A 54,951-nucleotide genomic window follows, 5' to 3' on the forward strand; every position below is an offset into this window, starting at 1 on the left:
AAACCGCTCCAGCCCCTCAATATGCGCGTGCGGGCCGAAATCGTCGAAAACGGGGCCGGTTTCAAAGCCATCGGGCAGAGACTGCGCGGCGGCAGGGGTGGCGAGAGCGAGTGCTCCAACGGCTATCAGACAGCGAAACATTTCAAATTCTCCCGTCATGCTGAACTCGTTTCAGCATCCATTTTTCAACACGCTCCGGCCTCCGCGCAACTGGCACCATGGATCCTGAAACACGTTCAGGATGACAAAGTGGAGGGGTATCCATCACCCCGCCGCCCTCTTCAACGCCACGCGAATGAGGTCGCCCTCTGCGGCGCCCTCACCCAGTTCTTCCTGCGCGCGAGCCACGGCTTGCGCCGCCACGGCAGGCTTGAAGCCGAGATTCTGCAAGGCCGAAACCGCGTCCGCGCTCGCCCCGCCTTTGGGAGCCGCGACCGCAACGCCAGCTGCGCCGCCGCCCGGAAGCGCGCCCGCCTTGTCCTTCAGCTCGTTCACGATCCGCCCCGCCAGTTTCGGCCCGACGCCCTGCGCTCTCGCCACCGTCGCCGCATCGCCGCCCGCGCAGGCATCGCGCATTTCGCCAGTCGAAAGCGCCGAGAGGATCGCCAGCGCCACCTTGCTCCCCACGCCCTGCACCTGCGTCAGCAGGCGGAACCAGTCGCGCTCCCCGCTTTCGGCAAAGCCGAGCAGGCGCATATCGTTTTCGCTCACCTGCAGATCGGTGTGGACGGTACACGCCTCCCCAACAGCGCCCAGCGCGGCCAGAGTCTTGGTCGAGCAGTGAACAAGATAGCCCACGCCCTGCACATCGACGATGGCCCAGTCCTCGCCGGTTTCGTCCAGCCGCCCTGAAAGTTTCGCGATCATGAAGGGAGGTTTGGCGGACAGAGCAAGAACAGTCCAGCCTTGCTAGACACTTGCCCGCAACTGCGCCAAAGCGCACTCCCATGAGCTGGAACACATTCGGACGCGTCTTTCGCTTTACCACTTGGGGGGAAAGCCACGGCCCTGCCTTGGGCGTGGTGGTGGACGGGTGCCCGCCGGGAATCGAACTCTCCGAGGCTGACATCCAGCCCTTCCTCGATGCGCGGAAACCCGGCCAGTCGAAATACACCACACAGCGCCGCGAGGCGGACGAGGTGCGCATCCTGTCGGGCGTATTCGAAGGCAAGACCACAGGCACACCGATCAGCCTAATGATCGAGAACACCGACCAGCGCAGCAAGGACTATTCCGAAGTCGCCAAGGCCTATCGCCCCGGCCATGCGGATTACACCTATGACGCGAAATACGGCTTCCGCGATTATCGCGGCGGTGGCCGGTCGAGCGCGCGCGAAACGGCGGCGCGGGTTGCGGCGGGCGCGATTGCGCGCAAAGTCATTCCCGAAGTCGAGATCACCGCTTGGGTCGAGCAAATTGGCGAGGTGCCGCTGCTCTATTCGCGCTTCGACAAGGGCGAAATCCGCAACAACCCGTTCTTCTGCCCCGATGCCGAAACCGTGACGCGGTGGGAGCAACTGGTCGATAATGCGCGGCTGGCAGGCTCCTCGCTGGGCGCTTTGGTCACCTGCTGGGCGGAGGGCGTTCCGGCAGGCTGGGGCGCACCGGTCTATGCCAAGCTCGACAGCGAACTCGCCGCTGCAATGATGACGATCAACGCGACCAAGGGCGTCGAAATCGGCGATGGCTTTGCAGCGGCGATGAACACCGGCGAAGGCAATGCCGACGCGATGCGGCCCGATGGCGAAGGCGGCGTGGCCTTTGCGGCGAACCATGCCGGCGGGATCGCGGGCGGTATTTCGACCGGGCAGCCGGTCACCTGCCGCGTGGCGTTCAAACCGACCAGTTCGATCCTGACAGCGGTGGAAACGGTGACGCGCGAAGGCGAGGCGACCGAAATCCAGACCAAGGGCCGACACGACCCCTGCGTCGGCATACGCGGCGTGCCGGTGGTCGAAGCGATGATGGCGCTGGTGCTGGCCGACCAGAAACTGCTCCACCGCGCGCAATGTGGGGGTGGGTGATGAAGGTAAGCCGCGAATTGCTTCTGGGAGTCGCTGTTGTGGCGATGGTTGTGACTCTGCCTTCAACCATGGAAGCCTATTCCGCAGTGCGCGGCGGTGCCTGCGATGACGCCGCAGGCGGAGTGTGCGTTGCCGACCCCGACAATTGGCGCCACGGCTCCACCTTTATGGCAACGCTGCCGACCATGCTGACTGTTGGCGCGATTATCGCGAGCGCCTTCACTGCCGAAAGCGCCCTGTCCAAGCGCCGCCAATGGATCGCCATCGGCCTGACGATTCTCGGATTGGCGCTGCTGCTCATCTGATTGACGTTGCATAAACCGCATCACCTAATGTGCGCAGTGCAACATTATACTAGCTGATCGAAATATCCGATCTTCGCAATCGCAACATTCGTCTTTGTTGCGCTGCAACAAAACCTATGTCCCACGCGTTGAGTGATCAAACGCAATTCCAACCAAAGGGACATAACATCATGGGTATCATCGGCAGCCAGATTAAGCCGTTCAGCGCCACCGCCTTCAAGGCGAATGAAGACTTCTTCACCGTCACCGACGAAGACGTGAAGGGCAAGTGGGCCGTGTTCTTCTTCTATCCGGCGGACTTCACCTTCGTCTGCCCGACCGAGCTTGAGGACATGGGCGAAAAGTACGACATGCTGCAGAGCATGGGCGTCGAAGTGTATGCCATTTCGACCGACACGCATTTCAGCCACAAGGCCTGGCACGACACCAGCGACAAGATCGGCAAGCTGAAGTTCCCCTTCCTGGGTGACCAGAACCATGTGCTCGCGCGCAATTTCGACGTGCTGCGCGAAGATGCCGGCCTTGCCGACCGTGCGACCTTCGTGGTCGACCCCGATGGCGTGATCCAGATCATGGAGCAGACCTGCGAAGGCGTGGGCCGCAATGCCAACGAATTGACCCGCAAGATCAAGGCCGCGCAATATGTCCGCGCCAACCCCGGCCAGGTGTGCCCGGCGGCGTGGGAAGAAGGTGCCGACACGCTCGCACCGTCACTCGATCTGGTCGGCAAGATCTAAGCCATCACTATAGAACCGCCGCCAGCGAACTCTCCTGTTTGACACAGAGATCGCAATGCGGCGGCTTCTGATCCCGGGCGAGCATTCTTGCTGCCCGGGCACCGAAGGCCCGGGGCACCCTCCCCCCTCCCCCCGCTCCGGGCCTTTTCCCCTCCTCAGTCGCCTGCACTTTGCGTCATTGCGAGGAGCCGCAGGCGACGCGGCAATCCAGTTCGACGGGACTGGATTGCTTCGCTCCGCTCGCAATGACGAAGGGTTTGAACGATGCTAGACCAGAATCTCAAAGATCAGCTGAAGGCCTATCTCGCCAATTTGCGCGAGCCGATCGAGCTTGTCGCGTCCTTGGGCGAAGGCAAAAAATCGGACGAAACGCGCGCTTTGCTCGAAGCTATTGCGCAGCTTTCGGACAAGGTTTCCGCGAGCTTCGACGGTTACGATGCGCGCAAACCCAGTTTCGTCGTGCGGCGCGCCTCCGATACGACACGGCAGGTGCGCTTTGCAGGCCTGCCGATGGGGCATGAATTTACCTCGCTGGTGCTCGCACTGCTGTGGGCCGGGGGCCATCCGCCTAAGGTGTCGGACGAAGTGCTTGAGCAGATCCGCGCGCTCGACGGTGATTTCGCGTTCGAAATGTATTTCTCGCTCTCGTGCCACAATTGCCCCGACGTGGTGCAGGCATTGACGCTGATGGCGCTCGAAAACCCCCGCATTTCCGCAACTTTGATCGAAGGCGGGACGTTCCAGGACGAAGTCGAAACGCGCGGCGTGATGGCTGTGCCCGCGACCTTCCTTAACGGTGAAAGCTTCTTCAATGGCAAGATGACGCTCGAAGAAGTGCTCGCCAAGCTGGACAGCGGCGCAGACGCAAAGGCGGCGGAAAAGCTCTCCGCCAAGAAGCCGTTCGATGTGCTGGTGGTCGGTGGCGGCCCCGGCGGCGTGGCCTCGGCCATATACACCGCGCGCAAGGGCATCCGCACCGGCATCGCGGCGGAACGCTTCGGCGGGCAGCTCAACGATACGCTGGGAATCGAGAACCTGCCCGGCACCGAATATACCGAAGGACCCAAGCTGACCGGCGATCTCCAGCGGCAGGTGGACGCGCAGGAGAGCATCGACCTGATGAACCTTGCCACCGCCAAGCGTTTGATTCCGGCAGAAACAAAAGGTGGCTTCCACACCATCGAACTGGAAAATGGCGGGGTGCTGAAGGCACGGGCGCTGATCCTCTCGACTGGCGCTCGCTGGCGCACGCTCGGCGTGCCGGGCGAGGACGAATACCGCAACAAAGGCGTGGCCTATTGCCCGCATTGCGACGGCCCGCTGTTCAAGGGCAAGCGCGTTGCAGTGATCGGCGGCGGCAATTCGGGCGTCGAGGCGGCGATCGACCTTGCAGGCATTGTCGGCCATGTGACGGTTATCGAATTCGACGCCAAATTGCGCGCGGACAAGGTGCTGGTCGACAAGCTGGAGAGCCTTGCCAATGTCGAGATTCTGGTGAATGCGCAGACGACGCAGATCACCGGCGATGGCCGCAAAGTCTCTGGTTTGACGTATAAAAACCGCTCGACCGGCGCAGAGACCAATCTCGCGCTCGAAGGCGTGTTTGTGCAAATCGGACTTGTCCCGAACACCGAATGGCTGGAGGATTCAGGCGTCGATCTCAGCCACTATAACGAAGTGGTGGTGGACGCTGCGGGCAAGACCAACATCCCCGGCATTTTCGGCGCGGGCGATTGCACCACAGTGCCCTACAAGCAGATCGTCGTGGCGATGGGCGCAGGATCGAAAGCGGCGCTTTCCGCCTTCGACTACCTCATCCGAAACGAAGCTGCGCCGGAGGCTGCCAAGGTTCTCGAACCAGCCTAGCAATCGCTGCATAATCGGTTCAACCAGCCCGCCATCGGCCAATCCGGTGGCGGGTTTTTTGTTGTCCTACCGCTCCGGGCAAACGCCTCACCCCAATTCCACAAAATCCGATCAATCCATGCCAACTAATCGATTGGACTAATCAGCGGGAAACACGCATTCTCTCGGCCATTGAACGAACGACTCAATGTCGACCCAATCAAGAGAGGAACGAACGATGGACGCGAAGACAGGTTCAATTTCCGGCGGCTGCCCCTTCCATGGCGACGGCGGAATGCGCTCGCTGCTCGGCCGCACCAATAAGGACTGGTGGCCCGATGCGCTGCAACTCGAAATCCTTAAGGAAGGTGGCAAGTCGCCCGATCCGCTGGGTGAAGACTTTAACTACGCCGAGGCGTTCAACGCGCTCGACTATAACGCGCTGAAGGCAGACCTGACCGCGCTGATGACCGACAGCCAGGATTGGTGGCCGGCGGATTACGGCCATTACGGCCCGTTCTTCATCCGCATGGCGTGGCACGCTGCGGGCACCTATCGCACCGGCGACGGGCGCGGCGGTTCCTCCTCCGGCCAGCAGCGTTTTGCGCCGCTCAACTCGTGGCCGGATAACGGCAATCTCGACAAGGCGCGCCGCCTGCTGTGGCCGATCAAGCAGAAATACGGCAAGAATATCAGCTGGGCCGACCTGTTCATCCTGACCGGCAATGTCGCCATTGAAAGCATGGGCGGCCCGGTCTTCGGCTTTGGCGGCGGCCGTGCCGACGTTTACGAGCCCGAAACCGTCTATTGGGGCACTGAAGAACTGTGGGTCGACCAGGGCGTGCCCACCCGCATAAACCCCGACGAAGGCAAGGCGCTGGAAAACCCGCTCGCGGCGATCCAGATGGGCCTGATTTACGTCAATCCCGAAGGCCCGGGCGGCAATCCCGATCCGCTGCAATCGGCGCGCGATATGCGCGAAACCTTTGCTCGCATGGCGATGAATGACGAGGAAACCGTTGCCCTTACCGCCGGTGGCCACGCTTTCGGCAAAGCACATGGCGCCAAGCCGTCGGACACCTTCGGCGGCGCGCCGGAAAGCGAAGTGCTCGCCCTACAGGGCTTTGGCTGGCTCAATGACGAAGAAGAAATTGCTGCGGGCAATATCACCACCTCGGGCATCGAAGGCAGCTGGTCGAACAACCCGACTTCGTGGAGCCACGATTATTTCCGCCTGCTATTCAAATATGATTTTGAACTGGTGCGCAGCCCGGCCGGTGCGCAGCAATGGACGCCGATCAACCCCGATCCGGAAGACATGGCACCCGACGCGCGCGATCCCAACAAGCGCGTGCCGACCATGATGACCACCGCCGACATGGCGCTGAAGATGGACCCGGAATATCGCAAGATTTCCGAACGCTTCCTCGCCCATCCGGAGCAGCTGGACGATGCCTTCGCCCGCGCATGGTTCAAGCTGTGCCACCGCGATATGGGCCCCAAGGCCTGCTATCTCGGCCCCGAAGTCCCCGCCGAAGATTTGATCTGGCAGGACCCGGTACCCGCAGGCACCACCCCGTCGGATGCCGATGTCAGCGCGTTCAAATCGGCGGTGCTGGCCAGCGGCCTGACCGTCAGCGAACTGGTGAAGGCTGCATGGGCCTCGGCCTCGACCTTCCGCAATTCGGACCGTCGCGGCGGTGCCAATGGTGCCCGCGTCCGTCTCGCTCCGCAAAAGGACTGGGCGGCGAACGATCCCGAAGAGCTGGCCAAGGTCCTCGCCAAACTGGACGAGCTGCGCGGTTCGCTCAGCATGGCCGATGCCATCGTGCTCGCGGGTGCCGCAGCCATCGAGAAGGCAGCCAAGGATGGCGGCCACGATGTGAGCGTCAATGTGACCACCGGTCGCGGCGATGCGGGTGACGAGCATACCGATGCGGCAAGCTTCGAACCGCTCGAGCCTTTTGCCGATGGGTTCCGCAATTATCTGCGCACCAAGGCAAGCGTGAAGACCGAAGATATGCTGGTCGACAAGGCGCATCTGCTCGGCCTCAGCATTCCCGAAATGACCGCGCTGGTCGGCGGGATGCGCGTGCTCGGCGCGAACAGCGGCAACACGTCGCACGGCGTCTTCACCGACCGCGTCGGCACGCTGTCGAACGACTTCTTCAGCAACCTGCTTGACATGGGCACCAAGTGGACGGTGGTCGACGAAAGCGGCGACGAGGAATTTGTCGGCACCGACCGCAAGACGGGCGCGGAAAAGTATCGCGCGACGCGGACCGATCTCGTCTTCGGCTCCAACTCGCAGCTGCGCGCCATCGCCGAAGTCTATGCAGAAAATGGCGGGGAAAGCCGGTTCATTTCCACTTTCATCTCCGCATGGACGAAGGTAATGGACGCCGACCGATTCGATATCTGATATAGATATCAGATAGACAAACGCCTGGAGAGCTTGCCCCCCAAGCTACTTCGGGTCGCTGGAAGACCCTCACTGGCCCCCCCAGTGAGGGTCTTTTCCGTTCGGGGGGATTTTTGCGTCGCATCTTTCCCTTTGCCATCGCCGCGCTAGAAGCAGGCGATGAATCGCACCCGCTCCGCTCCTCCCCTCGCCCGCCTGTTCGCCGCGATTATCGGCATCGTCGCAATTGCCAGCATTGCGCTGCAAATCGGCCTTAATATGCGCGGTGGAGAGCCGATCGGCGACGTGGTCTGGGGAATGTTGCGCTTCTTCACCATTCTTACCAATCTGCTGGTGGCGGGCACCTTTGCCGCGATTGCCACCGGCAAGCCGGTTGCCCCGCGATGGTTGCTATGCATGGCATCCGCCATCGCCGGGGTGGGTATTGTCTATCACGTGGCGCTGGCCCCGCTGCTGGAACATGAAGGGTGGGAAATCGTCGCCGACCAGGGCGTGCACAGCGTGGTGCCGGTTCTTACCGTGCTGTGGTTTCTCGCCTGTGTTCCCAAAGGGGTGCTACGGTTGGCCCATGTCCCGATGGTGGTGATCTGGCCGACGCTCTACTGCGTCTACGCGCTGGTGCGCGGAAGCGTGGAGGGCGACTATCCCTATTTCTTTATCGACGCGAATACGCTCGGCATCGGCGAGTTGATAATCAACATTGCCGGGCTGACGGTGTTTTTCGCGCTGCTCGGCCTGCTGCTGGTGCTGGCGGTGAAAGCGCGCAGTTCGAATGAAAGCAGGGTTCCGGCCTAGAACCAGCCTGCCGCTTTCAGCGGGGTGATATTGGCACGGCTGACAGGCGCTTCGATCCCGTTGTCGAGCAGCAGGCGGATATTGCGCCCGTCACGCTTCACTTCGGCCACCGCGCCGCGCGCGACCCACCAGCTGCGATGCACTTGCTCGCCCGCAATCCCGTCCAGCTCCGCCACAGCATCGCGCATCCGCAGCAGCACCAGCTCGCTCCCCAACGCGGTATGCGCACGGACGTAGTGGTCTTCCATTTCGAGCGCGAGCAGGTCGCTGCCGAGTTCGGGGGGCAGACGGTCGAGGAATTTGACCGGTGCCGCATTGGTTACAGGCGCCTGCCGCTCAGCGGGCATGGCCGGCTCAGGCGCTTGCGGCGCGGGCACGGTTGCTCCGCCGCTGCGCTGGATCAGAGTGTTCACCAGCGTTATCAGCCCACCGATCACCACCACATAGGTGTAGTGCGTCAGTGCCAGCTCCAGCCCCGGCCACGCCCGGTTTCCCCGACCGTGCTGGATGAACCAGACGATCACCGCCATCGGTATCGAGGCCACGAACACGCCCGCCACTCGCAAGGCCCAAGCGGGCAATTGCAGTCGCGGCGCGAGCCTTTGTGCAACCGTGTCGATCGGCGCGTAGAGCGCGTAGCCGAGCAGCGCGAAGCCCGTCCACACAACAAGGCGCAGCGGCAGCGGATCGTTGAAACTGCCGAACGGCCCGATCAGCGCGAGCACCACGCCGATCATCACCATGATCGCCAGATCGACCAGCAGACGGCTGACGAAAGGCTTTTGGTGGCGGGGTGCAGGGGCGCTCATGGCGGCGAACCTAGCGCCCGTTCGCGCTTCGTAAAGTGGCATTCGCCCGTAAATCCGCGCTTTTCGCGAAGGGCGCGCGCCAAACACGCAGATGAAGTTGCCCGCAAACGGGCTTGGCTCATCACGGCTCTCACAGCTTCAACGGGAGACCGACACATGACCACTGCAACTGCCAATCCGATGCGCTTCTTCAACCCATGGTACCGGCCTGCCGGTGCTCTTGATCTCGGCCCGCTCATTCGCGGGCTGGTGATCGTCTCGGGCACGCTGATGACCGCCATTTGCCTGCTCGCGATCAGCCGCGCGGCGCTCGGCCTGTCGGGCGATCTGCCGCATTTCCGGCACTTCATGATCATGTTTCATATAAGCACCGTGCTGCCTTGCGTACCGCTCGGCCTCTATCTGCTGCTAGCGCCAAAGGGCACACCGATGCACAAGCAATTGGGCAAATTGTGGGTCGCACTGATGGTGATTACCGCGCTCAGCACCATCTTCCTGCGTCCGAATATGGAGCTGACATGGATCCATATCTTCGTGCCGATCACGCTGCGCGGCGCCTATCTGGTCATCGCCAAAGCGCGGGCGGGCGACATCAAGGGCCACCGCAACGAGATTGTCGGGCTTTACCTCGGCGCGCTGATGATCCCCGGCGTGTGGGCCTTCGCCATCGAGGGCCGGATGATGAATGCGATGCTGCTGGGCTGGGGGTGAGCGACAAACCTAACGCCGCCGTTTGAGCACGATATAGAGCGCACCCTCGCCCCCGTGGCGGCGGTGCGCTTTGCGGATCGCGGCGATGTCGGAGGCGTGCTGGCCTGCCGCCAGCCAGTCGAGGATTTTCGCGCGGATCGCGCCGCGCCGCTCGCTACGGTCGGCGGCATCGACGGGGCGGGACTTGCCGGTCACCACCAGCACCAGCCGCGCGCCCATTGCCTTCGCTTGGGTCAAACCATCATTCAGCCGGTCATAGGCCTGGTCGAGCGTGTGGCCGTGCAGGTCGAGCGAGAAATCCGGCTCGGTCGAAGGGCGCGAGAGGCGGCGTTCCCAGTGGGAATCGAGGCCGTGCGGTGCCTTTGTGTGCAGATGGGCGGGTTGATGCACGGTGCGCGGTTTTTCGCGCAGACTGCCCGGCACACTGGCTTGGCGCGGCTTGGTGACAGGCTCTGCCGCTACGCCACTGCGCGTCGCCACCGGCTGGGCGGTCTTGCGCGGATCGAGCGGACGCACCGTGCTCGCCACCTTTTCCCATAGCGCGGCCTCTTCCGGCGAAAGGCCTTTGGGATGGGTCATCGCGCCAGACGCTGCGCCGCCGCGTTGGGGAGCAGGATCACCGCCTGCCCGCGCCCGCTCATGCCGCCTGCTATCTCGCGCGCATCCTCGCCCGCGCCCCAGAAGGTGTCAAAGCGGTTGGCCCCGCGGATCGCGCCGCCGGTATCCTGCGCGATCCACAATCCGTTGGCGACCGTGCGGTCGAGATCGAGCAGCACCGGCGCACCATACGGCACAAAGCGCGGATCGACCGCGACCGAGCTTTCGCGCACCACCGGCACGCCGATGGAGCCCAAAGGCCCCTCTCCCTGCAGCACAGTGAAGAACACCCAGCTTTCATTCTCGCGCATGATCGCGCGGCCTTCTTCGGGGAAGTCGCGCAGATACTGGATGATGCCCTGCATACTGGTCGCGTAGACGGTGTTACCGCCGATCAGGCCGCGTTCGCGCATCAGCGCGCCGATGCCGGTATAGCCGTGGCCGTTCTGCCCGGCATAGCCAATGCGGATCACTTCACCGCTGCGGGCATCGACCAATCGCCCGGAGCCCTGGATTTGCAGGAAGAAGAACTCGATGGCGTCGGCGGCATAGCCGATGACGGGCGCATTGCCGTCCAGCGCGCCGTCCTCGATCTCGGCACGGGTGTAATACTCGACGCAGCGGCCATCAGCCGTGCGGCGGCTGAGCGGTGCGCGGCCGGTCTGCTCGCTTTCAGGCGTGCCGTCGCGCCAGCAGCGTTCCAAATCGGCGGGCACGCCATAAACTGGCACATCGCTGACCGACCGGCGGGTGCGGCTGCCGGCGATCTCTGGTTCGAAATAGCCGGTGGCGAAGGCAGCCCCATCGCCCACGCGCACGGGGGTGAAATAGGTTTCGAAGAAAGCGGGCGCGTTGGTGTTGGCCCAGCCATTGGCGGCCTCGCACGGCGCGGTCCAGTCGGAAAGCTGCGTCAGGCCCGACACATCCTCGCGCGATGTGGCCACGCGGCAGGAGGTGCGAAAGGCGATCAGTGCATCGCGCGCATCGCCGCTATCGAGCGCGCCCAGACTGGCGGGCGCTAACGTGGTGATGCCCAATTGCGCCGCGCTGCTGGCAGCGGGCGGGGGCGTGCTTTCGACTTCGCTCGCTTCAGGAATGATCGGCCCGCAGGCGGCTACCAGCAACAATGTGCTCGCAGCGACAATGCGGCGCCACGGTTTCCCGCCGCCTGCCTGCATCACGCGACGTCGGTTTCGTCGAGCAGCCAGTTCGGATCACTGCTGCGCACATCGCGGCTGAACGTCCAGATATCGCGGCTCTCAATAGCATCGTCGAGCGAACCGGCGATCACATTGCCGTTCTTGTCGCGGGTGACGCTGGCAATATCGGCAACAAACCGCACGGCGATGCGTGCCACCTTGCCATCGAGCACAGCCGAATGCACCGTTTCGTCCTCGATCCGGATCAGCTTGTTGTCGAGCATGTAGCCAGCGGCCTCGCGCTCTTCGATAGCGGCGACGAAGCTGCGATAGACATCATCGTCGCACAATGCCTTCAGCTCGTCCTTGTCGCCGCGCCAGAACGCTTCAAGGATCACTTCATACGCGCCCTTCGCACCAGCAAGGAAAGGCAGCAGGTCAAAGCTGCGGTCGGCAGAGGAAATATCGCGCAAACCTTCTTCGATGGCGGGCGAGAATCCGGCGAGCGCGCGGTCATTGCGCGGCGTTTCCACCAGCTTGGGACGTTCGGCCAGAGCCTCTTCCTGCTGCTGGCGGGCCTGTTCCAACCGCGAGCTGATCGCTTCCTCCTCATGCTCCGCCTTGCGGCCCAGCACCGAATACAGCCGCATCCCCAGAAACGCGGCGATCATGGCGAGGATGACGATTTGCCAGATAATCATGCGATAAACTTCCCAACTTCTCCCGCAAATGCTGCCGGAAAAACGCTCCGGCGCGGGCTCTTGCATTAACAATGAACCAGATAGTGTCTGATAGCAAATGAACAACCACGGCTTAAGGGTTCGTGTATGGCGCAAAAACATCAATTCGTCGTATATGGCGACCTGTGCAGCGAGACATTGCGGCGCGCCACCAAGGGTGATAGGCGCGCGGGCGATTGATAACAGGCCGCGTGGCAGACGCGCGGCGCATGTAACACCAGACGAAAGAAGTGTATTATGGCCGATGAAGGCGACGTTCTCACCGATCTCGACGCAGCCCCGCAGGCAAATGGCGCGGACAACCAACCGGTGGCCGGGATCATCTCGCAATATGTGAAGGATCTCTCGGTCGAGAACCCCAAGGCGCCCGACAGCTTCCAGTGGCGCGACAAGCAGGAAATGGACGTCCAGTTCAATATCGGCGCGCGCAAGGTGAATGACGAGCTGCACGAAGTGGAGCTGAAAGTCACCGCCACCAGCAAGACCAGCCAGGGCACCGCCTATATCGTCGATCTTGCCTATTGCGGCCTCATCGGCATCCGCAACCTGCCCGAAGAGCAGACGCATATGTTCCTTTATGCAGAGGCTCCGCGCATCCTCTTCCCCTTCGCCCGCCGGGTGATTTCGGATGCGGTGCGCGATGCCGGTTTTGCTCCGCTGATGCTCGATCCGATCGACTTCAACGGTCTGTATTTCCAGCAATTGCAGGCCAAGCGCGCGCAGGAAGCCGCGGCGGCTCCGGCGGGCGGCGAGGCCTGATCGCCTACTGACCGCCCGGGCGGCACCGCAATGAGCCTCCTCAAAAACGTCGGCACAATCGGCTCGCTGACCATGGTGAGCCGCATCGCCGGAATGGCGCGCGAGATGATTTTCTCGCGCGTCCTCGGCGCGAACAATGTCACCGATGCGTGGTTCCAAGCCTTTATCATCCCGAACGTCTTCCGGCGGCTGTTCGCCGAGGGCGCGTTTTCGGCGGCCTTTGTGCCGATGTTTTCCAAGCGTTTGCACGGAGACGGCGGGCTGGAGGGTGCACGCAGCTTTTCCGACGATGTGCTGAGCGTCTTCTTGCCGGTGCTGATCGCGCTATGCGCGGTGATGATGCTCGCCATGCCATGGGTCATCACCCTGCTCGGCGATGGCGATGCGGAGCCTGCCAACTTCGCGATGGAAGTCGCCTTCGCGCGCATCATGTTCCCTTACATTCTGCTCGTCAGTCTGGTGACCCTGTTCACCGGAATGCTCAATTCGGTGAGCCGTTTTGCGCCCGGCGCGAGCTTCCCGATCATCCTCAACCTCGTCCTTATCGCCTCGCTGCTGCTGGGCGACCGGGCGATGGCGACGATGGGCTGGAGCGTTGAACAGGTCGGTTATATGCAGGCCTGGGCGGTGACGGTGGGCGGGGTGATCCAGCTCGTCTGGCTGTATATCTGGACGCGGGTGGAAGGCTTTCGCCCGCGCCTCATATGGCCGCGCATCACGCCCGAGGTGAAACGCCTTTCGATCATCGCACTGCCCGCTGCGATTGGCGGCGGCGCGTACCAGATCAACACGCTGGTGCAGCTCTATTTCCTCAACCAGTTCGATGCCGGTTCGGTGAGCTATATGAATTATGCCGACCGGCTGAACCAGTTGCCGCTCGGCATTATCGGCATCGCGCTGTCGACCGCGATCCTGCCGACGCTTTCCAGATTCATCGGCGCGGGCAACAAGGAAGGCACCGACCGCATCCAGTCCGACGCGATCGAGCTTGCCATGCTGCTCACCATTCCCGCCGCCGTTGCGCTGGCGGTTTGCGCGGTGCCGTTTGTGACGATGATTTTCCAGGGCGGGCGCTTCAGTCTGGAGCAGGCGGAGCTGACAGGACAGGTGCTCGCCATGCTGGTGCTGGGCCTGCCCGCCTATGTGCTGGTAAAAGTGCTCGTCCCCAATTTTTACGCCCGCGCCGATACGCGCACGCCGGTGGTCGCGGCCTTTATCTCGCTGATCGTGTTTGTGAGCCTGTGCATCGCCAATACGGGGCTCGACCTTGGCCCGCTGCGCTTTGCCGGCGCAGGATATGGCGTTCCCGGCATTGCCTTTGCGAGCGTAGTGGGCGCGTGGATCAATGTGGCATACCTCTACAGCGTGCTCGCCGCGCGCGGGTTCTACACCGTCCCGTTGCAGCTGCTGGGCCGCGTCGCCCGGCAGTTGGTCGCCGCCGCCGCGATGGGCGCCGCCTTGTTCTATGCGCGCGATTTGCTTACGGGCTGGTACGATGCGGGGCTGTTCGCACGGGTGGGCGCGCTGCTCGTGCTCGTCGGCTGTTCGGCGGTGGTCTATTTCGGCGTGGCCTTTGCCATCGGCGCGATAGACCGGCAGCGCATCCGCGCCCTGACCAAAAAGAGTGAAGTGTAATTCCCATGTCTTCCACGTTGACCGTCGTTTCCGGCATCCAGCCCACGGGTAAGCCGCATCTGGGCAATTACTTGGGCGCGATCCGCAATTATGTGAAATTGCAGGATCAGGCGCACGCGAACGGCGGCAAGTGCTTTATCTTCCTTGCCGATCTGCACGCCATCTCCATGCCGCACGTGCCCGCCGAACTGCACGCGAGCACGCTGGAAATGGTCGCCACGCTGGTCGCCTGCGGGCTCGATCCCGACAAGTCGGTGCTGTTCAACCAGGCGCAGGTTCCGGCGCACGCCGAACTGCAATGGCTGCTGATGGGCACGGCGCGGATGGGTTGGCTCAACCGCATGACGCAGTGGAAGGACAAGGCGGGCAAGAACCGTGAAGGCCAGTCGGTCGCTTTGTTCGGCTATCCGGTGCTGCAGGCCGCCGATGTGCTGCTCTACCAGGCGACCCATGTTCCGGTGGGCGAAGACCAGAAACAGCATCTGGAGCTGGCGCGCGATATTGCGCAAAAGTTCAACAATGATTTCGCCTCGGAAGACGCGCCCGTCTTTACCCTGCCCGAGCCGTATATCCCCGAGGAAGCCGCGCGGATCATGTCCCTGCGCGATGGCTCGCGGAAAATGAGCAAGTCCGAGCCTTCGGATATGAGCCGCATCAACCTGACCGATACGGCTGATGAAATGGCGACCAAGATCAAGAAGGCGAAGACCGATCCCGAACCACTGCCGAGCGAAGTGGCGGGCCTCGAAACCCGCGCCGAAGCGGCGAACCTCGTCGGCATCTACGCCGCGCTTGCAGGCACCAGCCAGCAGGCGGTGCTGGATGAGTTCGGCGGACAGGGCTTCGGTGCGTTCAAGCCTGCGATGGCAGAGCTAGTCGTGAGCGTCCTCGGCCCGATCCGCGACCGTTTCGTCGAGCTGAAAGACGACCGTGAAGCGCTGGACGCGATCCTCGCGCGCGGCGCGGCGCAGGCCCGCGAAGCCAGCCGCCCGACGCTCGACTCGGCCTATGCCGCGCTGGGGCTGGTGCGAGGGTAAGTCCCTCCGTCCGACCAGCCCGAACAAAGCACTGGTTTTACAGTGTTTTGCATTTCGCGGTTCAAGCCCAGTTCAGCCCGCCCTTGCTATTGCACGGGTCATCGTCAAATATTCCGAGCGCCGGAGTGGGGGCCGCGCGCCTGCACCTGCTGATCGAAAGAGACGTGTTATGACCGGGACTTCCTTCACCAAATTCGCCGCAGCCGCCGCGCTCGCGCTGTCTGTAGCCGCCTGCGCCACCCCTTTCCGCGCCGATGTGTCGCGCTTTGAAAGCCAGCTGCCCGCGCCGCAGGGGCAGAGCTTCTACGTCCTCGCCGATGATCCGGCGCTCGCGGGCGGGCTTGAGTTTTCGCTCTATGCCGACCGAGTCGAGGAAGAGATGGCCGCGCTGGGTTACACGCAAGCCGCCTCGCCCGAAGAGGCAACGCTGCTGGTGCGCTTCGATTACGGCGTGGATGACGGACGCGAGCGCGTCCGCTCCTCCGGCTTCGGCTATGGCTACCGCGATCCGTTCTATCGCGGCTGGTACGATTACCCGCGCCGCGTCGCATTCCGCGACCGTCAGGGCCGCCTGCGCGTTGCCTTTGTGCCGGGCCGCAGCTGGGGCTATGGCTGGCACGATCCGTTCTTCGGACCCGGCACCGATGTGCGCAGCTACACCGTCTTCACCAGCAGGATCGAGCTGAAGATTGACGATGCGGCGACGGGTGAACGCCTGTTCGAAGGCAGCGCCGAGGCCGCCTCGACTTCCAACCGCCTGCAATATCTGGTGCCCAATCTGGTGGAAGCGATGTTCACCGACTTCCCCGGCAATTCGGGCGAAACGGTGCGCATTTCAATCGCGCCCGAAGACCAGCCGGTGCGGCGGGACGAGCGGTAGGGGTTTCCGTTTGGACAGATGAGAAAAGGGCCTTCTGCGGATGCGGGGGAGGATCTTTTGTCTTGCTGCCTGCAAGTCATCGAATAGGCTGGCGCAGATGAAGCGTAGCCTCCTCCTTATTGCTGCTTTGGGGTTTCCCAGCACACCGCTTTTCGCGCAAACCGCGTCTGGTGGGGTGGAGATATATGCCGAGACAGCAAGGTGGCAGGTCGCGCTTGACCGCGACGAATGCATCCTTCGCAGCCGGGCGAGCATCGGGACGCCTATGCTGGTGCTCCGGCGCTCTGTCCGCAGCGATATCGACCTGCTCATAGAACTAACCCCAAGTTTGGACTTGGAAGAACATCGCTGGTCGCTCGGAATGGTGATGGACAATTATTCGGAAAGCCTCGGCCTCACCAATCAGGGCAGGCGGCTGCAAGTCATCGGCCTTGGCGCAGACTTTGCTGCCGCATTTGTCCGCAGCTATTCGCTGGATGTCGTGTCCGGCGAAGAAGCGCATTTCGCTATCGATCTGGCGGGGTCAGCCGCCGCCTTCCGGGCATTCGAAAACTGTGCAGGCGGCCTGTCCGAACAGCGCACGCAGCCCACACTTCCTCCTGCCCCTCCGCGCCGATTGGTGCCCGGACCCGATCTGACGCCGCCATTGCCTCCGTCGAGAAGCGTAGCGCCTATTAGCATGACGCGATGGATCACAGGCAATGATTTGCCTACACATATGAGCGGAGAGGGACGTGTCGGGTTCAGAGTGACGGTAACGCCTCAAGGCCGCGCGCAGGATTGCGAGATCACGGAGTCAACCGCTGGCGAACGGCTTGATGAATTCACATGCTCAATGATCGAAAGGCGAGCCCGTTTTGACCCGGCCACCGATGCGCGGGGTAATCCTATCGAGAGCGTCTGGACGAGTGTGATTGAGTGGCGGATGCCCCAATAAATCTCGGTATGTGTCCGCACTGACGAGGTGGTTGCAACCTCGAGAGGCCGGTGATCCAGATTAGGAGCAGGCGGAAAAAGCTCTAGTCTTACAGCTTCGCATGCCCGCCCGTCGAGCCGAACCCGCCGCTTCCGCGTGCGGTGTCGTCCAACTCTTCAACCTCACTCCAAGCCGCCAAAGTCACCGGCGCCAGCACCAGCTGCGCAATCCGGTCGCCGCGTGCGATGACGAAATCGGTATCGCCCAGATTGATCAGGATCACTTTCAGCTCGCCGCGATAGTCGGAATCGATGGTGCCCGGCGTGTTGGGCAGGGTGATGCCGTGCTTCAATGCGAGGCCGGAGCGCGGGCGCACTTGCACTTCGTAGCCTTCGGGGATCGCCAGCGCAAAGCCGGTCGCCACCGAATAGCGCATTCCCGGCGTCAGCGTCACATCCTCGGCGGCGAGCACATCCATCCCTGCCGCGCCGTCGGTGGCGTAGCTGGGCAGAGCGAGGCCTTCACCGTGGGGCAGACGCTTGATCTGCACGCCTACCGTGTCAGGCATCGACGGTCAGCCTTTCGGCGATTTCGGTCACGAGTTTCATGGCAACGTCCTGTTTGGTCATTGCCTCCCAATGCTCGACCTGGCCTTCCTTGACCAGATGCACCTGGTTGTCATCCCCGCCCATCACGTCGCCGGAGACATCATTGGCGACGATCCAGTCGACGCCCTTGCTCTTGCGCTTCTTGCGGGCGTTATCGACCACATCGTTGGTCTCTGCGGCAAAGCCGATCAGCAGTTCGGGCCGGTTCTGGCTGGCGGCAACACCGGCGAGAATGTCGGGGTTCTCGGTAAGGATCAGCGCGGGCGGCGCGGCGCCGCGTTTCTTGATCTTGCTGTCGACATAATCGCGCGGACGCCAATCGGCGACGGCGGCGACCATTATCGCGACATCGGCGGGGAAAGCCGCCTTCACCGCCTCGGCCATTTCCTGCGCGCTGCCGACATCGACGCGGTCGACGCCCAAAGGCGTGCGCAGGTTTACAGGGCCGGAAACGAGCGTGACTTTCGCCCCCGCCGCAGCCGCTGCCGCCGCGATGGCATAGCCTTGCTTGCCGCTCGACCGGTTGGCGAGATAGCGCACAGGATCAATCGGCTCATGCGTCGGCCCGGCGGTGACGAGCACGTGCTTGCCGTAAAGCGGGCGGTGTTCGATATCGCCTTCGAAGCCGGGTTGGCCGGCGAGCGGATCGAAATCGTCATAGGCCTGGTCGAGCCCGCCTTCGCTGCGCGAATCGACCGGATTGATGCCCCCACCCTGAAAAGCAAGTGGATTGACCGGCGCTGCCGCTTCCTCGCCTTCGAAGGGTTGCGGCGCGGCCTGACGGGCGTTGACCGTGTGGTTGATCGCCTCGCGATCGGTGGGCGGCGCGGCGCTGGCGCTGCCTTTCTTGGCGAAGAGGTGTTCGGCGCCGGTAAAGTCGGGTTCGGGCAGTTCGGGCCCTTCGACGATGCCTTCGGGCAGTTCCATATCGGCGAAATCGTCGTCGTCTTCCTCGACAGGCTTTTTCGCCGCGCGCGGGATGATCGAGGAGAGCAGGCCGCCAAGCCCGCCTCCGCCGTAGGAGCTTTCCTCCTCGTGCTCTTCCTCGCCCCATTCGGGATCATTGTTGCGGCGCGCGAGATAGGCGGCGATGTCGGGGCTCGCCGCGCCCGCATCAATGCCCAGCGCATTCGCGATCTCAAGCCACACGGCTTCGGGTTCGGGCAAGCGCCCGGGGCCGAATTCGCCACAAGCCATGTCGCCCATATCGGGCTCCATCACATGGACGCCGCTGGCGCGCAGCGTCTCGACATTGCGCACCGTCGCCTCGTGCTGCCACATTTTCACATTCATCGCCGGAACCGCCATTACCGGCTGGTTGGTGGCGAGCAGCATGGTGGTGGCGAGATCATCGGCAATGCCCGCCGCCATTTTGGCGAGCATATTGGCGGTGGCCGGGCAGACGACGACAAGGTCGGCCTCACGGCTCAGCTGGATATGGCCGATTTCGCTTTCGTTTTTCAGATCCCACAGCGTGGTGTGCACCTGGTTGCCTGACAGGGCAGCGAGCGACATGGGGGTGACGAATTGCGCCCCGCCCTCGGTCAGCACGCAAGTGACATCGGCCCCACCGCGCTTGATCAGGCGGACAAGCTCGCAGGACTTATACGCGGCAATACCGCCGCCTACGACAAGCAGGATTCGGGGATTGGTCGACATACCCTCCGGTTCAGCATTGATGCGTTGCTCTAGCAAGCCATTCGTGTCCGCTCTACGTCCAAGCGGATGCCTTCGCAAATGATGGTTAAGATTGGCTTAGTTGTTGTGACGGAGTTTTTGCTCGCAGAGCGTGCAGCAGATCGCCAATGGCTCGCGGTGCGAAGGCCAACCCCGCGAGATAGAGCGGCATGGCAAGCTGCACCCAGTAGAAATTCTCGGGCCGCGCAAACAACGCAACAGCGGTGAGGAAGCCTGCGAACCACAGAGCGGCGAAGAGGCCCATGCGCCCGCCCAGCGCCAGCCAGCCGAACAGCGGCAGAATAAGCAGCGCAGGCTCCAGCCATGCGGGCACGAAAGGAATGGCGCTCAGCTTGGCGAGCGCGGAGAGCGGCAGCATGATCCCGGCAAAGGCGTTCCAGCCAGGCGATACGGGATCGCCGGGCAGCCGCGCGGCCTCTACGCCCATGGCGTGGAGATACATTCCGATGACGAAGAGGAGAAGCACGCCGCCCACAGCCGCCGCCTCTTTCCAGCGCCGCTGCACCAGCGCGAAGGCGAGCCACAGCAGCACGAAGGGCGCGCTCAACTCGCGCACGGCGAGTGCAAGCGCCGCAAACACCAGCGCGGGCCACCACCGCGCCGGCGAATAGACAAGCAGCGCGAGCGTCAGGCACAGTCCCGCGACGACTTCGTGGATCAGCGGCGCTTGCGGAATAGTGAGGCCGATGCCGCCCAGCAGCATGGCAAGCGCCGCGCCGATCCGTTCGGGCAGCCGCGTGGTGCCTTCCAGCCGCTTCACCAGCAGGATGATCGCAATCGGCAGCGCGGCGAAGAGGATATAACCGAGCATTTCCACGCCGATCCAGCGATGCGCCATGGCGAGCGTCGGCTGGCGCACGGTGACAAAGGGCGCGGTGGGATAATTGTTCGCCCGCTGCTCGGCGAGCGCGGCAGTGTAGTAATTCTCGCCCGCGACCACCCGCTCCGAAATCCGGCGGTAGAGCGCGATATCGCCATCGCCTTCTTCGAGCTCTTGCGCCTGCCCGGTAGGCGCATCCGCAGCGGCGTCATCGGGCAGCGAAGCGGCTATGCCATACGCCATCATTCCCGCGAGCAGCGCCAGCAATCCCGCCGCCAGCGCGCGCGAGGCGCGGCGCAAGGGACGCTCCATTGCTTCCCACCAGCCAACAGGGTCATGCCAGATGCTCATGCGCGCCCTTGTGAACGCTGCGCGTTACCGTCTCAATAACCGCGCGCCGAATTCCACAGGCTGGCAAGCGCGCGCGGGGTAAAGGCGAGGCCGACGAACCACACCGGCATGATGAGCAGAGCCCAATAGAAATTCTCGTACCGCCCGGTGATCATGAACATGATGCCGTAGCCGGTGCAGAGCAGCAGGCCGGTGAGGCCGAAATCGCTGCGCCAACCGGCCCAGCCGATCAACGGCAGCATGGCGAGTGGCGCGGCAAGCCATGCGGGCAGCAGATAGAGCGGGCTGGTGAGCACGATCTTGGACGTCCAGCCGCCCAGCCCCAGCAGACTGAGCCAGCCGGGCGAGGCCGGGTCTACCGCCCTGGTGACGTCGCTCACGGCGTTCATGTGGAACGCCATCATAACTCCAAAAGCGATCATCAAACCTGCCCACGCCGAGGCTTCTAGCCGCCTGCCCTGCATGAGCGCGAGCGTTCCCATCAGCATGACGAAAGGCAGCGCCAGCTCGCGGATCGCCAGCGCCAGCGCGGCAGCGAGCAGCGCCCAGCCCCATTTGCCGGGACGATAAAGGCCGAGCGAAAGCGCGAGCAGCAGGCCAGCCCACACCTCGTGCAGGACGAGATATTGCGGTTTGATGGTCATCGTGGTGCCGAGAACCACCAGCAATAATATGTAGCGCAGCTGCCCCTGCGTCCCGGGCACATCGCGCAGCCGGTAATGCCACGCGACCAAAGTCCCGCCGAGCAGGATCACGGCGAGCGGCAGCAGCGCCCATTGGCCGATGGTTCCGGTCACCACAGCAAGCGTCGGCAGCCGCACCGCGACACCCGGGCGCAGCGGATATCCCCGCGCGCGCTGCTCCTCGGCGGCGACTTCGTAGTAGCCCTCGCCCGCGCCAACTCTCTCGGCAATCGCGGCATAGAGCGCCAGATCGGTGTCGCGCTGGCGGGTAACGGGAGCGGCCTCAGGCGCTTCCGTTGCGCTTTCTGCGGTCTGGACAGAGCTTGGTTCGGCGGGGAAATGGCGGTCGGTCTTGGTATCGCTTGCAGTGACACCAGCGGTGAGGAGCAGAAGGGCAAAGAAAGCCAGCACCAACATTGCCGCTCCGGGTGCCAGACTGGCGAACCGGTCCCACTTCTGCGGGCGCGGGCGGATGCGGGATGTCAGCCGAGCCAACCGGCAAGGCTCCCTGCATAAACCGCCGCACCGCCCATAAGGACCGCGAGCACATAGCCCAGCCAGCCGCGACTTTTGCGTTCGCGCCGCTCCCAGATCAGCTCGACGTCATCAAGCGGTTGCTGCTCGGGCGCGCCTCCCTTGGCGGGGAAGCGGTCTTCGATGCGGCGGACGAGATCGGGGATGCGCAGCAGCGTGCCCATATCGGTGCGCAGCCGGTCGGCAATCGCGGCTTCGGGGCCCAGCTCGTCGCGGATCCAGCTGCGGACATAGGGCGCGCTCGTCTCCCACATATTGATCGCGGGATCGAGCTGGGTGGCGATGCCTTCGACCATCACCATGGTCTTTTGCAGCAACAGCAGATGCGGCTGCGTCTGCATATCGAAATCGCGGGTTATCGCGAACAGCCCGTCGAGCATCTGGCCGACCGACAATTCGCTCACCGGCTTGCCGCGCATCGGTTCGCCCACCGCGCGCAAGGCGGTCGCGAATTCGCCGACATCGTGATAGCTCGGCACATATTGCGCCTCGAAATGGATTTCGGCGACGCGGCGGTAATTGCCGGTGATGAGGCCGTAGAGAATCTCCGCCAGCCATTGCCGCGCGCGCAGATCGATCCGGCCCATGATCCCGAAATCGATGGCGACGATGGTGCCATCGGCTTTCACGAACAGATTGCCCTGGTGCATATCGGCGTGGAAGAACCCGCCCGCAATCGCCTGCGTCAGGAATGCGAGCACCAGCCGCTGCGCCAGATCGGGCAGGTCGTGCCCCGCCGCCACCAAAGCCTCGCGGTTGGAGATTTTGACCCCGTCGATCCACTCGATCGTCATCACCCGGCCATTGGTGCGATCCCAGTCGATATCGGGAATGTGATAACCCGCCACCCCGCGCATCGCCTCGGCGAGTTCGGAGGCAGAGGCCGCTTCGCGCCGCAGGTCGAGCTCCTGGTTGGTCCAGCGCTTGAAATTGGCGATGGTGAGGCGCGGGCGCAGCCGCTTGGCCTCGCCGCCCAAAGCTTCGAGATGCGCGGCGGCCCATTCATAGGTGGCGATATCTTCGGCGAATTTCTCGCGGATGCCGGGGCGCAGCACCTTGATCGCAACATCGCGCCCCTCGGTGGTGACCGCCTTGTGCACCTGCGCGATGCTCGCGGCGCCAACCGGCTCTTCATCGACATGGGAAAACAGCTCTTCCAGCGGGCGCTCGAAACTGCGCTCGATCTGCTCGCGGATCTGCGCGAACGGCACCGGCGGCAGGCTGTCTTGCAGGCTGAGCAGATTATGCGCTGCTTCGTCGCCGACAAGGTCGGGCCGCGTGGCGAGCGTCTGCCCCAGCTTGATCGCGGCGGGGCCGATAGCGCGGAACGCGCCCGCATAGTCAGGCTCGCGCGGCTGCACTGTGCCGAAACGGGCAACACGCATAAGGCGGCGGACTTGCGGCGGCGTATTGGCATCGCGCTCGATCCCGCGCAGCGCGCCGTGGCGCGCCAATGTCCTGCCCCATTTGAGAAGGCGGAAGATATGCGTTGAAGGACGCGTCACGCGTTAAATCTTCCATCCCGAATGGATATTCACCGCACCGCCGAGAATTTGCTCCACCCGCGTGCGCGCAAAGCCCGCATCGCGGATCATCGCTTCAAAGTCGGCGGGCTTGGGGAAGCGGCGGATGCTTTCGGCGAGATAGCGGTAGCTGTCCTCGTCACCCGCAATCGCCTTACCGATCTGCGGCATGAGCTTGTGTGAATAGAGATCGTAGACCTCTTTGAACCCGCCCCATTCGGTGGTGCTGAATTCCATGCAATAGAACCGCCCGCCGAATTTCAGCACGCGGTGCGCCTCGCGCAGGGCCTTTTCGATATAGGTCACGTTGCGGATGCCGAAAACGATCGTGTAGGCATCAAACTGTCGGTCAGGATAGGTCAGCTCCTCGGCGTTCTGGCACGACCATGAGAGGCCATCGATGCCACGCTCCATCGCCCGTTCGATCCCGACATCGAGCATATCCTGATTGATATCGGCGACCACCACTTCCGCCCCGCGCCCGGCCATGCGGAAGGCGATATCGCCGGTTCCGCCCGCCATATCGAGTATCGCTTCGCCCGGCTGCGGCTTCACGCGGCGCACGAACTGGTCTTTCCACAGCCGGTGCATCCCGCCCGACATGGCATCGTTCATGATGTCGTATTTGGCAGCGACATTGGAAAAGACCCCGCCCACGCGGGCAGTATGCTCTTCCGGGGCGACATCTTCGTAGCCGAAGGAACGGGTATCATTCATGGGTGCCCACTTAGGGACAATTGCCCCTCGCGCAAAGGGTGTTAAAGGCTGTGCCATGCCGGAATTACCCGAGGTAGAAACGACCGTGCGCGGTCTGGCGCGATTTATGGACGGCGCGCGGATCGAAAGGCTGGTGCTGAACCGCCCCGATATGCGCTTTCCCTTCCCCGGAGGACTGGTGCAGGCGATGACCGGCGCGCGCGTTGCCGGCCTTTCGCGCCGTGCCAAGTACGGGTTGATCCATACCGACCGTGATCGCACGCTGATCTTTCACCTTGGCATGAGCGGGCGCTGGCGGATTGATCCCGAGGCGCCCGACAAGCACGACCACCTGCTGATCGAAACCGCGCGGCACCGTTTCGCGCTCAATGACCCGCGCCGCTTCGGCTATGTCGATCTGGTCGACACACCTGCGCTTAATGAATGGCCCGCATTCGCCGCGATGGGGCCGGAGCCTTTGGGAGAGGCGCTGACCGCAAAGCATCTGCGCGCAGCGATCAAGGGCCGGAAGCAAGCGATCAAACTGCTGCTGCTTGATCAACACGTGGTCGCTGGGCTCGGCAATATCTATGTATGCGAGGCGCTGTTCCGCGCAGGGATACATCCCAATAGGCGGGGCGGCCTGGTCTATACACCTGCGCTCGAAAGGCTGGTGCCCGCCATTCGCGATGTGCTGTCCGAATCGATCCGCGACGGCGGCTCCTCATTACGCGACTATGCCCGTCCCGATGGCGAGCTGGGCTATTTCGCCACCAATTTCCGCGTATACGGGCGTGAGGGAGAGCCGTGTCTCAACGGCGATGGCGGCGTTATCAGGCGCATCGTGCAGGGCGGGCGCAGCACGTGGTTTTGCCCCGTTTGTCAGAAGTAAGGGTTATTCTTGGTTTTGGAGTTTTGTTTTTCGAAGCGGCATCCGCCGCTTCGTCCTCGCTAGACGCGCTCCGCTACGCTACGCGCCCGCTGCGGTCGCCCGTTCGGGCTCGGTCGGCTGCTGGTCGCAGCCGATTTCAGCGCCTTCGCAAAGCCCATCCAACAACACTTGCCTTTTGCCGATACACAAACTAACAGGCGCGCTTTCCGGGCGCTTATGCGTCCCCTTTACCGATTCTAACAGGATAACCGACCGGCCGTTCGCGGACGGCTGAGAGACAGGACTGAATAATGGCCAATACGCCGCAAGCCCGCAAGCGCATCCGTCGCAACAACAAGCGCGCCGCAATCAACGGTGCCCGCAAGAGCCGCATCCGTGGCTTCATCAAGAAGGTCGAGACAGCCTGCACCGAAGGCGACAAGAAGACCGCTGAAGATGCCCTGCGCGCAGCCCAGCCGGAAATCGCTCGCGGTGTTGCGCGCGGCGTGATGCACAAGAACACGGCTGCGCGGAAGATGAGCCGTCTGAGCAAGCGAATCGCTGCTCTCTGATTGCTCGCTGATTCGCCGGTGACGAGCTGCTGATTCGCAAATCGGCAGGCGATTTCCGGAACGAAATCGGAACAAATTTCGAAGAGGTCGGGACATGATCCCGGCCTCTTTTTTGTGCAGCTGCGAAGCCGTTGGGCGCGCACCGCGCGAATCCTAGGAAATTCAACGATTCGCGAGACTGTCACAAAACTATCGTTATTTTCCAGTGACATGAACGGAAGTCTGCGGCCTAGCACGCTGTCAATGGCCTTTATTTTAATAATTTTGTCACCATGCACTTGCCCGCGTGGCTGATCTGTTCATAACAGAATCCGGCTGCGGCGTTCTCTGCTGCTGCCACTACAAAAGAGCTTATCGACGAAACAGGCTGGTGCAGGCAGCGCGGCACCGGGCGGGGAAGCTATGTCTGCTTTGGCGAGGCAAAGGTTCTACGAGGATACAGGGGGACGCCTTCGGGCGCTCAGATGGACGGGGTTTTTTAGGAATGATCAGGATGGGCCCGCACAGTGCTCGCTCGGACGCCGCGAGCAGTGAGGAAGCGAAGAAGGAAATGGAAGAACGCGAAGCGCTGGATCTGGCAGCGGACTGGGCGGATATTTGTCAGGGGCTGCGCAAGGATCTGGGGCACCAATTGTTCAGCCAGTGGATCAAGCCGATCCAGCTGGGCAAATTGAACCGCGAAAACGGCACGCTCGATCTTTTCCTGCCTACCGAATTTGCCGCCAATTGGGTGCGCGAGCGGTATCACGACCGGCTGTCGCTCGCTTGGAAGATCGCTTCGTCCACCGTCCGCCATATCGCCATTCAGGTGCATCCCGGCCGCCGCAAGATCGCCGATCTCGATCTGCGCGGGCATGACGGTTTCGGCCACCGTGCCGCCAATGATGCGACGCTGGCGATGGAATCGATCGGCGATGACGGGTTCACCTCTTCGGTCGGCCTCGATCCCTCACAAACCTTCGCAGCTTTCGTCACCGGCAGCACCAATGTGCTCGCCAAGAATGCGGCGGAGCGGATGGCCAAGGCCGAAAAGCCGCAATTCAGCCCGCTCTACCTCAAGGCTGCCACCGGCCAGGGCAAAACGCATCTGATGCACGCGATTGGCCACGCCTATCTGCAAGCCTTCCCGCGGGCGCGCATCTTCTACTGCTCGGCAGAGCGTTTCATGGTCGAATTCGTGCAGGCGCTGAAATCGAACGAGATGATCGAGTTCAAGAGCCGGCTGCGCGCCTTCGATCTGCTGCTGGTGGACGATATCCAGTTCATCATCGGCAAGGCCGCGGCGCAGGAAGAGCTGCTCTACACGATCGACGCGCTGCTCGCCGAGGGCAAGCGGCTGGTCTTTGCCGCCGACCGCGCGCCGCAAGCGCTGGACGGTGTCGAGCCACGCCTCCTCTCGCGTTTGTCGATGGGCCTCGTCGCGGACATCCAGCCTGCTGACATCGAGCTGCGCCGCGCCATTCTCGAATCCAAGCTGACGCGCTTTGCGCCATTGGAAGTGACCGACGATGTGATCGACTTCCTCGCCCGCACCGTCAGCCGCAATGTGCGCGAGTTGGTGGGCGGTCTCAACAAGCTGATCGCTTACGCGCAGCTGACGGGGCAGGAAGTCTCGCTCCAGCTGGCCGAGGAACAGCTGACTGATATCCTCTCGGCCAATCGCCGCCGGATCACCATCGACGAAATCCAGCGCACCGTGTGCCAGTTCTACCGTATCGACCGTAGCGAAATGTCATCGAAGCGCCGCGCCCGCGCCGTGGTACGCCCGCGTCAGGTGGCGATGTATCTGTCGAAAGTGCTCACGCCGCGTTCCTATCCGGAAATCGGGCGCAAATTCGGCGGGCGCGACCATTCGACGGTGATCCACGCGGTGCGCCTGATCGAGGATCTGCGCGAACGCGATGCCGATATGGACGGCGATGTGCGCAGCCTGCTGCGGCAATTGGAAAGCTAATTCGAACAGAATTTCCACTGGCAATACCAGTGTTGTCGACAGGGTTCTCAAAGGGCCCTGCCCACAGGTTCTGCACCACTAACACACACCCTATCGACAGGCTCTCCCCAGCCTGCCAACAGGGCTGCGCACATGGCCGAGACACCGCATCCGCTAACCGAAGAGCGCCTGCAGCGCTTTGCCCGCCATATCGTGCTGCCCGAAGTCGGCGGCGCGGGACAGGCGGCTTTGGCGCGCAGCCATGTCGCGCTGATCGGGCTCGGCGGAATCGGCGCACCGGTGCTGCAATATCTCGCTGGCGCAGGGATCGGGCGCTTTACGCTGGTCGATGATGGCGATGTCGAGGCGAGCAATCTCCAGCGCCAGACTATCTACACCACCCGCGATATCGGCCACGGCAAGGCAGTAGGCGCGCGTCGCTGGCTCGCCAATTTCGATGAGAAACTGGTCGCGGAGATTCACGACCGGCGGATCGATGCTGGCAACGCCGCAAGCCTGATTGCCGGGGCCGATCTGGTGATCGACGGCACCGACAATTTCGCCACCCGCCTCGCCGTCTCCGATGCCTGCGTTGCCGCGCGCATTCCACTGCTGTCGGCTGCGGTTGGACGCTTTCAGGGCCAGGTCGCTGCCTTTCAGGGCCATCTCGAAGGCGAGGCCTGCTATCGCTGCTTCGTCGGCGATGCCTTCGATGCCGAGGATTGCGACACCTGCGCCGAAGACGGCATTCTGGGTGCGATGGTCGGCTGGGTCGGCACCTTTGCTGCGATGCAGGCGGTGCGCATTCTCATAGCGCCGCAGATGGGCAAAGCCGATTGGGGCAAGTTGCATCTGATGGATGGGCTGAAGCCGGGGATGCGGGTGCTGACAATCGCGAAAGATCCGGGGTGCACGGGGTGTGCTCCCGGCGATTCCGGACAAGGGGAAGGATAGGCCGATGGCCCGCAAGCGCCGCTATGACTGGGAAACCGAGGAACCGGAAGAAGCACCCCCGCCGCCGCCCTGCTGGCTTTGCGGCAGGCCCACTACCGTATCCTCGCTGGTCTGGCATCACCCCATCCCCAAAAGCCGCGGCGGGCGCGAGACCGTGCCGATGCACGCAATTTGCCAGAACACACTGATTACCAATTTTACCAATTCCGAGCTCGAGCGGCACGGGATGCATGTGGACGGGTTGCTAGCCGATCCGGCGGTGGCGAAGTTCGTCGCGTGGGTGGCCAAGAAGGACCCCGATTTCAACGCGGCTCCGGCGAAGAAGGGGCGGTGAGCGAGAGGCAATGGAGCCCGACTGCAAGGGCGCTTAGGTGGAGAGCATCTCCTCCAACCACTCCGGCACCAGTTCACTCGCCGGGCCGAGCCGTGTTTCGTCGAACCATTGCGAGCCTGCGCTTCGCTCTAGGTTCAGCTCCAAAGTCCGCGCGCCAGCACGGTTCGCTTCCTGCACAAAGCCTGCGGCCGGATAGACCGCGCCCGATGTGCCAATGCTGACGAACAGGTCGGCCCGCGCAATCGCGGCGATAATCTCGCCCATGCGATAGGGCATTTCGCCGAACCACACGATATCGGGCCGCAGCGCCACATCGCCGCAGTTGGGGCATGGCGGGCCGTCGCGCAAAGTGCCGTGCCAGCGATGGCGCGCATCGCAGCTTTGGCACCAGACCGAGAGCCCCTCCCCGTGCATATGCAACACGCGCCGCGCACCGCCCCGCTCATGCAGATCGTCGATATTCTGGGTGACGATGAGCAGTTCGCCCGGCCATGCCGCATCAAGCTTGCCCAAGGCAAGATGTGCCGGGTTCGGTGCCGCCGCGAGGATATTCGCCCGCCGCTCGTCATAGAAGCGCTGGACGAGGTCGGGATTGGCGGCGAAGCCCTCAGGCGTCGCCACTTCCTCCACCGGATGGTTCTCCCACAGGCCATCCTCGGCGCGGAAGGTCTTGAGGCCGGATTCGGCGCTGATCCCCGCGCCTGTCAGGATCACGATGTTTTTCATGCCCTAGTTTCTCTCGTCATGCCGAACTTGTTTCGGCAACCATTGTGCCGCACAGAGCGGACTGCGCTAGCGGAGAAATGGATCCTGAAACAAGTTCAGGATGACGTGTTGGAATGGAGTGATTGTGGCGAAAATCGGTATCATCGGCAGCGAAGGGCGCATGGGGCGGGCGATTGCCACCGTGCTGGCGGATGGCGAGCATGAATGCGCTGGCGGCGTGGATCGTGACGGTCCGGTCGGCGGACTGGCCGAGCGCTGCGATGCGCTGGTGGACTTCTCCTCGCCACAAGCACTGGCCGCCAATCTGGACGCGGCACAGGCAGCGGGCATTCCGATCCTGATAGGCACGACGGGCCTCGGCCCGGAACACCACACCGCGATTGACGCCGCCGCACAGACCATCCCCGTTCTGCAAACCGGCAACACCTCATTGGGTGTCACCCTTCTCGCGCATCTGGTGAAGGAGGCGGCATCGCGCCTCGGCCCCGACTGGGATATCGAGATCCTCGAAATGCACCACCGGCACAAAGTCGACGCGCCATCGGGCACTGCGCTGCTGCTGGGCGAGGCGGCGGCAGAGGCGCGCGGCATCGACCTTGCCAACCACAGCGAAAGCGGGCGTGACGGCCATACAGGCGCGCGAACCGAGGGTGCGATCGGCTTTGCCGCGCTGCGTGGCGGCAGCGTGGCAGGCGAGCATTCGGTGATTCTTGCCGGAACCGAGGAGCGCCTCACCCTCTCGCACTCGGCCGAAAACCGCAGCATTTTCGCGCGCGGAGCGGTGCGCGGGGCCGCCTGGCTTGTCGGCAAAACGGCAGGGCGCTACTCTATGCAGGATGTGCTTGGAATCTAGGCCATATTCCCATATGGGGCTGCAATCTATGTGGGGGGCTGCATGACATTTGACCCGGCGGCGGCGACGCAGGCCTATCTGGCGCGGTTGAGCGCGGAAGAGCTGGCGCTTGCTCGCGACTACACCACCGGCAATCACTGGCTGATTCTTGGCGGCCTTGCGGTATCGGCGCTGGTCAGCTGGCTGATCCTGCGGAGCGGCTTGCTCGACAGGCTCTCGGCTCGGCTTGAGAAGCGCGGCACGGCTCTGCGCGTCGCCCTCCTCTCGGCAGCCTTTCTGGCGCTGAGCACTCTGCTGTCCAAACCATGGACGCTCTATACCGATTGGTGGCGCGAGGCAGAGTATGGCCGCACCAGCCAGCCATTGGGCGATTACCTCGCCCAAAGCGGCGTTTCGCTGGTTTTGACTGTGATAGTCGGCGGTCTGCTTTTGCTCGGCCTTTACAGCTTTATCCGCCGCTCGCAGCGCCTGTGGTGGGCGTGGGCCGCGGCCTTTGTGACCGTCACCGCCGCCTTTATCCTGCTGCTCTCGCCCGTACTGGTCGAGCCGCTGTTCAATGATTACCAGCCAATCCCCGAAGGCGAAGTGCGCGATGCGGTGAACGCGCTCGCGGCAGAGGCAGGCGTGCCCGAAGATCATGTCTTCATGTTTGACGGATCGCGCCAGTCGAACAACTTTACCGCCAACGTCTCCGGCGTAGGGAGCAGCGCGCGGATCGCGATTTCGGACGTCGCGCTTACCTCCGCTTCGCTCGACGAAGTGAAGGCGGTGACCGGGCACGAGATCGGCCATTACGTGCTCGGCCATGTCTGGCGCATGGTCGGCTTTGTCACCATTGCCGGGATGCTCGTCTTCTTCCTGACCGCGCGCAGCTATGACTGGTTCGCACGGCTGTTCCGCTGCGACGCTGGGATTGCCGACCCGCGCGGATTGCCCGTGCTGTTCTTCGTGATCAGCCTGTTCGTTACCTTGGCGCAGCCTGCGCTCAATGCTTTGACGCGGCTGGGAGAGCGCGAGGCGGATGTCTATTCGCTCGAAAATGTCGGCCTGCCCGATGCGCTCGCCAGCGCGCTGATCAAGACCGCCGAATATCGCTATCCGCTGGCGGGGCCGGTGGAAGAGGCGATCTTCTACACCCACCCCACCGTCGAAAGCCGCATTCGCGCCGCGATGGAGTGGAAGGCGCAGAACCAGACGGCAGCCGAAGAGTGACCAAAGACCAGATCTTCGAATTCTTCCGCCGCCTTGCCGAAGACAATCCCGAGCCCGAGACCGAGCTCGAATATGGTAATGCCTATCAGCTGGTGGTCGCTGTGGCGCTTTCGGCGCAGGCGACCGATGTGGGCGTGAACAAGGCGACACGGGCGCTCTTTGCCAAGGTGCAAACGCCGCAGCAAATGCTCGATCTGGGGCTCGACGGGCTGATCGGGCACATCAAGACCATCGGCCTGTTCAATTCCAAGGCAAAGAATGTGATCGCGCTCAGCCAGTTGTTGATCGACGAGTATGGCGGCGAAGTGCCCGATACGCGCGAAGACCTTGTGCGGCTGCCCGGCGTGGGGCGCAAGACAGCGAATGTGGTGCTCAATTGCTGGTTCAAGCAGGAAACCTTCGCGGTCGACACCCACATTTTGCGCGTCGGCAACCGGACGGGTCTGGCCAAGGGCAAGACGCCCGAACAGGTCGAGGCGAAGCTGGAAAAACGCGTGCCCCAGCCCTTCCGCCTGCGCGCCCATCACTGGCTGATCCTGCATGGCCGCTATGTGTGCAAAGCACGCACGCCGGAGTGCTGGCGGTGCGGGGTGGCGGATTTGTGCAGTTTCAGGAAGAAGGTGCTGGAGAAGCCTAAGGGGCGCTAGGTTTAATAATTTATCTTATTTATATTGCTTTGTGATTTTTATGCGCTATAGTGTGGCCATCACCGGAATAGGAGAATGGTAAATGCACACGCATCATAAAGATCAACTGCTGCTTCGCCTTGAGAGGGTGGCCGATACCGGCACTTGTGAGATTCGAGCAGCCGAACTCAGGCTCTGGTTTGAGCGGGACCGACTGACAAAGACTATCTGGGCGGAAATCCTCGACCATTGGAATAACGTCGACTCCGATGATGGAAACGGGCTGATCGTTGGCTACGAAGATGGCGTTTACACCTTCGCATTTAACGATGACCTGACGGTAGGTCCGGACTCATGGTGGAAAGACCTTGCCGTTCTTGCTCAACGTGAGAACTCATAAGTGCCACGGTCAACGCATTATGAAACCGTCGGCGCAAGTAAGTCTTTGGCGAAGTCTATACAAATGCTCCGAAGCGCCTTGAAGCGTCGCGGCCCTTGGCCGCGCGGCAGCCTTAGAGAATATCACAATAGGTTGGTTTGGGAGCTGGCAACAACCAAACGCTCGAAGATCAATCTGGACGCAATCTGGACGTCTGAGGGCTGACCCTCAAACATCGTCCGCCGAGATCATTTCCGCCTTGTCGATTTCGCCCAGCACGCTGGCCACGGTCGTCGCCACCGCCGCATCGCCGGTGACATTGGTGGTGGTGCGCATCATGTCCATGATCCGGTCGACACCGGCGACAAAGGCAATCGTCTCCAGCGGCACGCCGACCGCGCCGAACACCAGTGCCATCATGATGAGGCCCGCACCCGGAATGCCCGCCGCGCCGATGGCGCCCAGCGTGGCGAGGATGGAGATGAGGAAATACTGCCCCCAGCTCAAATCCACGCCGAAGATGCTCGCCCCGAACAGCGTCGCCAACCCAAGATACATCGCCGTGCCGTTCATATTGATCGTCGCGCCGAGCGAGATCACGAAGGCAGCGATGGAATTGGGGATGCCGAGGTTGCGCTCTGCACAGCGCAACGTCACCGGCAGCGTCGCGTTGGAGCTGGCGGTGGAGTAGCTGACCGCCATCGCGTCCACTATCCCGCGGAAGAAATCCACCACCGGCAGCTTGGCGATGAATTTGATGATGGAGGAATACATCACCAGAATGATCAGCAGACAGCCGGTATAGTTGAGCACGACCAGCCAGCTCAGCGCCTTCAGTGCGTCCACCCCCAGCGTGCCCGCCACCCACGCCATCAGCGCGAAGACGCCGAAGGGGGTCAGCTCCATCACGATCATCGTCACCTTCTGCATGATGACCGAGCCGCTATCGAAAATCTTTTTGACCGGTTCGCCCTCTTCCTTCGCCATCAGAATGCCGATGCCGATCAAGAGACTGAAAACGATCAGCGGCAGCACCGCGACATCGGCCATCACCTGCACCGGGCTTTCGGGCACGATGGACAGGATCATGTCGACCGCAGTCGTCTCATTGGGTTCGGGCGTCGGCACGTCGGGCGTGCCAAGCGCCTCGCGGCTGGGGAACAGGCCGAGATTGACCGCGCCGGTGCCGAGCGCGAGGCCGAGCCACACGGCGATCTGTCCGGTAACGAGGAAGAGCAGCATCGCCCGTCCGCCGACCGCGCCCAATTTCCGCAAATCGCCGATGGCGGCAACGCCAGCGACAAGGCTGAAGAAGATCAGCGGGACGACCAGCATCTTGATCGACTTGATGAAGAAATCACCGATCCACTTGATGCTCTCGGCTTCCGGCCCCCAGTAAAGCCCCAGCGCGACGCCCAGTATCAGCGCACCGATCACCCGCTGCCACAGCGGAATTGCGAACCAGAATTTCATGCTTTGGCGTCCCTTTCTCAGCCCGCTGCGAGCGCGTCGTGGGCGATGCGTTTATAAATGCGGTGTAGCGCATAGAGATCGGCGATGGCTACAGCCTCGTCGGTCTTGTGCATCGTCGCGTTGACGAGGCCGAATTCGATCACCGGGCACAGATCTTTCAGGAACCGCGCATCCGACGTGCCGCCCGTGGTCGAGCGTTCGGGGTCGATGCCCGTCTCGGCTTCGATAGCCTTGGCGATAATGTCCGAAAATTCACCCGGCGGGGTGAGGAACGGCTCACCGCTGATGACAGACTTGGCAACGCCGCCATGCTTTTCGGCAATCGCGCAAACTTTCTCGGAAAGCGATGCGCCCGAATGCTGGTCATTGAAGCGGATCGACACCCGCGCCCGCGCCATGCCGGGGATCACATTATGCGCCTTGTTGGGCACATTGATCTCGGTGATTTCGAGATTGCTCGGCTGGAACCAGTCGGTGCCGGTGTCGAGCACCAGCGCATCGAGTTCAGCGAGGATCGCCACCAGTTTGGGCAGCGGATTGTCGGCCAAATGCGGGTAGGCAACATGGCCCTGCGTGCCGGCAACCTCGATCCAGATATTGACCGAACCGCGCCGCCCGATCTTCATCATGTCGCCCAAACGGTTGACCGAGGTCGGCTCGCCCACAAGGCACAGATCGGGGCAAATGCCTTCTGCCCGCATATGGCCGATCAGCGCCCGCGTGCCGTGCAGCGCAGGCCCTTCCTCGTCGCCGGTAATGATAAAGCTGAGCGTGCCCGCCTCCGCCGGGATTTCCGCTGCTGCGGATACCATGCAGGCGATTGATCCCTTCATGTCCACTGCGCCGCGCCCGTAAAGCAGTTCGCCGCGCTCTTCCGGCGCAAAGGCATCGCTGGCCCAGTCCGGCCCGGGCGGCACGACGTCCAGATGACCGGCAAAGGCGAAATGCTTCGATCCTACCGGCCCCCGGCGAATGGCGAAGAGGTTCTCGACCGCTTCCTCGTCCGATCCCTCCGGCCCCTCGCCGCGGGTGAAGCGGTGCACATCGAAACCCAGCGGCACGAGCATCTCTTCCAGCATCGCAAACACCGGACCGCGCGCGGGCGTTACGCTTTCGCAGGCGATCAGATGTTTGGCATTGGCCAGCGGATCGGCACTCACGCTTTCTTGCCCACTTCGAATTGCGAGATCGTCCATTCTTCGGCCGAGGCGGCCTCGATCCATTGCTGCATCCAGTCATGCTCCCACACCGATTGCATATAGGCCTCGGCAAAGCCGGGAACGCCGATGCCGTAGGTCTGGAAGCGGCTGACCACGGGCGCGTAGAAAATGTCCGCCGCGCTGAACGTGCCGAAGAGGAAGGGCCCGCCCCTGCCAAAGCGCGCCCGCGCCTCGGCCCACAGGCCGAGAATCCGCACGATGTCCGCCTTTACCGCATCATCGAGTTTGACCGAGGCGCGGCCCCTTATGTTCATCGGGCAGGTGCGCCGCAAAGGCAGGTAAGAGGAATGCATTTCCGCCACCATAGCCCGCGCCATCCCGCGCGCATCATCGGCTTTGGGCCAGAACCGGTCACGCCCCACCTTGTCCGCACAATATTCAAGAATTGCGAGACTGTCCCAGATGACGGTTTCGCCGTCCCACAAGACCGGCACCTTGCCCGCCGATGGCTGGAATTCGCCTTCCCGCGATTTGAGCGATTCCCATTCCTCGCCATACAGCGGAACCGTCCATTCCTCGAAATGCAGGCCGCTCTGCTTCAAGGCCAGCCAGCCACGCAGCGACCAGCTGGAGTAATTTTTGTTGCCGATAATGAGCTTCATAATGCGCCAGTTTTCCCCTGTTGACGCATGGTTAGGCGTTCAGGCTGGCGCTGTCGAGCCTGAACATTTTTGGATACCGGGATTGCTGCCGATGGTTAACCCCGGCCTAGGCACAGAACAAAATGTAAAAAATATCGAGAATGTTAACCATCCTCTGCGAAAGAGGAGGCTCCTACGCCTGTATGGGCGCTTTTTCGAGGTGATGGGTGGCCGAAAGCAACCCGACACAAAAGGCCAAAGCCGTTCGATCGGAGCGGTTCACGCACGCCCTTTGGGCGGGTGCGGTGGCGCTTGCGCTGTCGTTCATCGCGCTGTTCGAGCCGCTGGATTCGGTCGTCTGGGCAACGCAAGACCGGATGGCCGCCGAAGAAGCCTCGGGCGATATCGTGCTGGTATCGAGCGACAACAATCTGGCCGATCCCGATTTTCCCGAACGCCGGAGCAATCTGGCCGCTTTCATCCGCCAGCTCGACGCCGCGGGCGCGGAAGCGGTGTATATCGATCAGGTGTTCGAACGTCCGTCGGACCCGGTCAGCGATAACGAGCTGAACGCGGCCCTGCGCGACTTCTCTGGCGAGGCCTATCTGGTTTCGAAGATGCGCTCCTCGGCAACGGGTGCGACGCAGATCTTCCAAACAACGCCTTCAGTGGGACAGGGGATTGAAACGGTCGGAAGCCGCCATTTTATCTGGTATGCTGGCTATGTCTGGGACGCGACCTATTATGTCGAGCAGGGACAAACGAGGCTCCCGAATTTGGGAATGCATCTGGCCGGTTCCAGCGAGCCGACAAGCGACACTTTCTATATCAATTATAGCTTCCGTCCCGATTCCATCCCTGCCTATTCATTGCGAGACCTGAGCACATCGACCGGTTTGGCCACCGAATTGGCTGGCAAGACCGTAGTTATTACGAGCCGGGGGGCGGATCAGGTAGAGCAGTTCAGTGTGCCCGGTTTGACCGATGTCCGTGGGAGCCTGATCCATATTTATGCAGCGGAAACGTTGATGGCCGGAAAGGCCTCAGCAGTACCCGTACGTCTAACACTGTTCGTCTTTGTCGCTCTTTTGATCGCCGCGGCACTTCTCCGCCCCCGCAAAGTCCGGCGCGCGCTCTATCTGGCCATTTGTATTGCCTTGCCCGTCCTATTCGTCGCAACGGCCTTCGCCGGTGTACGCATCTGGCTAACGGATATTGCGGTGATGCTGGCGCTGTACGGCGCGCTGCGTGGACGGGCATCGTGGAAGAGTTCGTTTGCGCTGATCGATGCCGAAACCAATTTGCCCACCTTTGCCGCGCTAGAAGCCGAGGGCCGGATCGCCGAGTCCCTCCCTGGCCTGATCGTGGCCAAGATCCACCGCTTCGAACAGGTGAAGCGCACCTTGCCCAAGGAACTACACGGCGAATATATCCTGCGGATCATTGCCCGCCTGAAAGCGGCGACGCAGGATGCTACGATCTATCGCGGCGAGGGCAATATGATCGCCTGGGCGATGGATGAGAAAGACCCCGGCCTGCTGCAAGAGCATCTGGAGGGTCTGCGCGCGCTGTTCGCGTCGCCGCTGATCGTGGGCGACGCTCAAGTCGATGTGGGCATTACCTTTGGCGTCGATATCACGCCCAGTCCCAATGTCGCGCGGCGACTGGCGGCAGCCGTTGCGGCGGCAGAGCACACAAATGAGACCTATGATCCGATTGCGATCGCCGACAGCACGTCGGAAGAGGATCTGATCTGGAACATCTCGCTGCAAGCGCGCATCGATGCCGCACTGTCGAGCGGGGAAATCTATTTGGCGTACCAGCCCAAGATCATGGTGCAGACAGGCGAAATCATCGGGGTGGAGGCGCTCGTGCGTTGGAAAGACCCGGTGAAGGGGCATATCCCGCCCGACAATTTCATCCGCCAATGCGAGACCGCCGGACGGATGAGCCATCTCACCCGCTTCGTGCTCGAAGAAGCGTGCAAGGCCGGAAATGCCTTTGCCGCGCAGGGGCTCAAAATCCAGATGGCCGTCAATATTTCCGCGACGCTGGTGCATGAACGGGCCATCGTACAGATGGTTTCGGATGTGCTGGCCAAGACCGGCTTCGATCCCCGCAGTCTGACGCTCGAGATCACCGAGACCTACCGCATCTCGAATATTGACCGTGCTGCCGAAGTTCTTGGAGCCCTCCACCGTCTCGGTCCGAAAATCTCGATGGATGATTTCGGCGTGGGTGCTGCGAGTTACGAGGCGCTGCTGCGGCTGCCTTTTGACGAGCTCAAGATCGACCGAATGTTTGTCGCCCGCATGGCCACCGAACCCAAGGCGCGCGGGATTGTGCAAAACATCCTCCGGCTTGGCCAGGATCTGCGAATCATCGTGGTTGCAGAAGGGGTTGAAGACACAGGAACGCTCCGGCTCTTGCGCGAATCTGGCTGTCTGGTGGCCCAAGGATTCGGAATTTCGCGCCCGATCGAATTTGACGGAATTCTTGAATTTCAGAGAGATGGCGAAGATCGCCTGCGACAAAATATGGTTTAGAGTTTACAAACGGCCTCGGTTAATGCATTGATAACCCTGTCAACAACAGGAGAGTCGCAATGCGTGGTTTCTGGGCATGGCTCCTCGGTGGTCGTGAGACCGGCTGATTGAGCTGACAAACAAGAAGAAGGGCGTTGTGGGCGCCCTTTTTTTTCGCCTGAAATCTGTGGCTTTTTCTGGTTGACGCTTCGGCTGGCGAAGCGAGTTATTGCCGCACGTCAAACAGAATGGCGGCGCGCAGTTCATCCAGCCCCATCCCTTTTTCCGCGCTGGTTGCGTGTACCGTTGGAAAAGCGGCCACGTGCTTGCGCGCTTCGGCCTGCGTTTGCGCCATAACCCTTTCCAGTTCGCTCGCCTTGATCTTGTCGGTCTTGGTCAGCACCACGCGGTAGCCGACGGCGGCCTCGTCGAGCATGGTCATCATTTCGCGGTCACTGTCTTTGAGGCCGTGGCGACTATCGACCAGCACCAGCGTGCGCCGCAAGGGCACGCGCCCGCGCAGGAACGTACGCACAAGCTGCTTCCACTTCTCGACAACCTTAACCGGCGCCTTGGCAAAGCCGTAGCCCGGCATATCGACGAAGCGGAACTGCGTTGGCTCGCCCACTTCGAAGAAATTGAGCTCCTGCGTCCGCCCCGGCGTCACCGATGCCCGGGCGATCGCCCTGCGTCCCGTCAACGCGTTGATGAGCGAGCTCTTGCCGACATTCGAACGCCCGCAAAAGGCAATCTCCGGATAGTCCGGCTCGGGCAGGAATTTCAGCTGCGGCGCGGACAGCAGGAACTCGACGCGACCCGAAAACAGGCGACACGCTTCGTCGGCCAGCGCCTGTTCTTCCTCGGTCACGCTTCTTCGGCCTTATCCGCCTTCTCGCGCGCGGCAGCCCGTTCCTTTTCTTCCTTCTCTTTCAGCATCGCGGCTTTCAACTGCGGATTGCGTGCGTAGAGATATTTCTGCTGCGCCAGTGTCAGCACGTTGTTGCTGATCCAGTAGAGCAGCAGGCCAGCGGCAAACGGCGCCATCACGAACATCAGCACCCACGGCATGATCATGAAGATCTGCTGCTGCATTGGGTCCATTGCCGCCGGATTGAGCTTGAACTGCAACCACATGGTGAAGCCGAGCAGCACGGCGAGAATACCGATGGCAAGGAAGCTGGGCGGGGTGAAATCCAAGAGGCCGAACAGGTTGAGAATGGTCGCAGGATCCTGCGCCGACAAATCCTTGATGTAGGTGAAAGGCTGGTGCCGCATTTCGATGGCCAGCAGCAGCACCTTATACAGGGCGAAGAAGATCGGGATCTGGATGAAGATCGGCAGGCAGCCCGCCAGCGGATTGACCTTCTCTTCCTTGTAGAGCTTGGCCATCTGCTGCTGCAGCTCGGCCTTGTCGTCCTTGTAGCGCTCCTGCAGCGCTTTCATCTTCGGCTGCACCGCGCGCATCTGCGCCATGCTGGTGAACTGCTTCTGCGCCACGGGGAACAGCAGCAGGCGGATGATGAGCGTCAGACAGATGATAGCGATGCCGAAATTGCCAACCAGGCCAAAAAGGAAGATCAGCACCTGCCACATCGGCCAGGCGATCCAGCGGAACCAGCCCCAGTCGATAGCGAGTCCGAACTTCTCGACGCCTTGCGCTTCGTATTCGGACAGCACCGCACTTTCCTTTGCGCCGGCGAACAACCGCGTCGTGCGGGTCACGGTTTCACCTGCACCGAGCGTCACCGGGTCGTAGATCAGATCGGCGCGATAGGTGTCACCGCTCGCTGCGCGGAAGCTACCCGAAGCCGTTTCGCCTTCCTCCGCAATCAGCGCAGACATCCAATAGATATCGGTAAAGCCGAGCCAGTCGGTCGCGCCTTCGAGATTGACCGCGCCTTCTTCACCCACCTCGTCATAATCCCAGTCGAAATTGACCGCTTCGGAATTGGCCGCGATCGGCCCCGAATGGACGTTGAACGTGCTGCGGCTGGCCGTCGCGCTGGTGCGGTTGACGAAAGCATAGGGACGCAGCGCCACCGTGCCTTGCGCGCTATTGCGGACCGACTGATTGACGGTGATCATGTAATGCTCGTCAATCGCGAAGCGCAGCTGGAAGAGCTGGCCCTGTCCGTTGTTCCAGCGCAGGGTGACCGGCGTTTCCTGCGTCAGCCGTTCGCCGTCGACCAGCTCCCACACCGTATTCGCATCGGGCAGCGCCACCCCTTCGCCAATCCAGCCGAATTGCGCGAAATGCTGTGCGTCGGTACCGGCAGGCGAAAGCATACGGATATTGTCGCTGTCGGCCTCCACCGTCTGGCGGTGCGTCTTCAGATCGATATCATCGACCCGCGCACCGACCGGATTGATCGAGCCGTGGACTTCGGGCGCGTCGATGACGATCCGCTCTGCGCTGGCAAGTTCGGTGGCGAGATCGACCGGAGCGGCCTCTTCGCCAGCGGTAATTGCAACTCCTGCATCACCCCCTTCAGCGCGAAGGCTTGGCGCATCCTCCCGGCTGGCAACCTCGGTGGGCGTCACATCCGATTCAGGATAATAGGTCCGCATGGCCAGATCCCACCCGAACAGGAGAGCCGCGCTCAGCAGCACCGCGATGATAAGATTACGCTGATTGTCCAAGATGTGATCCGTCGAATTGTCTGTCTGTGAAAGCGCTATGGCACCGGGTCATGCCCGTGCCCGCCCCAAGGGTTGCAGCGCAATAACCGCTTAAGCGCGAGCCATCCACCCCTGATTGCACCATGGCGTTCAAGCGCGGTGATGGCATAGGCACTGCATGAGGGTTGATAGCGGCACGTGGGCGGCAGAATGCGACTGGGGCCAAGCTGCCAGCCCCTGGCGATCAGGATCAGCACACGCCTCACCCGCGCCCCAGGCCATGGGCGTTCCGGTTGCCCTTGCGCGGACGGCGCGCGGGATCGCCCTGGCCCGCCGCAGCGCGCTCCAAGGCGATGGCAAGCTCCTCAGCCATTTGCGAAAAATCCCGCTCGACCCCGCCTTCACGGCCGATCAGCACGTGATCGTGGTCGGGAAGCCCGCTATCCGGCAAGGCCGCGCGCAGCAATTCGCGGAAGCGCCGCTTCATGCGGTTGCGCACCACCGCATTGCCGATCTTTTTGGTGACGGTAATGCCGTACCGCACCCCTTCCCCGCCATTGGGCCGCGCGAGCAGCACAAATCCCGGCCGCGCAACGCGCAAACCCCGATTCGCGCTGAGAAAATCCGCGCGCCTGGTGAGGACGGAAATCGTCATGCGGTGTTATATAGGGATAATACGGCGGAGCGAGAAGAGCCCAGACACAAAAACGGACCCCGAAAGGGGTCCGCAAGGGCGACTGCCCGCCCGCGGCCGGCGCAGCTTGCCTGCGCGCCTAGCGAGGACGTTCCGGCGGATGCCGGAGCGCAAAAATCAAGCGCTCAGCTTGGCCCGTCCGCGACGACGGCGGGCGCGGAGCACCTTGCGGCCACCGACGGTAGCTTTACGGGCGAAAAAGCCGTGGCGACGAGCACGCACGAGATTGCTCGGCTGGAAAGTGCGCTTCATGGTTCTAACCTTCGAATCAGAATAAAAAGGGCCGCCAAAGCGGGCGGCCTCACGTCTATGAGGGCGCGCTTACTGAAAGGCCGCACCCAAGTCAAGATAGCTGAGGCGCGGCAATATGTCTTCATAGGCGAGAGACGGGAGCGCGGGCTCAGCTGCCGCTACGACCGTTTCGGCAGGTGAATCGACGCCCATCCAAGCCTGCATCTCCTCGCCCGTCAGCCACAGCGCATCTTCGAACGGGACCGAATTGGTCATCGCATAGAAAGCCCGCGCGGCGTCGGGGGCCATGCCCATTTCGGCGTAATATTCGAGGTAACGCTGATGCTCGGGCGCGCTCATAGGATAGTCTTCTGCACCCATGCCGCGATCATCCATCCAGCCGTGCACGGCAAACTCGCTATTGTCGGCGATGGCGAGCGTGTTCCCGGCGAGGAACAGCTCGACCCCGCCCGAACGCACCGAGCCGCCTTCGGGCACGCTGGTGGCAATTCCGGCTGCACGAATCATCCGCCCCACGGCGAAATTGGCGCGGTCGTCATGCGTGCCGGGCACTTCGACGAATTCGAGCCGCTCGATCTGCGGATAGGCGGCGAGCATGGCGGCAAACTGGCGCGGCGAGGCACCGTCGGTCACATCGACAATCGCGGCAGTGCGATCGTCCAGCACGCGGAACGGGCCATAGGCAGCGATAGCTGCGGCTTCGACGGTCTCCATCGGCGAAGCCACAGCGCGTGCAGCGGCGGGGGCGGGCGATGCCGAGGAGCCGGCATCCTCCCATCCGCTATGCTCCACGATGACCCATTCGCCATCGATCCACTCTTCGGTCCACTCTTCGACCGTCACCGTGAGGGTTTGCTGCGCGGCCACAGGCGACGCGACGAGCGTTGCCAGCGATACGAGAACCAGTACAAAAATGGACGACAGACGGGCCATGCATCCCGCTCTGCGCCCGCCGCCCTACGCAAATGCCAAGCATTGCGGTTGCCGGTGAATTAACCCTGTTCCCGATCTATTGAGTCTCGACACCGCGCGCTTGGGCGTTATCACTAGAAACAAAGGGGATTTTGGCTTGGTAGCTCTGGTTTCGACGGTGGCGTATCTGGGGCTGGAGGCGCGGCCGGTTGAAGTGCAGTGCCAGTTGACCGCCGGAATGCCCAAATTCCTCGTGGTCGGCCTGCCTGATAAGGCGGTGGGCGAAAGCCGCGAGCGGGTGCAGGCCGCGCTCGCCGCAATGGGCCTGTCCTTGCCGCCCAAGCGCATCACGGTGAACCTCTCGCCCGCCGATCTGCCCAAGGAAGGCTCGCATTACGATCTGCCGATTGCGCTGGCGCTGCTGGGCGCGATGGGGGTGGTGGATGCCGAGGCGATGAGCGAGTGGGTGGCGGTGGGGGAGCTGGCGCTCGACGGCCGCATCGTCCCCTCGCCCGGCGTGCTGCTGGCCGCTTTGCACGCAAGCGAGAACGGCAAGGGCCTGATCTGCCCGAAGGCGCAGGGGCCGGAGGCGCGCTGGGCGAGCGATGTGCGCATCCTCGCCGCGCCTGATCTCACCAGCCTGCTCAACCATCTGAAAGGCAGCCAGCGCCTGCCCGAACCCGAAGCGGGCGAGGTCGAGGACAAGACGCCGGGGCCGGACTTGCGGCAGGTGAAGGGGCAGGAGACCGCCAAGCGCGCTTTGGAAATCGCTGCGGCGGGCGGGCACAATCTGCTGATGAACGGGCCTCCCGGCGCGGGCAAGTCGATGCTGGCGGCGTGCCTGCCGGGAATATTGCCGCCTCTGACACCCGCCGAGGCGCTGGAAGTGAGCATGGTCGCCTCGGTCGCGGGAACGCTCGAGGGCGGCAAGATCAGCCGCACCCGCCCCTTCCGCGCGCCGCACCATTCGGCGAGCATGGCGGCACTTACCGGCGGCGGATTGCGCGTGCGCCCCGGCGAAGTGAGCCTCGCGCATCTGGGCGTACTGTTCCTCGACGAATTGCCCGAATTCCAGCGCCCTGTTCTGGATTCGCTGCGCCAGCCGCTGGAGACGGGCAAGGTCGATGTTGCGCGCGCCAATGCCCATGTCGCCTACCCCGCGCGCGTGCAACTGATCGCGGCGATGAACCCGTGCCGCTGCGGCCATCTGGGCGACCCCTCTTTGGCGTGTTCGCGCGCACCCAAATGCGCGGTGGATTACCAGAGCAAGGTGAGCGGCCCGATGCTCGACCGGATCGACCTGCACGTCGAAGTCGATCCGGTGAGCGCGGCTGACCTCGCCTTGCCCCCCGCCGCCGAGGGCAGCACCGAAGTCGCCGCCCGCGTGGCTGCGGCACGAGCAAGGCAGGTCTCAAGAGGCGTGCGCTCCAACGCCGAACTCGATGGCGACGCACTGGAAGAATTCGCCGCCCCCGACGAAGCGGGCCGCACGCTGCTGATGCAGGCCGCCGAAGCGATGCGCCTCTCCGCGCGCGGCTATGTGCGGATGCTGCGCGTGGCGCGAACGATAGCGGACTTGGCGGGAGCCGATCGCGTGGGCCGCGTGCATATCGCCGAGGCGCTGAGTTACCGGAGGCAGGCGCCTAGGGCTTGAGGGGGTTTTCACCGGGGGACAGTCGTGGCACGGGGGCTGCCCTATGCTGGCCGTCCTTATTCTCGCCTTCGCCCTTGCTATGGACGCTTTCGCAGTTGCGTTGGTGCGCGGGGCGGCTGGGCGACATTCTGTGTTGCGGGCGCTGGAGACGGGTCTCGCCTTTGGTGTAGCACAGGGTGTGATGCCGCTGATTGGTTGGGGACTAGGGATGCTCTTTATCGGGTGGCTCGCAGCAATCGACCATTGGATCGCTTTTACACTGCTGGCATTCCTCGGCCTGCGAATGCTGCGTGAGGGCTTGGGCGGTGATGACGGAAATGAAGCGGTTATCAGCTCCGTAGACGGGCGGGCGCACGTCACTGCTCTATTTGCGGCCTCTATCGCAACGTCGATTGATGCGGCTGCGGCAGGAATGACGCTCGACCTGTTCGCTTTGCCGGTTTTCCTTTCCTGCCTGCTGATAGGCGCGGTCACCTTGGTGCTTTGTGCCCCCGCTTACTGGTCCGCCGCGCGCATCGGCCCAGCGCTGGGGAAGAAAGCGGAGGTGATCGGCGGATTAGTGCTTGTATTTTTGGGTGCGAAAATTCTCGCCGAACATACCGGCTGGCTCTAACCGGGTCAGAAGCCAGCAGTGCACCTCTGCTGAATTTAGACGTCTTCCTTCGCGTAGTACCCGTCATGCCGTTCCACCGGCGTGCCGATCTTGTCGGGGGTTTGCCAGCCGAGCTCGTGCCAGCTCAGATCGCGGCCATCATGGGCGCGGATGCCGATTTTGCGGATGGGTTGTCCGTCACGGCAATCGACCAGCACCAGGTTGGGGTTGCAGATATCGGCATATTCCTCGCCCCACTGCCGCAGCGCGAGCATGGCGGGCAGCAGGCCGAGGCCTTTTTCGGTGAGGCGGTATTCGACCTTGCGGCGGTCGGATTCGCAAGGCGTGCGTTCAAGCACCCCGTTTTCCACCAGCTTTACCAGCCGGTTGGAGAGGATATTGCGGGCGATGCCCAACTCACTCGAAAACTCTTCGAAATGGTAAAGGCCGTTGAAGGCGGCACGCAGGATGAGGAACGACCAGCGTTCACCCATAACTTCCAGCGCGTGCGAGAGGCCGCAGCCCAGCTCTCCCAGCGGTTCTCTTATGCCCATAACCACAGCTCTCCTTGCCGCTTCCTAGCGCGAAACGCGGCAAAGCCAAAATAATCACAAAATAAGGGTTGCGAATCGAAACTCGGTTGGATAGGTAGCGAATGGCAACTGGTTGTCAAACGCAACCTTCAAGTTTGTCAGCACCGACCGATCCCATCCAGGAGCCTTGTGATGAAAACCCTCTCCCGCTTCGCCACCATTGCCGCAACTGCCGCAATCGCCATGGCTGCCCCGTTGGCGGCTGCGCCCTCTGCCACGTCGCATTACGATGTCGTACTGGCCCAGCCGACCGAGGAAGAAACCGTTATTGCAGGCGGCGTGGTGTTCACATGTGAAGGCACCACCTGCGTCGGACCGCGCAGCCGCGACCGGGCCTTGCGCGTTTGCAGCGAATTGCGCCGCGAAGTCGGCACGATCGCCAGCTTCACCGCCAATGGTGAAGCGCTGAACGAATCCCAACTCGCGCGCTGCAACGGCTAATTTCTCAGGAGACCCTGTCCGCGCCCCTCTCCATCCCGGCGCGGCACTCCGATGCCCCGGTGCCTTACGGTGCCGGGGCTTTTTTGTTGGGTCTCAGAGCAGGCCCATCCGCTCCAGCTCCGCCTCAAGCGGCCCGGCATCGGTAAACACGTGCCCATGCCATCCGCGCGCTGTGGCAGCGGCGATATTGTCGGCGCGGTCGTCGATGAAGAACAACTGCTGCGGTGGCACGCCATAGCGTTGCTCCGCCAGCGCATAGATCGCCGGATCGGGCTTTACGAGGCACTCGCGGCCCGACACGACGATGTCCTGCATATGCTCGAAGATCGGCGCGGTGGGGACGAACACGTCCCAGAACTCCGCCCCGAAATTGGTGAGCGCGAATTGCGCCACGCCGCGCTCCGCCAGCCGCTCGACCAGCGCGTGGGTGCCGGGAACAGGGCCGGGGATGGTGTCGTTGAACCGCTCCGCATAGGCGTGGATGTGGTCGGCATAGGCGGGGAATTGCGCGATGCGTTCAGGCACCATTTCGGCGAGCGCACGGCCCGCATCATGCTCGAAATGCCATTCTTCAGTCACGACATTGGCGAGGAACCAATCGAGCTCCTGCTCGTCCGCGATCAGCTCGCGGAACAGGTGGCGCAATTCCCAGCGATAGAGCACGCGACCGACATCCCAGACGACGGCGGAGATTTTCGGCGCATCAGACACGCAAAAAGCCCCCGTGGTGACGGGGGCTTTGCGAAAGACCGGTGCCGCGCTGTGTCAGCGGCACGGTGCCGGATTAGCCCTGACGGGCCTTGAAGCGGCGGTTGGTCTTGTTGATGACGTAAGTACGGCCACGGCGACGAATCACGCGGTTGTCGCGGTGACGTCCCTTGAGCGACTTGAGGCTGTTGCGGATCTTCATGGTCTATTCCTGAAAAATAAGCGGCACCGGAGATGCACTCCGATGCCGGAAATCTGGGATGGCCGATACGCAGACCGCTGGCGCGAGTCAAGTTGTTTGCTTTGCGCTCCGGCATCCGCCGGAGCATCCTCGGTGCTATTCGCTCCGCTTCGCTGCGCGGCACCTGCGGGCGGGCGTTCGCCCTTGCGGTCGGCTAGTCGCCGCCCGAGTCTCCGCGAATATCGGCGAGCTTCCGCTCCCAGGCGAGCGCGTGGGTGACGATGGTTTCCAGATCGGCGTGCTGTGGCCGCCACGGCAGCGTCGCCTTGATCCGCGAGGGGTCGGAAATGAGCGAATCCGGATCACCCGCGCGGCGCGGCGCCATTGTCCGGTTGATCTGCCGATTGGTCACGCGGTCAACCGCATCGAGCACTTCGAGCACCGAGAACCCGCGCCCGTACCCGCAATTCATCGTCATCGAGACAGCGGGCTTGGCGATCAGCTCTTCCAGCGCCAGCACGTGCGCCGCCGCGAGATCGCTGACATGGATATAATCCCGCACGCCGGTGCCATCGGGCGTGGCGAAGTCGGTGCCGAACACGCTCACCCCCTCCCGCTTGCCCAATGCCGCCTCGACCGCGACCTTGATCAGATGCGTCGCACCCGCGGTCGATTGCCCGGTGCGCGCCTGCGGATCGGCGCCCGCCACGTTGAAATAGCGCAAAGCGCAATAATTCATCGCGTGCGCGGCTGCGGTGTCGGCGAGCATCTGCTCGGTCATCAGTTTCGACCAGCCATAGGGGTTGATCGGCACTTGCGGCGTGTCTTCGCGGACGGCGGCGACATCGGGGATGCCGTAAGTCGCCGCGGTGCTGGAGAAGATGAAATGCGGCACACCCGCCGTCACCGCCGCTTCGATCAAGGCGCGGCTCTTCACCGTGTTGTTGTGGTAATATTTGAGCGGGTTTTCGACGCTTTCGGGCACCACCACAGAGCCTGCGAAATGCATGATTGCCCGCGTGCCCTCCTCTGCAAAGATGCGGGCGAGCAGTGCGCCATCCTCGATATCGCCTTCGTAGAACGCCACACCATCGGGCACGGCAAAGCGGAAGCCGGTGGTGAGATTGTCGATCACCGCGACCGGCCAGCCGCCGTCTTTCAGCGCGAGAACCGCGTGGCTGCCGATGTATCCGGCACCGCCGGTGACGAGGACGGGAGGTTTGCTATCGTTCATAACTGCCAGCGGTTAGCAGCTTGCGCCGCGCCCGCAATGCGCGAATTGGCGTCGATGGGCGATTTGGGGCATAATAGAAGCATGAAAAGACTCGGCCTGATCCTCCCCCTCGCTCTGCTTGCCGCCGGCTGCGCGCATCCTGCTTATGTCTCTCCGGTGGAGATCACCCGCTTTACCGGCGAAGCCCCGATGGCACTAGGGCGCGGTACGATTGCAGTGGTGCCGGCTGCGGGCGTGGATGACAGCACCGTGGAATACGCCGCCTATGCCGACGCCGTTGCGGCAGAGCTCGCATTTCTCGGCTATGACGTGGTCGCCGAGAACGCCGAGCAATATGCGCTTATCAGCCTCGAAAGCTCGCTATCGGGCGAAGCGCGCAGAAGCTCACCCGTCGGCGTGGGTGTCGGCGGATCGACCGGAACCTATGGCTCGGGCGTCGGCGTGGGCGTGGGCGTGGGGATCAATATCAACAGCCTCTCTGGCCCGCCGCCCGAAACCATCGCGCGCAGGCTGTCGGTTGCGATCCGTTTTGCCGAAGGCGACCGGCCCAATCTGTGGGAAGGCCGCGCGGAAATGGCCGCCACCAGCAATAGCGATTTCGCCGCGTCACCGCAGGCCGCCGCGCGCATGGTTTCGGCTCTTTTTACAAATTTCCCCGGAACCTCTGGCGAAACAGTTTCAATCGACTAAAGGGCGGTTGCATGAGTAACCACCCTATCGCCATCGACGCTGCGTTTGACAGCGGGAACATCGAAGTTGTCGCCATTGAAGGAGCCAATGCGCAGCTGCGCATCCCGGCCGACCGCAAGAGCGAATTTGCACAATGGTTCCATTTCCGTGTCTCCGGCGCGGCAGGGCGCGAACTGGTGCTCACCATAGACAACCTTAAGGACAGCGCCTTCCCGCAAGGCTGGCCGAACTACCGCGCCTGCGTTTCCGAGGATCGCGATTTCTGGGGCCGCGCCGATACCACCTATGACGAGAGCACCGGCAATGGCACGCTGACCATCCGCTACACGCCGGGTTCCGAACAGGTGTGGTTCGCCTATTTCGCACCCTATTCGATGGAACGGCACAATGATCTGGTGGCCGAGGCGTCCTGCGCCGAAGGTGTCACCTACCGCCGCCTTGGCGAGACGTTGGACGGGCGCAGCATCGATTGCCTCGAAATGGGCGAAGGCGAAACGCAGGTATGGATCACCGGGCGGCAACATCCGGGCGAAACGCAGGCCGAATGGTGGATGGAAGGCGCGCTGGAAGTGCTGACCGATCCCGCCGATGTGGTAGGCGTTGCCCTGCGCAAATATTGCCACCTGCACGTGGTGCCCAATTGCAATCCCGACGGCAGCTTCCGCGGCCATTTGCGCACCAATGCCGAAGGCGTAAACCTTAACCGCGAATGGGACAATCCGACGCCCGAACGCTCGCCCGAAGTGCTCGCCATTCTGGCCGCGATGGATGAAAGCGGCGTCGATTTTGCCATGGACGTGCATGGCGATGAAGCGATCCCGGCGGTCTTCCTCGCCGGATACGAAGGCATTCCCAGCTGGACCGACGATTTCGGCGAGACCTTCTACCGCTACCAGCGCATCCTCGACCGCCGCTGCCCCGATTTCCAGACCGAAAAGGGCTATCCCAAATCGGCACCGGGAACGGCAAACCTCTCGCTCTGCACCAATCAATTGGCCGAACGCTTCGGCGCGACTGCGATGACGCTGGAAATGCCGTTCAAGGACAATGACGACTGGCCCGATGCGGCGCAGGGCTGGAGCCCCGAACGCTGCAAGCTGCTGGCGCGCGAATGCCTTGGGGCGCTGGTGGAGTGGCTGGAGACGCGCTGAGCCCTAGCGCCGCGAGCGTTCCTCGAGGAAGCGCTCAAGGAAATGCACATTGGTTAGCGCCAGCCACACGCGGTTCTCGCCAATATCATCGTTCAGAAAGCCGGTGATGTCGGGCGTGCAAAAGCCCGCATCGAACAGTCGCGCGGTCGCCGAACCGGCCTCCAGCAACATTGCGCGCAATTCCTGCCGGTGGCGCGCGCCATCGGCCCAGGGGTTGGTCGAGCAGTAGATCGCGGCGGCATCCGCAATTCCTTCCGCATCATCGACCGCCCGCTGTGCGAGCGCCTCACGCTCGCTGGCGCTTGCCGTCTCGAAGTCGAAAATGAAAATGCCCTGTTCCTGCGCCGAAGCGGGGGCGGCGATGCACAACAAAGCGAGGGTGAGAGGGAGAATGCGCATGGATCTCTCTTGCGCCCGCTTTCGTGTCCGCCAGCTTAACAACCGCAGACCTAATTCTGCACCACCACCCAGCGCATTTCCTGCCCGTTCGCCGGATTGGTCAGCTGCGAATTGACCGTCCACAAAGTCCACGGGCGGCCCGCATAGTCGGGCTCGATCCAGTCGCGTTCGAGCCACAGATTGCGCTCGATCGAGGCAGCGATGCCGTACGTGCGCTCGAATTCCTCGCTGACTTTCAGCACCACCGGCTGCTCGGCATGGCCTTCGACCTGGTTGATGAAAGTCGTCAGCTCGCTTTCCAGCGCCGCTTCCACCACCGGATCGCCGCATTCGCTCGCCAGCTTGCTCAGCGAAATGGCGGGCGGCAGCATTTCGGGATCGCGCGGTACGATAGTGACGAAATTCGCCGCCTGTTCCTCCGCCGGGATGCACGGATCATATTCGTGCACCGCGCCGTGGCGGATGCCGGTGCCTGCCAGCGCGGCCAGATTGCGCCCGAACGCCTCGTCGCGTCCGTCATCGCCGCTGCTGGCTTCAAGATAGACGAAATCGGCGCGCGCGGTGCGCAGCGCGGAAATGTCGACTACGCCCTCGGCTTCTCCCGTCAGCACGCCCTGCACCGGATATTCGGACCGTTCGGGCATGAAATTCTGCGTCCGCCACCACAGGAACGCGCCCACGGCAACGAGCGCGATCAGCAGCAGTGCCTCGATCCAGAATCGCAGAATGCTTTTCTTCTTCTTGCCCATCGGGCGACCCTATTTTCGGCTAAAACGGTGTGGCGATGCGAGTAGCATCAGCCCTTGATATGCAGCACGCAAATTAATGTAAAAAGACGGCGCGTGGTTTCAAAATCGCTATCGATCTTGCCTTCCAGCGCTTCGGACAGGATACGCGACCCGCGATCATGGATGCCGCGCCGCGCCATGTCGATCGTCTCGATTTCCTGCGCGGAGGCGCGGCGTAGCGCCTTGTAATAGCTATCGCAAATGGCGAAATATTCGCGCACTACGCGGCGCATCCGGCCCAAACCAAGCCCGATTGTGCCCGCGTCCGAGCCGGCGCGATCTTTCAGGCTGAGCGCCAGCATCCCGTCGACAATCGCCAGATGCACGTGCCACGGGCCTAGCTGCCCGTTTTCCAGCGCGCGCAGCGGGCGGAAGCGGTTGTCCTCCACCAGATCGCGCAGCGCCACCTCGCGCTCCTTCTCGATCTCTTCATTGCGCGCGATAACGGTCGCTTCATCAAGCGTGATGGCTTCGATCCGGTTGTCATCGTCCTGCGACATAGCGCGCCTCTCTTGGCCCAGCCTTGGGGCATATTGCAATTGCGAAAAAGAGCGCGCGCGCCATTCGTCCCCGCTTTCCACAGGGGGCGAGGGAAATTTGCGACACCGTGCCGCTTGCTCTTGGCGCGGCGCCGCCGCATTACCGGCGATCCATGAATGATGAAGAACTTCTGATCCGCGATCCCGCCAGCGCGCCTTCCGATACCGTGAAGGATACGCAAGGCCGCAGCCTGCCCACCAATCTGGAGGCCGAGGCGGCGTTTCTGGGCGCGGTGCTGATCGACAACCGCGTGCTGGAAGAACTGCCTGTCGAATTGCGACCGAAGCATTTCTACGCGCCGGTCCATCAGCGGATTTTTGATCGCGTTCTGATCGGCGTGGACAAGCAGATGGTGGTGACTCCGGTCACGCTCAAACCCTATTTCGAAAAGGATGAAGGCCTCGCCGAGCTGGGCGGCACCGCCTATCTGGCGCAATTGACCGCCGACGGGCAGGGCCTGCTCGCCCCGCGCGAACTGGCGCAGCAGATTTACGATCTGGCGCTGCTGCGCGAACTGGTGAGCGTGGGCCGCGAGCTGGTGGAAGGCGCGCTCGACACGTCCGAATCGGTGGAACCGATGCGGCAAATCGAGGGGGCCGAAGCGCGCCTGTTCGAAGTCGCCGCCGGGGCGACCAGCGAAAACACCTCGACCACCTTCCGCGCCGCCTCGACCGAGGCGATCCGCATGGTCGAGGCGGCGATGAATTCGGGCGGCGGCCTGTCGGGCAAAACCACCGGCCTTGCAACAATCGACAGCAAGACCGCGGGCCTGCACAATTCCGACCTCATCATCCTCGCGGGGCGTCCGGGCATGGGCAAGACCTCGCTCGCCACCAATATCGCCTTCAATTGCGCCGAGGAGTTCCTCAATTGGGAACGCGATGGCGGCCCGCACTGCTATGGCGCGCCGACTGTCTTTTTCAGTCTGGAAATGAGCGCCGACCAGCTCGCAACACGTATCCTCGCCGAACAGGCCGAAGTCTCTTCCGAAGCCTTGCGTTCGGGCAAGCTGAACCGCGACGAGTTCCAGAAACTCTCCTATGCGGCGCAACGGCTGGCCGAATTGCCGCTCTATATCGACGATACGCCCGCGCTCACCATCGGCGCGCTGCGCACCCGCGCGCGGCGGCTGAAGCGCAAGCACGATATCGGGCTGATCGTGGTAGATTACCTGCAATTGCTGCAAGGATCGGGTCGCGCGAATGACAACCGCGTCAACGAGATTTCGGAGATTTCGCGCGGATTGAAGACGCTGGCCAAGGAATTGCAGGTACCGGTGATCGCGCTCTCGCAATTGAGCCGTGCGGTCGAGCAGCGCGAAGACAAGCGCCCGATGCTCTCCGATCTGCGCGAATCGGGCTCTATCGAGCAGGACGCCGATATGGTGTGGTTCATCTATCGCGGCGATTATTACCACGAAGCCTCGCGTCCCGATAATCCGAGCGAAACCTCCTCCGAAGCGGAGAAGGAGAAATACCGCGTCTGGGAAGACCGCTATCTCGAACTGCGCAACAAGGCGACGCTGATCGTGGCCAAACAGCGCCACGGTTCCACCGGCAACGTCCCGCTGCATTTCCAGAGCGAATTCACCAAGTTCACCTCGCCCAATCTGAAGGACTATTCGGATTACGGGTTTGAGTAAATTGCGAGACAACTTGGCTCGTTTTGCGATCTGCCTCTCTGTTGGATTGATCACTGTTGCTTGCCAACAGAGCTATTGGCCCGCACCTGTTACTGACGCGATGATCGAAGACTGCAACGCTAGGGGCGGTGAAGTGGTTCGCGGCGGAAGGCTTGGCTCCCCAGTCTGCTCTATCGCATATGAGGATGCCGGCACGCCCTGCCGCGATGGGTCGGAATGCCAAGGCAGATGTCTGCTCGACGCAGCCGATAGGGGGCCGCTCCCAACCAGCGGGACACCAGCCGCTGGCTTTTGCGAAGCTACCAACGTAACTTTCGCCTGCTTTGCCGAGATCAACAATGGGCAGATCGATGGTGGTTTTGTTTGCGTCGATTGAGCATCTGAATTTGACCTAAATCAACGTTGCCACCTACTCCCTGCTGTATCTCCGAATCACTTGATGAGGAGAGACCCCATGACCGGCCCCATTATCGTCACCACCGATTTTCACGCCCGCGCCGACCGCGCGATTGACCGGGCGATTGCGCTCGGCAAGCAAACGGGGCGCGAGGTTATCGTCTTTCACGGACGCTCGCTCGATCCCGGCAAGGAGGAAGATGCGCATACGATAAGCGCCAAGATCAAGGCAGTGCTGCCGCCCGGTGCAGGGAACGTGCAGATCGCCACCGAAATCGGCCATGTCCCGCAAAACATCGCCGCCTGCGCCGATGCCAACAATGCCGATTTGATCGTGATGGGTGTTGCGAAGCACAATTCGCTTGGCGATTTCATTCTGGGCACGGTAGTGGACGATGTGATCCGCCGCACGCCGCGCCCGGTGCTGGTGGTGAAACAGCGTCCGCAAGCGCCCTACGCCAAGATCGCTATTGCCACCGATTTCTCGGTCTTTTCGCTCGCCGCAACCGGATGGGCGGCGCGCTTCTTTCCCGAGGCCGAACTGCATTTGCTGCACGCTTTCCATATGCCCTATCAGGCCTGGAACAACGCCGAATATGTTGTGAAGGAGCTGGAAAGCTATGCGACAGAGGAAATGCAGTCCTTTGTCGGCGACTTGCCGCCCGACATTGTCGCGCGCGTCACCACGCATATCGCCAACGGCACCGTATCGGGCGCGATGCACCGCCTAATCGCCAGCGAGGGCATCGATTGCGTGGTGCTCGGATCGCACGGTGAAACCGGCTTCCGTCACGCGATGATCGGCAGCCAGGCGAATGATCTGCTCACCAGCGTGCCGGTGGATACCGCGATAGTCGGGCCGCAAGTGACCGGGTAAGTTGCACCCAGCATCGATAGGCGGGAAAATCTTGACCTTGGCGCTGGGCTCGCCTAAGCGGGCGC

58 protein-coding genes (1 of these 58 only partly in view) are annotated in these 54,951 nt (G+C 62.5%); 29 read left to right on the plus strand and 29 right to left on the minus strand.

The features are described from left to right. On the minus strand, positions 1-141 hold the start of the coding sequence (locus ACS0VV_RS11865) for a DsrE family protein (protein WP_483532904.1). 420 nt of this gene lie to the left of the window's left edge; 141 of the gene's 561 nt are visible here — the first part of the coding sequence; its start codon is at positions 139-141; the stop codon falls past the left edge of the window. A gap of 123 nt (positions 142-264) precedes the next feature. Next, positions 265-867, minus strand: coding sequence for a Holliday junction branch migration protein RuvA (gene ruvA, locus ACS0VV_RS11870; RefSeq protein ID WP_483532905.1), 603 nt, complete (start codon positions 865-867; stop codon positions 265-267). An 80-nt stretch (positions 868-947) separates the two neighbouring features. Between ruvA and aroC the strand changes: the two genes are divergently transcribed. From aroC to ACS0VV_RS11900, 6 genes are all read left to right on the plus strand, one after another. Beyond that, the gene (gene aroC, locus ACS0VV_RS11875) at positions 948-2,024 is read left to right on the plus strand and encodes a chorismate synthase (protein WP_483532906.1); all 1,077 of its coding nucleotides are present in this window, start codon (positions 948-950) and stop codon (positions 2,022-2,024) included. Then, on the plus strand, positions 2,024-2,329 hold the full coding sequence (locus ACS0VV_RS11880) for a hypothetical protein (protein ID WP_483532907.1): 306 nt from the start codon (positions 2,024-2,026) through the stop codon (positions 2,327-2,329). Before aroC ends, ACS0VV_RS11880 begins: the two co-directional genes overlap by 1 nt. A 170-nt stretch (positions 2,330-2,499) precedes the next feature. Beyond that, complete coding sequence (gene ahpC / locus ACS0VV_RS11885) at positions 2,500-3,066, plus strand: alkyl hydroperoxide reductase subunit C (RefSeq protein ID WP_483532908.1); 567 nt, start codon at positions 2,500-2,502, stop codon at positions 3,064-3,066. Positions 3,067-3,330: 264 nt separating this feature from the next. Beyond that, a complete protein-coding gene (gene ahpF / locus ACS0VV_RS11890) occupies positions 3,331-4,932 on the plus strand; it encodes an alkyl hydroperoxide reductase subunit F (RefSeq protein ID WP_483532909.1) in 1,602 nt (533 codons plus the stop codon). Between the two features lie 217 nt (positions 4,933-5,149). Next, the gene (gene katG / locus ACS0VV_RS11895; RefSeq protein ID WP_483532910.1) at positions 5,150-7,333 is read left to right on the plus strand and encodes a catalase/peroxidase HPI; all 2,184 of its coding nucleotides are present in this window, start codon (positions 5,150-5,152) and stop codon (positions 7,331-7,333) included. Between the two features lie 159 nt (positions 7,334-7,492). Next, a complete protein-coding gene (locus ACS0VV_RS11900; RefSeq protein ID WP_483532911.1) occupies positions 7,493-8,128 on the plus strand; it encodes a Pr6Pr family membrane protein in 636 nt (211 codons plus the stop codon). Here the strand turns inward: ACS0VV_RS11900 and ACS0VV_RS11905 are convergent. Continuing rightward, positions 8,125-8,937 carry a LytTR family DNA-binding domain-containing protein gene (locus ACS0VV_RS11905; RefSeq protein ID WP_483532912.1) on the minus strand — a complete coding sequence of 271 codons (813 nt, stop codon included), beginning with the start codon at positions 8,935-8,937 and terminating at the stop codon, positions 8,125-8,127. The two genes, ACS0VV_RS11900 and ACS0VV_RS11905, sit on opposite strands and share 4 nt — an antisense overlap. Before the next feature lie 156 nt (positions 8,938-9,093). On the opposite strand from ACS0VV_RS11905, the gene ACS0VV_RS11910 reads away from it, so the two are divergent. Next, positions 9,094-9,648, plus strand: coding sequence for a DUF2306 domain-containing protein (locus ACS0VV_RS11910; RefSeq protein WP_483532913.1), 555 nt, complete (start codon positions 9,094-9,096; stop codon positions 9,646-9,648). 9 nt (positions 9,649-9,657) lie between these two features. Here the strand turns inward: ACS0VV_RS11910 and ACS0VV_RS11915 are convergent, their stop codons facing one another. Genes ACS0VV_RS11915 through ACS0VV_RS11925 form a run of 3 tightly spaced genes read right to left on the minus strand, consistent with a single transcriptional unit; the run spans position 9,658 to position 12,085 of the window. Further along, positions 9,658-10,227: a Smr/MutS family protein gene (locus ACS0VV_RS11915; protein WP_483532914.1), complete on the minus strand. Its 570-nt coding sequence runs from the start codon at positions 10,225-10,227 to the stop codon at positions 9,658-9,660. Further along, positions 10,224-11,423, minus strand: coding sequence for a murein transglycosylase A (gene mltA / locus ACS0VV_RS11920; protein WP_483533544.1), 1,200 nt, complete (start codon positions 11,421-11,423; stop codon positions 10,224-10,226). Before mltA ends, ACS0VV_RS11915 begins: the two co-directional genes overlap by 4 nt. Continuing rightward, positions 11,423-12,085 (minus strand): Tim44/TimA family putative adaptor protein, encoded by a 663-nt coding sequence (locus tag ACS0VV_RS11925; protein ID WP_483532915.1) that lies wholly within the window; start codon positions 12,083-12,085, stop codon positions 11,423-11,425. Before ACS0VV_RS11925 ends, mltA begins: the two co-directional genes overlap by 1 nt. Positions 12,086-12,361: 276 nt before the next feature. Between ACS0VV_RS11925 and secB the strand changes: the two genes are divergently transcribed. The 5 genes from secB to ACS0VV_RS11950 all read left to right on the plus strand — a co-directional run bounded on the left by secB (position 12,362) and on the right by ACS0VV_RS11950 (position 17,372). After that, the gene (gene secB, locus ACS0VV_RS11930; RefSeq protein ID WP_483532916.1) at positions 12,362-12,883 is read left to right on the plus strand and encodes a protein-export chaperone SecB; all 522 of its coding nucleotides are present in this window, start codon (positions 12,362-12,364) and stop codon (positions 12,881-12,883) included. A 30-nt stretch (positions 12,884-12,913) separates the two neighbouring features. Next, positions 12,914-14,518, plus strand: coding sequence for a murein biosynthesis integral membrane protein MurJ (gene murJ, locus ACS0VV_RS11935; RefSeq protein WP_483532917.1), 1,605 nt, complete (start codon positions 12,914-12,916; stop codon positions 14,516-14,518). 17 nt (positions 14,519-14,535) lie between these two features. After that, on the plus strand, positions 14,536-15,555 hold the full coding sequence (gene trpS / locus ACS0VV_RS11940) for a tryptophan--tRNA ligase (protein WP_483533545.1): 1,020 nt from the start codon (positions 14,536-14,538) through the stop codon (positions 15,553-15,555). A gap of 169 nt (positions 15,556-15,724) precedes the next feature. Then, the gene (locus tag ACS0VV_RS11945) at positions 15,725-16,435 is read left to right on the plus strand and encodes a DUF4136 domain-containing protein (protein ID WP_483532918.1); all 711 of its coding nucleotides are present in this window, start codon (positions 15,725-15,727) and stop codon (positions 16,433-16,435) included. Between the two features lie 97 nt (positions 16,436-16,532). After that, the gene (locus ACS0VV_RS11950; RefSeq protein ID WP_483532919.1) at positions 16,533-17,372 is read left to right on the plus strand and encodes an energy transducer TonB; all 840 of its coding nucleotides are present in this window, start codon (positions 16,533-16,535) and stop codon (positions 17,370-17,372) included. An 88-nt stretch (positions 17,373-17,460) separates the two neighbouring features. Here the strand turns inward: ACS0VV_RS11950 and dut are convergent, their stop codons facing one another. The 6 genes from dut to ACS0VV_RS11980 form a co-directional block, all read right to left on the minus strand. After that, positions 17,461-17,919 (minus strand): dUTP diphosphatase, encoded by a 459-nt coding sequence (gene dut / locus ACS0VV_RS11955; RefSeq protein WP_483532920.1) that lies wholly within the window; start codon positions 17,917-17,919, stop codon positions 17,461-17,463. Then, positions 17,912-19,618, minus strand: coding sequence for a bifunctional phosphopantothenoylcysteine decarboxylase/phosphopantothenate synthase (locus ACS0VV_RS11960; protein ID WP_483532921.1), 1,707 nt, complete (start codon positions 19,616-19,618; stop codon positions 17,912-17,914). The genes dut and ACS0VV_RS11960 overlap by 8 nt, the downstream gene beginning before the upstream one ends. An 85-nt stretch (positions 19,619-19,703) precedes the next feature. Then, entirely contained in the window at positions 19,704-20,828 is a 1,125-nt protein-coding gene (locus ACS0VV_RS11965; RefSeq protein ID WP_483532922.1) for a hypothetical protein, read from the minus strand. 32 nt (positions 20,829-20,860) lie between these two features. Then, positions 20,861-22,006 carry a hypothetical protein gene (locus tag ACS0VV_RS11970; protein WP_483532923.1) on the minus strand — a complete coding sequence of 382 codons (1,146 nt, stop codon included), beginning with the start codon at positions 22,004-22,006 and terminating at the stop codon, positions 20,861-20,863. Then, positions 21,994-23,550, minus strand: a complete 1,557-nt coding sequence (ubiB, locus tag ACS0VV_RS11975; protein ID WP_483532924.1) for a 2-polyprenylphenol 6-hydroxylase — start codon at positions 23,548-23,550, stop codon at positions 21,994-21,996. The genes ACS0VV_RS11970 and ubiB overlap by 13 nt, the downstream gene beginning before the upstream one ends. Before the next feature lie 3 nt (positions 23,551-23,553). Then, positions 23,554-24,285 carry a class I SAM-dependent methyltransferase gene (locus ACS0VV_RS11980; protein WP_483532925.1) on the minus strand — a complete coding sequence of 244 codons (732 nt, stop codon included), beginning with the start codon at positions 24,283-24,285 and terminating at the stop codon, positions 23,554-23,556. 55 nt (positions 24,286-24,340) lie between these two features. On the opposite strand from ACS0VV_RS11980, the gene mutM reads away from it, so the two are divergent. The 5 genes from mutM to ACS0VV_RS12005 all read left to right on the plus strand — a co-directional run bounded on the left by mutM (position 24,341) and on the right by ACS0VV_RS12005 (position 28,928). Next, positions 24,341-25,156, plus strand: coding sequence for a bifunctional DNA-formamidopyrimidine glycosylase/DNA-(apurinic or apyrimidinic site) lyase (mutM, locus tag ACS0VV_RS11985; protein ID WP_483532926.1), 816 nt, complete (start codon positions 24,341-24,343; stop codon positions 25,154-25,156). Positions 25,157-25,446: 290 nt separating this feature from the next. Then, entirely contained in the window at positions 25,447-25,707 is a 261-nt protein-coding gene (rpsT, locus tag ACS0VV_RS11990; protein WP_483532927.1) for a 30S ribosomal protein S20, read from the plus strand. 493 nt (positions 25,708-26,200) lie between these two features. Beyond that, the gene (dnaA, locus tag ACS0VV_RS11995) at positions 26,201-27,661 is read left to right on the plus strand and encodes a chromosomal replication initiator protein DnaA (protein WP_483533546.1); all 1,461 of its coding nucleotides are present in this window, start codon (positions 26,201-26,203) and stop codon (positions 27,659-27,661) included. Between the two features lie 132 nt (positions 27,662-27,793). Next, entirely contained in the window at positions 27,794-28,594 is an 801-nt protein-coding gene (locus ACS0VV_RS12000) for a HesA/MoeB/ThiF family protein (RefSeq protein WP_483532928.1), read from the plus strand. Between the two features lie 4 nt (positions 28,595-28,598). Beyond that, positions 28,599-28,928: a hypothetical protein gene (locus tag ACS0VV_RS12005; protein WP_483532929.1), complete on the plus strand. Its 330-nt coding sequence runs from the start codon at positions 28,599-28,601 to the stop codon at positions 28,926-28,928. Between the two features lie 33 nt (positions 28,929-28,961). Here the strand turns inward: ACS0VV_RS12005 and ACS0VV_RS12010 are convergent, their stop codons facing one another. Next, the gene (locus ACS0VV_RS12010) at positions 28,962-29,654 is read right to left on the minus strand and encodes an NAD-dependent deacylase (protein WP_483532930.1); all 693 of its coding nucleotides are present in this window, start codon (positions 29,652-29,654) and stop codon (positions 28,962-28,964) included. 124 nt (positions 29,655-29,778) lie between these two features. Between ACS0VV_RS12010 and dapB the strand changes: the two genes are divergently transcribed. The 4 genes from dapB to ACS0VV_RS12030 all read left to right on the plus strand — a co-directional run bounded on the left by dapB (position 29,779) and on the right by ACS0VV_RS12030 (position 32,745). Continuing rightward, entirely contained in the window at positions 29,779-30,507 is a 729-nt protein-coding gene (dapB, locus tag ACS0VV_RS12015; RefSeq protein WP_483532931.1) for a 4-hydroxy-tetrahydrodipicolinate reductase, read from the plus strand. Between the two features lie 42 nt (positions 30,508-30,549). Beyond that, the gene (locus ACS0VV_RS12020) at positions 30,550-31,719 is read left to right on the plus strand and encodes a M48 family metalloprotease (RefSeq protein WP_483532932.1); all 1,170 of its coding nucleotides are present in this window, start codon (positions 30,550-30,552) and stop codon (positions 31,717-31,719) included. Then, positions 31,716-32,366: an endonuclease III gene (nth, locus tag ACS0VV_RS12025; RefSeq protein WP_483532933.1), complete on the plus strand. Its 651-nt coding sequence runs from the start codon at positions 31,716-31,718 to the stop codon at positions 32,364-32,366. Before ACS0VV_RS12020 ends, nth begins: the two co-directional genes overlap by 4 nt. Before the next feature lie 82 nt (positions 32,367-32,448). Beyond that, positions 32,449-32,745, plus strand: a complete 297-nt coding sequence (locus ACS0VV_RS12030; RefSeq protein ID WP_483532934.1) for a hypothetical protein — start codon at positions 32,449-32,451, stop codon at positions 32,743-32,745. A 207-nt stretch (positions 32,746-32,952) separates the two neighbouring features. On the opposite strand, the gene ACS0VV_RS12035 is transcribed toward ACS0VV_RS12030, so the two are convergent. The 3 genes from ACS0VV_RS12035 to ACS0VV_RS12045 are packed head-to-tail and all read right to left on the minus strand — an operon-like array spanning position 32,953 to position 36,019. Next, the gene (locus ACS0VV_RS12035) at positions 32,953-34,197 is read right to left on the minus strand and encodes a dicarboxylate/amino acid:cation symporter (protein ID WP_483532935.1); all 1,245 of its coding nucleotides are present in this window, start codon (positions 34,195-34,197) and stop codon (positions 32,953-32,955) included. A gap of 17 nt (positions 34,198-34,214) precedes the next feature. Next, complete coding sequence (gene dapE / locus ACS0VV_RS12040; protein WP_483532936.1) at positions 34,215-35,393, minus strand: succinyl-diaminopimelate desuccinylase; 1,179 nt, start codon at positions 35,391-35,393, stop codon at positions 34,215-34,217. Further along, a complete protein-coding gene (locus ACS0VV_RS12045; protein WP_483532937.1) occupies positions 35,354-36,019 on the minus strand; it encodes a glutathione S-transferase family protein in 666 nt (221 codons plus the stop codon). The genes dapE and ACS0VV_RS12045 overlap by 40 nt, the downstream gene beginning before the upstream one ends. Before the next feature lie 284 nt (positions 36,020-36,303). Between ACS0VV_RS12045 and ACS0VV_RS12050 the strand changes: the two genes are divergently transcribed. Next, the gene (locus ACS0VV_RS12050; RefSeq protein ID WP_483532938.1) at positions 36,304-38,544 is read left to right on the plus strand and encodes an EAL domain-containing protein; all 2,241 of its coding nucleotides are present in this window, start codon (positions 36,304-36,306) and stop codon (positions 38,542-38,544) included. 205 nt (positions 38,545-38,749) lie between these two features. On the opposite strand, the gene yihA is transcribed toward ACS0VV_RS12050, so the two are convergent. From yihA to ACS0VV_RS12080, 6 genes are all read right to left on the minus strand, one after another. Beyond that, the gene (gene yihA, locus ACS0VV_RS12055) at positions 38,750-39,391 is read right to left on the minus strand and encodes a ribosome biogenesis GTP-binding protein YihA/YsxC (RefSeq protein ID WP_483532939.1); all 642 of its coding nucleotides are present in this window, start codon (positions 39,389-39,391) and stop codon (positions 38,750-38,752) included. After that, positions 39,388-41,163: a membrane protein insertase YidC gene (gene yidC / locus ACS0VV_RS12060; RefSeq protein WP_483532940.1), complete on the minus strand. Its 1,776-nt coding sequence runs from the start codon at positions 41,161-41,163 to the stop codon at positions 39,388-39,390. The genes yihA and yidC overlap by 4 nt, the downstream gene beginning before the upstream one ends. Before the next feature lie 35 nt (positions 41,164-41,198). Continuing rightward, positions 41,199-41,408 (minus strand): membrane protein insertion efficiency factor YidD, encoded by a 210-nt coding sequence (yidD, locus tag ACS0VV_RS12065; protein WP_483532941.1) that lies wholly within the window; start codon positions 41,406-41,408, stop codon positions 41,199-41,201. Further along, positions 41,405-41,797 carry a ribonuclease P protein component gene (gene rnpA, locus ACS0VV_RS12070; RefSeq protein ID WP_483532942.1) on the minus strand — a complete coding sequence of 131 codons (393 nt, stop codon included), beginning with the start codon at positions 41,795-41,797 and terminating at the stop codon, positions 41,405-41,407. The genes yidD and rnpA overlap by 4 nt, the downstream gene beginning before the upstream one ends. A 156-nt stretch (positions 41,798-41,953) precedes the next feature. After that, the gene (gene rpmH / locus ACS0VV_RS12075; protein WP_483532943.1) at positions 41,954-42,088 is read right to left on the minus strand and encodes a 50S ribosomal protein L34; all 135 of its coding nucleotides are present in this window, start codon (positions 42,086-42,088) and stop codon (positions 41,954-41,956) included. A 69-nt stretch (positions 42,089-42,157) separates the two neighbouring features. Further along, complete coding sequence (locus ACS0VV_RS12080; RefSeq protein ID WP_483532944.1) at positions 42,158-43,021, minus strand: alpha/beta hydrolase; 864 nt, start codon at positions 43,019-43,021, stop codon at positions 42,158-42,160. Between the two features lie 136 nt (positions 43,022-43,157). Between ACS0VV_RS12080 and ACS0VV_RS12085 the strand changes: the two genes are divergently transcribed. Continuing rightward, complete coding sequence (locus tag ACS0VV_RS12085) at positions 43,158-44,654, plus strand: YifB family Mg chelatase-like AAA ATPase (RefSeq protein WP_483532945.1); 1,497 nt, start codon at positions 43,158-43,160, stop codon at positions 44,652-44,654. A 130-nt stretch (positions 44,655-44,784) separates the two neighbouring features. Continuing rightward, a complete protein-coding gene (locus ACS0VV_RS12090) occupies positions 44,785-45,267 on the plus strand; it encodes a manganese efflux pump MntP (RefSeq protein WP_483532946.1) in 483 nt (160 codons plus the stop codon). A 35-nt stretch (positions 45,268-45,302) separates the two neighbouring features. Here ACS0VV_RS12090 and ACS0VV_RS12095 read toward each other — a convergent pair whose 3' ends face one another. Then, on the minus strand, positions 45,303-45,800 hold the full coding sequence (locus ACS0VV_RS12095) for a winged helix-turn-helix transcriptional regulator (RefSeq protein WP_483532947.1): 498 nt from the start codon (positions 45,798-45,800) through the stop codon (positions 45,303-45,305). A 171-nt stretch (positions 45,801-45,971) separates the two neighbouring features. Between ACS0VV_RS12095 and ACS0VV_RS12100 the strand changes: the two genes are divergently transcribed. Next, the gene (locus tag ACS0VV_RS12100; RefSeq protein ID WP_483532948.1) at positions 45,972-46,280 is read left to right on the plus strand and encodes a CC_3452 family protein; all 309 of its coding nucleotides are present in this window, start codon (positions 45,972-45,974) and stop codon (positions 46,278-46,280) included. 93 nt (positions 46,281-46,373) lie between these two features. On the opposite strand, the gene ACS0VV_RS12105 is transcribed toward ACS0VV_RS12100, so the two are convergent. The 3 genes from ACS0VV_RS12105 to galE all read right to left on the minus strand — a co-directional run bounded on the left by ACS0VV_RS12105 (position 46,374) and on the right by galE (position 48,403). Further along, a complete protein-coding gene (locus ACS0VV_RS12105; protein WP_483532949.1) occupies positions 46,374-46,991 on the minus strand; it encodes an HAD-IA family hydrolase in 618 nt (205 codons plus the stop codon). A 73-nt stretch (positions 46,992-47,064) separates the two neighbouring features. Next, positions 47,065-47,190, minus strand: a complete 126-nt coding sequence (gene ykgO / locus ACS0VV_RS12110) for a type B 50S ribosomal protein L36 (RefSeq protein ID WP_004210176.1) — start codon at positions 47,188-47,190, stop codon at positions 47,065-47,067. Positions 47,191-47,383: 193 nt separating this feature from the next. After that, positions 47,384-48,403, minus strand: a complete 1,020-nt coding sequence (gene galE / locus ACS0VV_RS12115) for a UDP-glucose 4-epimerase GalE (protein WP_483532950.1) — start codon at positions 48,401-48,403, stop codon at positions 47,384-47,386. 81 nt (positions 48,404-48,484) lie between these two features. On the opposite strand from galE, the gene ACS0VV_RS12120 reads away from it, so the two are divergent. Together ACS0VV_RS12120 and ACS0VV_RS12125 are read left to right on the plus strand one after the other, a co-directional pair. Then, positions 48,485-49,093 carry a DUF4136 domain-containing protein gene (locus tag ACS0VV_RS12120; RefSeq protein WP_483532951.1) on the plus strand — a complete coding sequence of 203 codons (609 nt, stop codon included), beginning with the start codon at positions 48,485-48,487 and terminating at the stop codon, positions 49,091-49,093. A gap of 11 nt (positions 49,094-49,104) precedes the next feature. After that, positions 49,105-50,244, plus strand: a complete 1,140-nt coding sequence (locus ACS0VV_RS12125; protein ID WP_483532952.1) for a M14 family metallopeptidase — start codon at positions 49,105-49,107, stop codon at positions 50,242-50,244. Between the two features lie 3 nt (positions 50,245-50,247). On the opposite strand, the gene ACS0VV_RS12130 is transcribed toward ACS0VV_RS12125, so the two are convergent. From ACS0VV_RS12130 to ACS0VV_RS12140, 3 genes are read right to left on the minus strand one after another with little or no spacing between them, the layout of a single operon-like run. Beyond that, positions 50,248-50,643, minus strand: a complete 396-nt coding sequence (locus tag ACS0VV_RS12130) for a hypothetical protein (protein ID WP_483532953.1) — start codon at positions 50,641-50,643, stop codon at positions 50,248-50,250. Between the two features lie 50 nt (positions 50,644-50,693). Then, positions 50,694-51,392, minus strand: a complete 699-nt coding sequence (locus ACS0VV_RS12135; RefSeq protein WP_483532954.1) for a glycoside hydrolase family 25 protein — start codon at positions 51,390-51,392, stop codon at positions 50,694-50,696. A 47-nt stretch (positions 51,393-51,439) separates the two neighbouring features. After that, entirely contained in the window at positions 51,440-51,931 is a 492-nt protein-coding gene (locus ACS0VV_RS12140) for a UPF0262 family protein (RefSeq protein WP_483532955.1), read from the minus strand. 152 nt (positions 51,932-52,083) lie between these two features. On the opposite strand from ACS0VV_RS12140, the gene ACS0VV_RS12145 reads away from it, so the two are divergent. Both ACS0VV_RS12145 and ACS0VV_RS12150 read left to right on the plus strand, forming a co-directional pair. Then, a complete protein-coding gene (locus ACS0VV_RS12145; RefSeq protein ID WP_483532956.1) occupies positions 52,084-53,613 on the plus strand; it encodes a replicative DNA helicase in 1,530 nt (509 codons plus the stop codon). Between the two features lie 454 nt (positions 53,614-54,067). Then, a complete protein-coding gene (locus ACS0VV_RS12150; RefSeq protein WP_483532957.1) occupies positions 54,068-54,886 on the plus strand; it encodes a universal stress protein in 819 nt (272 codons plus the stop codon). Positions 54,887-54,951 lie beyond the last annotated feature (65 nt).

The organism is Aurantiacibacter sp. KMU-128 (genome assembly GCF_056933515.1).

Excerpts from the sequence above, each read along its gene's own strand:
- ruvA (WP_483532905.1), bottom strand. The coding sequence starts at position 867 with ATGATCGCGAAACTTTCAGGGCGGCTGGACGAAACCGGCGAGGACTGG.
- aroC (WP_483532906.1), top strand. The coding sequence starts at position 948 with ATGAGCTGGAACACATTCGGACGCGTCTTTCGCTTTACCACTTGGGGG.
- ACS0VV_RS11880 (WP_483532907.1), top strand. The coding sequence starts at position 2,024 with ATGAAGGTAAGCCGCGAATTGCTTCTGGGAGTCGCTGTTGTGGCGATG.
- ahpC (WP_483532908.1), top strand. The coding sequence starts at position 2,500 with ATGGGTATCATCGGCAGCCAGATTAAGCCGTTCAGCGCCACCGCCTTC.
- ahpF (WP_483532909.1), top strand. The coding sequence starts at position 3,331 with ATGCTAGACCAGAATCTCAAAGATCAGCTGAAGGCCTATCTCGCCAAT.
- katG (WP_483532910.1), top strand. The coding sequence starts at position 5,150 with ATGGACGCGAAGACAGGTTCAATTTCCGGCGGCTGCCCCTTCCATGGC.
- ACS0VV_RS11900 (WP_483532911.1), top strand. The coding sequence starts at position 7,493 with ATGAATCGCACCCGCTCCGCTCCTCCCCTCGCCCGCCTGTTCGCCGCG.
- ACS0VV_RS11905 (WP_483532912.1), bottom strand. The coding sequence starts at position 8,937 with ATGAGCGCCCCTGCACCCCGCCACCAAAAGCCTTTCGTCAGCCGTCTG.
- ACS0VV_RS11910 (WP_483532913.1), top strand. The coding sequence starts at position 9,094 with ATGACCACTGCAACTGCCAATCCGATGCGCTTCTTCAACCCATGGTAC.
- ACS0VV_RS11915 (WP_483532914.1), bottom strand. The coding sequence starts at position 10,227 with ATGACCCATCCCAAAGGCCTTTCGCCGGAAGAGGCCGCGCTATGGGAA.
- mltA (WP_483533544.1), bottom strand. The coding sequence starts at position 11,423 with ATGCAGGCAGGCGGCGGGAAACCGTGGCGCCGCATTGTCGCTGCGAGC.
- ACS0VV_RS11925 (WP_483532915.1), bottom strand. The coding sequence starts at position 12,085 with ATGATTATCTGGCAAATCGTCATCCTCGCCATGATCGCCGCGTTTCTG.
- secB (WP_483532916.1), top strand. The coding sequence starts at position 12,362 with ATGGCCGATGAAGGCGACGTTCTCACCGATCTCGACGCAGCCCCGCAG.
- murJ (WP_483532917.1), top strand. The coding sequence starts at position 12,914 with ATGAGCCTCCTCAAAAACGTCGGCACAATCGGCTCGCTGACCATGGTG.
- ACS0VV_RS11945 (WP_483532918.1), top strand. The coding sequence starts at position 15,725 with ATGACCGGGACTTCCTTCACCAAATTCGCCGCAGCCGCCGCGCTCGCG.
- ACS0VV_RS11950 (WP_483532919.1), top strand. The coding sequence starts at position 16,533 with ATGAAGCGTAGCCTCCTCCTTATTGCTGCTTTGGGGTTTCCCAGCACA.
- dut (WP_483532920.1), bottom strand. The coding sequence starts at position 17,919 with ATGCCTGACACGGTAGGCGTGCAGATCAAGCGTCTGCCCCACGGTGAA.
- ACS0VV_RS11960 (WP_483532921.1), bottom strand. The coding sequence starts at position 19,618 with ATGTCGACCAATCCCCGAATCCTGCTTGTCGTAGGCGGCGGTATTGCC.
- ACS0VV_RS11965 (WP_483532922.1), bottom strand. The coding sequence starts at position 20,828 with ATGAGCATCTGGCATGACCCTGTTGGCTGGTGGGAAGCAATGGAGCGT.
- ACS0VV_RS11980 (WP_483532925.1), bottom strand. The coding sequence starts at position 24,285 with ATGAATGATACCCGTTCCTTCGGCTACGAAGATGTCGCCCCGGAAGAG.
- mutM (WP_483532926.1), top strand. The coding sequence starts at position 24,341 with ATGCCGGAATTACCCGAGGTAGAAACGACCGTGCGCGGTCTGGCGCGA.
- rpsT (WP_483532927.1), top strand. The coding sequence starts at position 25,447 with ATGGCCAATACGCCGCAAGCCCGCAAGCGCATCCGTCGCAACAACAAG.
- dnaA (WP_483533546.1), top strand. The coding sequence starts at position 26,201 with ATGGGCCCGCACAGTGCTCGCTCGGACGCCGCGAGCAGTGAGGAAGCG.
- ACS0VV_RS12000 (WP_483532928.1), top strand. The coding sequence starts at position 27,794 with ATGGCCGAGACACCGCATCCGCTAACCGAAGAGCGCCTGCAGCGCTTT.
- ACS0VV_RS12005 (WP_483532929.1), top strand. The coding sequence starts at position 28,599 with ATGGCCCGCAAGCGCCGCTATGACTGGGAAACCGAGGAACCGGAAGAA.
- ACS0VV_RS12010 (WP_483532930.1), bottom strand. The coding sequence starts at position 29,654 with ATGAAAAACATCGTGATCCTGACAGGCGCGGGGATCAGCGCCGAATCC.
- ACS0VV_RS12020 (WP_483532932.1), top strand. The coding sequence starts at position 30,550 with ATGACATTTGACCCGGCGGCGGCGACGCAGGCCTATCTGGCGCGGTTG.
- ACS0VV_RS12030 (WP_483532934.1), top strand. The coding sequence starts at position 32,449 with ATGCACACGCATCATAAAGATCAACTGCTGCTTCGCCTTGAGAGGGTG.
- ACS0VV_RS12035 (WP_483532935.1), bottom strand. The coding sequence starts at position 34,197 with ATGAAATTCTGGTTCGCAATTCCGCTGTGGCAGCGGGTGATCGGTGCG.
- dapE (WP_483532936.1), bottom strand. The coding sequence starts at position 35,393 with ATGGACGATCTCGCAATTCGAAGTGGGCAAGAAAGCGTGAGTGCCGAT.
- ACS0VV_RS12045 (WP_483532937.1), bottom strand. The coding sequence starts at position 36,019 with ATGAAGCTCATTATCGGCAACAAAAATTACTCCAGCTGGTCGCTGCGT.
- rnpA (WP_483532942.1), bottom strand. The coding sequence starts at position 41,797 with ATGACGATTTCCGTCCTCACCAGGCGCGCGGATTTTCTCAGCGCGAAT.
- rpmH (WP_483532943.1), bottom strand. The coding sequence starts at position 42,088 with ATGAAGCGCACTTTCCAGCCGAGCAATCTCGTGCGTGCTCGTCGCCAC.
- ACS0VV_RS12080 (WP_483532944.1), bottom strand. The coding sequence starts at position 43,021 with ATGGCCCGTCTGTCGTCCATTTTTGTACTGGTTCTCGTATCGCTGGCA.
- ACS0VV_RS12095 (WP_483532947.1), bottom strand. The coding sequence starts at position 45,800 with ATGGGCATAAGAGAACCGCTGGGAGAGCTGGGCTGCGGCCTCTCGCAC.
- ACS0VV_RS12100 (WP_483532948.1), top strand. The coding sequence starts at position 45,972 with ATGAAAACCCTCTCCCGCTTCGCCACCATTGCCGCAACTGCCGCAATC.
- ykgO (WP_004210176.1), bottom strand. The coding sequence starts at position 47,190 with ATGAAGATCCGCAACAGCCTCAAGTCGCTCAAGGGACGTCACCGCGAC.
- galE (WP_483532950.1), bottom strand. The coding sequence starts at position 48,403 with ATGAACGATAGCAAACCTCCCGTCCTCGTCACCGGCGGTGCCGGATAC.
- ACS0VV_RS12120 (WP_483532951.1), top strand. The coding sequence starts at position 48,485 with ATGAAAAGACTCGGCCTGATCCTCCCCCTCGCTCTGCTTGCCGCCGGC.
- ACS0VV_RS12125 (WP_483532952.1), top strand. The coding sequence starts at position 49,105 with ATGAGTAACCACCCTATCGCCATCGACGCTGCGTTTGACAGCGGGAAC.
- ACS0VV_RS12130 (WP_483532953.1), bottom strand. The coding sequence starts at position 50,643 with ATGCGCATTCTCCCTCTCACCCTCGCTTTGTTGTGCATCGCCGCCCCC.
- ACS0VV_RS12135 (WP_483532954.1), bottom strand. The coding sequence starts at position 51,392 with ATGGGCAAGAAGAAGAAAAGCATTCTGCGATTCTGGATCGAGGCACTG.
- ACS0VV_RS12140 (WP_483532955.1), bottom strand. The coding sequence starts at position 51,931 with ATGTCGCAGGACGATGACAACCGGATCGAAGCCATCACGCTTGATGAA.
- ACS0VV_RS12145 (WP_483532956.1), top strand. The coding sequence starts at position 52,084 with ATGAATGATGAAGAACTTCTGATCCGCGATCCCGCCAGCGCGCCTTCC.
- ACS0VV_RS12150 (WP_483532957.1), top strand. The coding sequence starts at position 54,068 with ATGACCGGCCCCATTATCGTCACCACCGATTTTCACGCCCGCGCCGAC.